This window comes from Photorhabdus hainanensis, assembly GCF_018448965.1.
GTDB classification, from domain to species: domain Bacteria; phylum Pseudomonadota; class Gammaproteobacteria; order Enterobacterales; family Enterobacteriaceae; genus Photorhabdus; species Photorhabdus akhurstii.
In genome coordinates, this window is sequence record NZ_RCWD01000012.1 from 1 (window position 1) to 57,671 (window position 57,671).

The 57,671-nt window shown below is 41.8% G+C and carries 53 protein-coding genes, 2 pseudogenes and 1 riboswitch (1 of these 56 running past the window's edge); of the genes and pseudogenes, 24 read left to right on the forward strand and 31 right to left on the reverse strand.

The window, feature by feature from the left end:
* From tssI to EAE92_RS09310, 3 genes and pseudogenes are all read left to right on the forward strand, one after another.
* Nucleotides 1–980 (forward strand): type VI secretion system tip protein TssI/VgrG (tssI, locus tag EAE92_RS09300; protein ID WP_246545109.1); only part of this gene is annotated, 980 nt, incomplete at its 5' end.
* 14 nt (nt 981–994) lie between these two features.
* Nucleotides 995–2,140 (forward strand): annotated as a pseudogene (locus EAE92_RS09305) (DUF3396 domain-containing protein).
* A 3-nt stretch (nt 2,141–2,143) separates the two neighbouring features.
* On the forward strand, nt 2,144–2,416 hold the full coding sequence (locus EAE92_RS09310) for a PAAR domain-containing protein (RefSeq protein ID WP_214067881.1): 273 nt from the start codon (nt 2,144–2,146) through the stop codon (nt 2,414–2,416).
* A gap of 1,497 nt (nt 2,417–3,913) precedes the next feature.
* On the opposite strand, the gene yvcK is transcribed toward EAE92_RS09310, so the two are convergent.
* Nucleotides 3,914–4,822 carry a uridine diphosphate-N-acetylglucosamine-binding protein YvcK gene (gene yvcK, locus EAE92_RS09315; RefSeq protein WP_105395605.1) on the reverse strand — a complete coding sequence of 303 codons (909 nt, stop codon included), beginning with the start codon at nt 4,820–4,822 and terminating at the stop codon, nt 3,914–3,916.
* Between the two features lie 244 nt (nt 4,823–5,066).
* Nucleotides 5,067–5,211: riboswitch (molybdenum cofactor riboswitch) on the forward strand.
* Here yvcK and moaA point away from each other — a divergent pair.
* The 5 genes from moaA (at nt 5,201) to EAE92_RS09340 (ending at nt 8,309) form a co-directional block, all read left to right on the forward strand.
* Nucleotides 5,201–6,181, forward strand: coding sequence for a GTP 3',8-cyclase MoaA (moaA, locus tag EAE92_RS09320; RefSeq protein WP_105395604.1), 981 nt, complete (start codon nt 5,201–5,203; stop codon nt 6,179–6,181). Its footprint overlaps the riboswitch before it by 11 nt.
* 39 nt (nt 6,182–6,220) lie before the next feature.
* Nucleotides 6,221–6,697 (forward strand): cyclic pyranopterin monophosphate synthase MoaC, encoded by a 477-nt coding sequence (gene moaC, locus EAE92_RS09325; protein ID WP_214067882.1) that lies wholly within the window; start codon nt 6,221–6,223, stop codon nt 6,695–6,697.
* On the forward strand, nt 6,697–6,942 hold the full coding sequence (moaD, locus tag EAE92_RS09330) for a molybdopterin synthase sulfur carrier subunit (RefSeq protein WP_036777878.1): 246 nt from the start codon (nt 6,697–6,699) through the stop codon (nt 6,940–6,942). Before moaC ends, moaD begins: the two co-directional genes overlap by 1 nt.
* Before the next feature lie 20 nt (nt 6,943–6,962).
* A complete protein-coding gene (gene moaE, locus EAE92_RS09335; RefSeq protein WP_214067883.1) occupies nt 6,963–7,418 on the forward strand; it encodes a molybdopterin synthase catalytic subunit MoaE in 456 nt (151 codons plus the stop codon).
* A 180-nt stretch (nt 7,419–7,598) separates the two neighbouring features.
* Nucleotides 7,599–8,309 carry a Bax inhibitor-1/YccA family protein gene (locus tag EAE92_RS09340; RefSeq protein ID WP_214067884.1) on the forward strand — a complete coding sequence of 237 codons (711 nt, stop codon included), beginning with the start codon at nt 7,599–7,601 and terminating at the stop codon, nt 8,307–8,309.
* Between the two features lie 66 nt (nt 8,310–8,375).
* On the opposite strand, the gene EAE92_RS09345 is transcribed toward EAE92_RS09340, so the two are convergent.
* From EAE92_RS09345 to EAE92_RS09365, 5 genes are read right to left on the reverse strand one after another with little or no spacing between them, the layout of a single operon-like run.
* Nucleotides 8,376–9,482 (reverse strand): ABC transporter permease, encoded by a 1,107-nt coding sequence (locus EAE92_RS09345; RefSeq protein WP_214067885.1) that lies wholly within the window; start codon nt 9,480–9,482, stop codon nt 8,376–8,378.
* 12 nt (nt 9,483–9,494) lie between these two features.
* The gene (locus EAE92_RS09350; protein WP_214067886.1) at nt 9,495–10,655 is read right to left on the reverse strand and encodes an ABC transporter permease; all 1,161 of its coding nucleotides are present in this window, start codon (nt 10,653–10,655) and stop codon (nt 9,495–9,497) included.
* A complete protein-coding gene (locus EAE92_RS09355; protein ID WP_214067887.1) occupies nt 10,652–12,388 on the reverse strand; it encodes an ATP-binding cassette domain-containing protein in 1,737 nt (578 codons plus the stop codon). The genes EAE92_RS09350 and EAE92_RS09355 overlap by 4 nt, the downstream gene beginning before the upstream one ends.
* Before the next feature lie 9 nt (nt 12,389–12,397).
* On the reverse strand, nt 12,398–13,390 hold the full coding sequence (gene hlyD / locus EAE92_RS09360) for a secretion protein HlyD (protein ID WP_036777885.1): 993 nt from the start codon (nt 13,388–13,390) through the stop codon (nt 12,398–12,400).
* A gap of 16 nt (nt 13,391–13,406) precedes the next feature.
* The gene (locus tag EAE92_RS09365) at nt 13,407–14,093 is read right to left on the reverse strand and encodes a transcriptional regulator (protein ID WP_214067888.1); all 687 of its coding nucleotides are present in this window, start codon (nt 14,091–14,093) and stop codon (nt 13,407–13,409) included.
* Nucleotides 14,094–14,396: 303 nt separating this feature from the next.
* On the opposite strand from EAE92_RS09365, the gene rhlE reads away from it, so the two are divergent.
* A complete protein-coding gene (rhlE, locus tag EAE92_RS09370) occupies nt 14,397–15,683 on the forward strand; it encodes an ATP-dependent RNA helicase RhlE (RefSeq protein ID WP_214067889.1) in 1,287 nt (428 codons plus the stop codon).
* A gap of 3 nt (nt 15,684–15,686) precedes the next feature.
* Entirely contained in the window at nt 15,687–16,619 is a 933-nt protein-coding gene (gene dusC, locus EAE92_RS09375; RefSeq protein ID WP_214067890.1) for a tRNA dihydrouridine(16) synthase DusC, read from the forward strand.
* Nucleotides 16,620–16,746: 127 nt separating this feature from the next.
* Here the strand turns inward: dusC and EAE92_RS09380 are convergent, their stop codons facing one another.
* The 8 genes from EAE92_RS09380 to EAE92_RS09410 form a co-directional block, all read right to left on the reverse strand.
* On the reverse strand, nt 16,747–17,301 hold the full coding sequence (locus EAE92_RS09380; RefSeq protein WP_214067891.1) for a GNAT family N-acetyltransferase: 555 nt from the start codon (nt 17,299–17,301) through the stop codon (nt 16,747–16,749).
* Between the two features lie 250 nt (nt 17,302–17,551).
* The gene (locus tag EAE92_RS09385) at nt 17,552–18,664 is read right to left on the reverse strand and encodes a lipase family protein (protein ID WP_036814593.1); all 1,113 of its coding nucleotides are present in this window, start codon (nt 18,662–18,664) and stop codon (nt 17,552–17,554) included.
* Nucleotides 18,665–19,092: 428 nt separating this feature from the next.
* Nucleotides 19,093–19,662, reverse strand: coding sequence for a lipase family protein (locus tag EAE92_RS24530; RefSeq protein WP_246545110.1), 570 nt, complete (start codon nt 19,660–19,662; stop codon nt 19,093–19,095).
* Entirely contained in the window at nt 19,622–20,191 is a 570-nt protein-coding gene (locus EAE92_RS24535; protein ID WP_246545111.1) for a hypothetical protein, read from the reverse strand. The genes EAE92_RS24530 and EAE92_RS24535 overlap by 41 nt, the downstream gene beginning before the upstream one ends.
* Before the next feature lie 375 nt (nt 20,192–20,566).
* Nucleotides 20,567–21,685 (reverse strand): lipase family protein, encoded by a 1,119-nt coding sequence (locus EAE92_RS09395; protein WP_214067892.1) that lies wholly within the window; start codon nt 21,683–21,685, stop codon nt 20,567–20,569.
* A 652-nt stretch (nt 21,686–22,337) separates the two neighbouring features.
* A complete protein-coding gene (locus EAE92_RS09400) occupies nt 22,338–23,282 on the reverse strand; it encodes a lipase family protein (RefSeq protein WP_339959369.1) in 945 nt (314 codons plus the stop codon).
* Nucleotides 23,283–23,567: 285 nt separating this feature from the next.
* Nucleotides 23,568–24,407, reverse strand: coding sequence for a 3-mercaptopyruvate sulfurtransferase (sseA, locus tag EAE92_RS09405; RefSeq protein ID WP_214067893.1), 840 nt, complete (start codon nt 24,405–24,407; stop codon nt 23,568–23,570).
* A gap of 65 nt (nt 24,408–24,472) precedes the next feature.
* Complete coding sequence (locus EAE92_RS09410; RefSeq protein WP_214067894.1) at nt 24,473–24,631, reverse strand: hypothetical protein; 159 nt, start codon at nt 24,629–24,631, stop codon at nt 24,473–24,475.
* 164 nt (nt 24,632–24,795) lie between these two features.
* On the opposite strand from EAE92_RS09410, the gene dinG reads away from it, so the two are divergent.
* Nucleotides 24,796–26,943: an ATP-dependent DNA helicase DinG gene (dinG, locus tag EAE92_RS09415; protein ID WP_214067895.1), complete on the forward strand. Its 2,148-nt coding sequence runs from the start codon at nt 24,796–24,798 to the stop codon at nt 26,941–26,943.
* Nucleotides 26,943–27,872 (forward strand): DNA-binding transcriptional regulator YafC, encoded by a 930-nt coding sequence (gene yafC, locus EAE92_RS09420; RefSeq protein ID WP_214067896.1) that lies wholly within the window; start codon nt 26,943–26,945, stop codon nt 27,870–27,872. The genes dinG and yafC overlap by 1 nt, the downstream gene beginning before the upstream one ends.
* Nucleotides 27,873–28,037: 165 nt before the next feature.
* Here the strand turns inward: yafC and EAE92_RS09425 are convergent, their stop codons facing one another.
* The 4 genes and pseudogenes from EAE92_RS09425 to EAE92_RS25590 form a co-directional block, all read right to left on the reverse strand.
* Complete coding sequence (locus EAE92_RS09425) at nt 28,038–29,138, reverse strand: alkene reductase (protein ID WP_214067897.1); 1,101 nt, start codon at nt 29,136–29,138, stop codon at nt 28,038–28,040.
* 235 nt (nt 29,139–29,373) lie between these two features.
* Nucleotides 29,374–30,180 (reverse strand): 2,5-didehydrogluconate reductase DkgB, encoded by an 807-nt coding sequence (dkgB, locus tag EAE92_RS09430; protein WP_214067898.1) that lies wholly within the window; start codon nt 30,178–30,180, stop codon nt 29,374–29,376.
* Nucleotides 30,181–30,413: 233 nt separating this feature from the next.
* A pseudogene (locus EAE92_RS09435) lies at nt 30,414–30,598 on the reverse strand (helix-turn-helix domain-containing transcriptional regulator); the annotation flags it as partial.
* Between the two features lie 2 nt (nt 30,599–30,600).
* Nucleotides 30,601–30,771 (reverse strand): type II toxin-antitoxin system RelE/ParE family toxin, encoded by a 171-nt coding sequence (locus EAE92_RS25590; RefSeq protein WP_479687651.1) that lies wholly within the window; start codon nt 30,769–30,771, stop codon nt 30,601–30,603.
* A gap of 217 nt (nt 30,772–30,988) precedes the next feature.
* On the opposite strand from EAE92_RS25590, the gene EAE92_RS09440 reads away from it, so the two are divergent.
* Complete coding sequence (locus EAE92_RS09440) at nt 30,989–31,396, forward strand: hypothetical protein (protein WP_181148371.1); 408 nt, start codon at nt 30,989–30,991, stop codon at nt 31,394–31,396.
* Between the two features lie 161 nt (nt 31,397–31,557).
* On the opposite strand, the gene EAE92_RS09445 is transcribed toward EAE92_RS09440, so the two are convergent.
* The 3 genes from EAE92_RS09445 to rhtA form a co-directional block, all read right to left on the reverse strand.
* Nucleotides 31,558–31,779 (reverse strand): alkylphosphonate utilization protein, encoded by a 222-nt coding sequence (locus tag EAE92_RS09445; RefSeq protein ID WP_036814603.1) that lies wholly within the window; start codon nt 31,777–31,779, stop codon nt 31,558–31,560.
* Nucleotides 31,780–31,997: 218 nt separating this feature from the next.
* Nucleotides 31,998–32,504, reverse strand: a complete 507-nt coding sequence (gene dps / locus EAE92_RS09450) for a DNA starvation/stationary phase protection protein Dps (RefSeq protein WP_214067899.1) — start codon at nt 32,502–32,504, stop codon at nt 31,998–32,000.
* 403 nt (nt 32,505–32,907) lie between these two features.
* A complete protein-coding gene (gene rhtA, locus EAE92_RS09455) occupies nt 32,908–33,801 on the reverse strand; it encodes a threonine/homoserine exporter RhtA (RefSeq protein WP_046394739.1) in 894 nt (297 codons plus the stop codon).
* A gap of 431 nt (nt 33,802–34,232) precedes the next feature.
* Here rhtA and EAE92_RS09460 point away from each other — a divergent pair, with 431 nt between their 5' ends.
* A complete protein-coding gene (locus EAE92_RS09460; RefSeq protein ID WP_036814606.1) occupies nt 34,233–34,796 on the forward strand; it encodes an LOG family protein in 564 nt (187 codons plus the stop codon).
* A 275-nt stretch (nt 34,797–35,071) separates the two neighbouring features.
* Here EAE92_RS09460 and EAE92_RS09465 read toward each other — a convergent pair whose 3' ends face one another.
* On the reverse strand, nt 35,072–35,482 hold the full coding sequence (locus tag EAE92_RS09465; RefSeq protein ID WP_065391331.1) for a toxin: 411 nt from the start codon (nt 35,480–35,482) through the stop codon (nt 35,072–35,074).
* A 1,172-nt stretch (nt 35,483–36,654) separates the two neighbouring features.
* Here EAE92_RS09465 and EAE92_RS09470 point away from each other — a divergent pair.
* The 5 genes from EAE92_RS09470 (at nt 36,655) to EAE92_RS09490 (ending at nt 42,069) form a co-directional block, all read left to right on the forward strand.
* A complete protein-coding gene (locus tag EAE92_RS09470) occupies nt 36,655–37,254 on the forward strand; it encodes a TetR/AcrR family transcriptional regulator (protein WP_214067900.1) in 600 nt (199 codons plus the stop codon).
* 122 nt (nt 37,255–37,376) lie between these two features.
* Complete coding sequence (locus tag EAE92_RS09475; RefSeq protein ID WP_214067901.1) at nt 37,377–38,414, forward strand: NADP-dependent oxidoreductase; 1,038 nt, start codon at nt 37,377–37,379, stop codon at nt 38,412–38,414.
* Nucleotides 38,415–38,454: 40 nt separating this feature from the next.
* A complete protein-coding gene (locus EAE92_RS09480; protein ID WP_214067902.1) occupies nt 38,455–39,612 on the forward strand; it encodes an iron-containing alcohol dehydrogenase in 1,158 nt (385 codons plus the stop codon).
* Between the two features lie 109 nt (nt 39,613–39,721).
* Nucleotides 39,722–40,216, forward strand: a complete 495-nt coding sequence (gene aac(6') / locus EAE92_RS09485; RefSeq protein ID WP_214067903.1) for an aminoglycoside 6'-N-acetyltransferase — start codon at nt 39,722–39,724, stop codon at nt 40,214–40,216.
* A 257-nt stretch (nt 40,217–40,473) separates the two neighbouring features.
* A complete protein-coding gene (locus tag EAE92_RS09490; protein ID WP_214067904.1) occupies nt 40,474–42,069 on the forward strand; it encodes an ABC-F family ATPase in 1,596 nt (531 codons plus the stop codon).
* 98 nt (nt 42,070–42,167) lie between these two features.
* Here the strand turns inward: EAE92_RS09490 and moeB are convergent, their stop codons facing one another.
* The 3 genes from moeB to EAE92_RS09505 form a co-directional block, all read right to left on the reverse strand.
* Complete coding sequence (moeB, locus tag EAE92_RS09495; protein ID WP_214067905.1) at nt 42,168–42,920, reverse strand: molybdopterin-synthase adenylyltransferase MoeB; 753 nt, start codon at nt 42,918–42,920, stop codon at nt 42,168–42,170.
* Nucleotides 42,920–44,161 (reverse strand): molybdopterin molybdotransferase MoeA, encoded by a 1,242-nt coding sequence (gene moeA, locus EAE92_RS09500; protein ID WP_214067906.1) that lies wholly within the window; start codon nt 44,159–44,161, stop codon nt 42,920–42,922. The genes moeB and moeA overlap by 1 nt, the downstream gene beginning before the upstream one ends.
* Before the next feature lie 222 nt (nt 44,162–44,383).
* Nucleotides 44,384–45,130: an SDR family NAD(P)-dependent oxidoreductase gene (locus tag EAE92_RS09505; RefSeq protein ID WP_214067907.1), complete on the reverse strand. Its 747-nt coding sequence runs from the start codon at nt 45,128–45,130 to the stop codon at nt 44,384–44,386.
* A 367-nt stretch (nt 45,131–45,497) separates the two neighbouring features.
* On the opposite strand from EAE92_RS09505, the gene EAE92_RS09510 reads away from it, so the two are divergent.
* The 3 genes from EAE92_RS09510 (at nt 45,498) to yeiB (ending at nt 48,686) form a co-directional block, all read left to right on the forward strand.
* Nucleotides 45,498–46,685 carry a YbfB/YjiJ family MFS transporter gene (locus tag EAE92_RS09510; RefSeq protein ID WP_422616051.1) on the forward strand — a complete coding sequence of 396 codons (1,188 nt, stop codon included), beginning with the start codon at nt 45,498–45,500 and terminating at the stop codon, nt 46,683–46,685.
* Between the two features lie 171 nt (nt 46,686–46,856).
* Complete coding sequence (gene folE / locus EAE92_RS09515; RefSeq protein WP_036777911.1) at nt 46,857–47,516, forward strand: GTP cyclohydrolase I FolE; 660 nt, start codon at nt 46,857–46,859, stop codon at nt 47,514–47,516.
* 21 nt (nt 47,517–47,537) lie between these two features.
* Nucleotides 47,538–48,686, forward strand: coding sequence for a DUF418 domain-containing protein YeiB (yeiB, locus tag EAE92_RS09520; RefSeq protein WP_214067909.1), 1,149 nt, complete (start codon nt 47,538–47,540; stop codon nt 48,684–48,686).
* On the opposite strand, the gene sanA is transcribed toward yeiB, so the two are convergent.
* The 6 genes from sanA to metG all read right to left on the reverse strand — a co-directional run bounded on the left by sanA (nt 48,574) and on the right by metG (nt 55,892).
* Nucleotides 48,574–49,398 carry an outer membrane permeability protein SanA gene (sanA, locus tag EAE92_RS09525; protein ID WP_246545112.1) on the reverse strand — a complete coding sequence of 275 codons (825 nt, stop codon included), beginning with the start codon at nt 49,396–49,398 and terminating at the stop codon, nt 48,574–48,576. The genes yeiB and sanA overlap by 113 nt on opposite strands.
* Nucleotides 49,399–49,542: 144 nt before the next feature.
* A complete protein-coding gene (locus tag EAE92_RS09530; RefSeq protein ID WP_214067910.1) occupies nt 49,543–51,240 on the reverse strand; it encodes an NAD-dependent malic enzyme in 1,698 nt (565 codons plus the stop codon).
* Nucleotides 51,241–51,454: 214 nt separating this feature from the next.
* The gene (gene cdd, locus EAE92_RS09535) at nt 51,455–52,339 is read right to left on the reverse strand and encodes a cytidine deaminase (protein WP_214067911.1); all 885 of its coding nucleotides are present in this window, start codon (nt 52,337–52,339) and stop codon (nt 51,455–51,457) included.
* Nucleotides 52,340–52,606: 267 nt separating this feature from the next.
* Nucleotides 52,607–53,302, reverse strand: coding sequence for a CidB/LrgB family autolysis modulator (locus EAE92_RS09540; RefSeq protein WP_214067912.1), 696 nt, complete (start codon nt 53,300–53,302; stop codon nt 52,607–52,609).
* Nucleotides 53,303–53,304: 2 nt separating this feature from the next.
* Nucleotides 53,305–53,733: a CidA/LrgA family protein gene (locus EAE92_RS09545; RefSeq protein ID WP_036814619.1), complete on the reverse strand. Its 429-nt coding sequence runs from the start codon at nt 53,731–53,733 to the stop codon at nt 53,305–53,307.
* Nucleotides 53,734–53,864: 131 nt separating this feature from the next.
* Nucleotides 53,865–55,892, reverse strand: coding sequence for a methionine--tRNA ligase (metG, locus tag EAE92_RS09550; protein ID WP_214067913.1), 2,028 nt, complete (start codon nt 55,890–55,892; stop codon nt 53,865–53,867).
* 221 nt (nt 55,893–56,113) lie between these two features.
* Here metG and apbC point away from each other — a divergent pair, with 221 nt between their 5' ends.
* Nucleotides 56,114–57,226, forward strand: coding sequence for an iron-sulfur cluster carrier protein ApbC (gene apbC, locus EAE92_RS09555; protein WP_040151018.1), 1,113 nt, complete (start codon nt 56,114–56,116; stop codon nt 57,224–57,226).
* Between the two features lie 271 nt (nt 57,227–57,497).
* Nucleotides 57,498–57,671, forward strand: partial view of a uridine kinase gene (udk, locus tag EAE92_RS09560; protein ID WP_118985326.1) — the 5' end (the start) only. The gene runs 468 nt beyond the window's last position; only the first 174 of its 642 coding nucleotides appear in the window; its start codon is at nt 57,498–57,500; the stop codon falls past the right edge of the window.

Here is a 57,671-nt window from a genome sequence, read left to right on the forward strand (position 1 = left end):
CGTTTACCCAACTGAGGCTGGAACAGTTACAAAACTACAGCAAAGTCGGTACCGCCAAAACCAACTGTATCCTGCTGCGTCCGGGCAAAATTTTTACCCTGCAATCCCATCCCATAGAGGCCATGAACGACCGCTGGCAGGTGCTGTCTGTCACGCATTATGGGCAGCAACCTGTCGCGTCAAACGACGGCGGCGAAGGAACCACCCTGACCAACGAGGTCGCCTTTATTCCCGGACGACAGGACTGGCGGCCCCCTTACCGCTACAAACCGCTGGCGGACGGGGATGAAGTCGCCACAGTGGTCGGGCCGGGAAGCGAAGAGATTTATGTGAACGAACACGGCGCGATACGGATTCATTTCCACTGGAACCGTTACGATAAAGCGGACGACCTCGCGTCTTGCTGGGTACGGGTGGCACAGGGCTGGAACGGCAACGGTTTCGGTTTTATGGCGATACCGCGCGTCGGGCAGGAGGTGATCGTCAGCTATCTCAACGGCGATATCGACCGCCCGATTGTGACGGGGTGTACCTACAATGGCCTCAACCGTCCGCCGCTTGATTTACCGCTGGAGAAAACCCGTACCACCTTTAAAACCCGGACTCGTGGAGGACAGGGATTTAATGAACTGCGCTTTGAGGATGAAAGAGGCAGCGAAGAAGTGTTTATTCATGCTCAACGGAATATGAAAACGCAGATCCTCTGGGATAAAACCACGCAGATAGGCCATGACCAGCAAACAGAAGTGGCGCATAACCGCGCGGCGATAATTAAAAACGAGGATGAGGTGGGTGAAGGCATGCTGGAAATGGTGGTGATTATTGCCGGTGTCGCCGTTGTTATCCTTGTCACCTTGGCTGTCGCTGCGGCGCTGATTGCACTGGTGGAGATTTTAGTTGCCGCCGCCGCAGTGAGCGCCGCGGCGTTAGCTGCCGTCCTGGCAATATTGGCGAGTGTGACATTCGCCACCGCTTCATAATTAACGGAGAGAATATGGATACTTTAGATTATTTTACCCAGTTGAGATCACAACTGACCTCTTTTCTTTTTAGCAATGCTGATGAACTGACTGTTTCCCGTCTGGGTCTCTCGATTACCCTGTTTTTTAAACAGGGCTACACTCAGGAGAAAAAGCAACGCATTCTGGCCTGCTACCGGCGCTTTCGCGAAGAGTTTGGCACTCACCTGCGTTTTCATCGTCATGAACTGGAAGGGTTAAAAAAATATTCGCCGGAAAATATAGCCAAAGTGGAAGAAGGCATTCTTAATCAGAAAAAGAATCAGCCTTCTAGTTGGGTCGTCAGTGATGCTAAAAATCTCTATGAAGCCCCTCGCTATCTGATGCGCTATCTGGATTCTGATGAGGGTGATGGTGACGACAGTAGCTCTTACCTCAGTCTGGCATTGCCCTGGGATTATCTGAAAGAACAAGAGGGCATGGATCGTTTTATGACCTGGCTGGACTTTCTGTGTGAACAACTTGAACCTGACTGGGGAGACTGTGGTTACTGTCTGGTCTTACCCTGAGATTATCATGACTATTTTCCTCTGGAGTACCAACTAGCCCTGCGTTACCCTGCCCTGCAAGTCAACTCCACAGTTCACACCACGCTGGACGATTATGCCCACTCCATCCGAAGCATTAACTGGATCACCCTGCTGTCCAAACGATTTGTAAACCGACTGGGTGGGGAATTCTGGATACGTCAGGTGCTGCGTCCCTACCGGGATGTGGTGATTAGTTCTTACCGTGATGGCCTGATTATCCGGGCCGGTGAATACCCGGACTTAACGCCACTGCCGGGCCGTGTCCCAGAGAGTTATTTTGCCATTAACCAACTGATACGTCCGATACGTTTTGTTCCGGGAGAAGGTGATTCACTGCATTTTTATGGAGAGGGTCATTTTGATGATATTTCCACACAAGCCTGGTATGCCCGTTATGACCGTGGCCCGTTGCAAGTGACCCCTTTGAGAAGTGACCATCCGGCACTGGTTAGCGGGATCTGGCGAACCGATAGCCTGCCGGGCAGGCAGTACTTCTTTGCTCAGGGCGCGATGGCTTTCGATGTTGAAGGTGCAGAGAAGGGCACAACCCTCTGGCATTTAGTACGAGAAACGGAAAATATAACGGAGTAAATAATGCGCAGTGTCGTGGAAAGTAAAAAAATTATCCTTAAAGGCGATATCACAACAACCGGAGGCGAGGTTTTAAATGGTTCCGGTTTGGTAAACCAACAACTATCGGTTGCCTGTAAGGGTGACTCGGTGTTTTGTCCCGCCTGTAAACAAACCGGCGCGATTGCGGAAGGTTCTAACTTATTCAATATACAAGGAATACCTGTCGCGCTGGAGGGACACCTTGTTAATTGTGGTTGCCCGACCGGAGATTGTCGATTAAGGGTACGGTTATAACTATAAAATACTAAAGTCTTTAATTGAAAGGACGGTTTTAAACTGGGATTAAAGGTTATTTTTTTAACGTATGATTTTAATCGGTATCTGGTTTTAACCGTTTTTTTATCTTTTGGATATTAGCTTTTTGCGAAATTTAAACATTATGATATATCGTGGTTTTACGTTTAAACTAACATTAATCATATCCGATTTATTTTAACTGACATTGTTTTATAGATATGGTTTTATCGACATGGTTTTACCCACATTGTATTACTAGTATTGCTTTACTGGCAATTCTGCGTTTTTTGTAAATCATCACCCTTTATCTTTTCTTTGTAAATCAATAATCAATAGCTTGATAGTATAAAGACACCATTAATGCTTTTTAGGATAACTCTTTTCTAGCATTTAAATTCGGTTAAGTTAATCGTTTTATCTCTTCTTTATCGCATTTTTTATTGCTTTCTTCGTAAAATGATGGAGGGAAAACACTTGAGCGTTAATCTATTCTATTAATGTTATTTAACGTGATTATTGCTTTTCAGCTCTTGGTTAATGGTTAGTGAATTTCGACTAAATGTAATAGTATTGCTGATAAATGTTTAAACATAGTAAGGAACAGGCTGTTTTTAGTCACGCTATACCTTTTAAAAAGCTGGCATTAATGAGGTGCTTATTGTCTTAATCCTTAGTTAATTAATCACCGATAAAATGAAAATGTAAGTAAAAAAACAATATTAAAAACATGATAAGCTTGAGCAGTAGTTTTCACCCTGATGGGCTGTTTGTTTTTAATTGGAAATCTGCTTGCTAAATGATTTTTATTGATTAATTGTAGTGATTTTAATGATTTTTACATTTTCTGAATTGTATTTAACCTCCTTGTTTTCATTAAACTGATATTTAGGTTTTCTCCTTTTTCTGTATTTGACTTTTTAGGTTTAAAACCAGTGAGGGTGGCAGAACGGCTAACGGTATTAAGATTCCCTCCCATTTCTTTAATTATTTTTAATATTGTTAAACATTCTTGCTTTTCTGGTGTTAATCTAAAGAACGTTCGGTTTTCTACAATTATAATCTCTGATTTTTATAGTCTCTGATTTTTCGTAAACTTGTTGCAGTCAGGTAAAATCTTTTATTTAAGAAGATGGGTTTAATGTGGTTAATACTGTTAAATTTTTCTGTTAAATGTTTTGATAAGATATATTGTTGTTATTGGATTAACACTGTCATCTTTTCACCTTGTTTAATCAATTTAAAACCTGTTTTTCCTGATGTTTTCTCTTCTAATGTCCGAATGCCATCGGACTTTTTACCCGCTTTTAAAACCACACCGATAGATAAAAAAGGCTTTTTTTAACAATTGCCTGGTAAATCCTAGCCCAATGCGAGGGTGTCGCAAAAGGCCGGCATTGAAAATAAACCGCGATTTTGGGTAAATTTTTCTGACGCCCGGTGTGAATGGAAGGCATCAGTTGTTGTAGAAATGTCGTCATAAAGGAGCCGCGACAGTCACCCAAGGTTTTGCAGGGTATTCTCTAACGCTTGATGCAGTAATTCACGGTCGTGGCGGTAGGGAACATCCTGTGCTTCGAGTATTTGCTGAGTGATAATTCGGCCGTTAAGGTCGCTGATATCTGTACAAGGGCCAACAATGACCGCATCAATTATCCGGCTGCCAATTTTGTTTTCCATTATTTCCAGCTTATCTTTCAGCGTCAGTTCAGCAGCGGCGGCACTTAATTCTTTGCCAAGATTACCGATATAAATCATATTGGCACAGCTACGGCGCAGGGCTTGGGTGAGATCTTCAAGCAGCAGCAATGGCATCAAACTGGTAAAGAAGCTGCCGGGGCCGATGATAATCAGATCTGCCTGAGTAATAGCATCCAATGCCTCTTTGGTTGCCGTCGCGGGGGGATAAAGCATCAACTCCTGAGGAATACAGTGCAACTGATCAACATTAACTTCGCCATAAATGGTGTTGCCTTGATCATCTATTGCCATCAGGTCAACGGGCTGCTCAGACATTGGAATAAGATGAGCATTAACTTTCAACAAACTGCGGATTAAATTAATCGCTTCAAGGGGCCTGACGCTCAGATGATCCAACGCCTTAAGCATCAGATTACCCAGATTATGCCCGGCCAATTCTCCATTGCCACCGAAACGGTATTCAAACATTGCCGACGCGACACTGGGTTCGGTAATAAGTTGATTCAAACAATTGCGGGTATCACCCCAGGCAATACCGCCTTCTGAACGCCGGATTCTGCCGGTTGAGCCGCCATTGTCTGTCGTGGTGACAATGCCTGTTAGGCGAGAGCCTAATGATGAAAGAGAGGACATAACGCGCCCAAGGCCATGACCTCCGCCTAAAGCAACTACCCGATCTAAATCGGCTAATGTGCGGTTTCGCATAGAATTCCTGTTACTGACTGAGCTTATATTTACCGAATAATTTTAGCGTAATTTATTATAAAACACGATTAACCAACTAGCGTTATGATTGGGAGCAATGTTTTAATTAATCGTCAATAGAAATTGCCTGCGATTTGTTCTGCCACTGGCTAATTCATTGTATATTCAATTATATAACGAAAGTGGGTATTCGCATTTTCCTTTGTTAAGGGCTAGAATTTGTAATGGGAATGTAAATCATAGATGTTGAAATTAACTCCTAGCCTCTGCATCTAACTCACTTATTACACAGCGATATGATGTTTTGGCCGTGACCATTGAGTCACCAGGATGTGAGGCAGAAATGCCTGCGTCTCCCGTGTTTGGAAAGGTGTTATTGTGGAACAACTCATAGATGCTTTTGCCCGTAAATTTTACTATTTGCGGTTATCCATTACCGATGTATGTAATTTTCGGTGTACTTATTGCTTGCCGGAGGGTTATAAACCCCGTGGACATCACTCCTTTTTGACATTATCCGAAATCCGTCTTATTGGTCGAGCGTTTGCCGATCTGGGTACAGAGAAAATCCGTTTGACGGGTGGCGAACCGACCATGCGCCGTGATTTCACCGATATTATTTCTGTCATACGTGAGAATAAGTTGATTAAAACCCTGGCGGTAACTACCAACGGTTATCGAATGGAACGGGATGTCGCTCAGTGGAAAGAAGCGGGTTTAACCGCGGTGAATGTCAGTATGGACACGCTTGATCCCCGCCAGTTTCATGCGATTACCGGACAGGACAAATTTTTTCAGGTAATGGGTGGTATTGATGCAGCATTTGCGGCGGGTTTTAATAAAGTGAAAGTCAACGTGGTGTTGATGAAAAATGTGAATGATATCCGCCTGCCCGCTTTCTTGAACTGGATAAAAGATCGTCCAATTCAATTGAGATTCATCGAGTTGATGGAAACCGGTGACGGCGGCGAAATGTTTCGTCGATATCACATTTCGGGAGAAACTATCCGGGAACGTCTGTTGCTTGATGGTTGGCAGTTGCTGCAACGTTCACGCAGTGATGGACCTGCACAGGTTTTTAACCATCCTGATTATCAAGGAGAAATTGGTCTGATTATGCCTTATGAGAAAGATTTTTGTCGAAGTTGTAATCGGTTACGTGTTTCTTCAATAGGTAATCTTCATTTATGCCTGTTTGGTGAACAGGGGATACCACTGCGTGACTTGTTGGCAAGTGAAGAGCAACTCGATGATCTGAAATTGCGTATTCAGGGTGGATTGCGACATAAACGGGAAACCCATTTTCTTCATCAAGGCGATAGCGGCATCACCCCAAATCTTTCTGTTATCGGCGGTTAATTTACCGTCTGGATATTGTTGTTTTTTCAGGAGCTGAGAATGTCTCAATTAACCCACATCAATTCTACCGGTGAAGCGCATATGGTTGATGTTTCCGCTAAAGCTGAAACATCACGCGAGGCCCGGGCAGAAGCGTTTGTTGAAATGAAGCCGGAAACATTGGCAATGATTATTGCTGGCAGCCATCACAAAGGTGATGTATTTGCCACCGCGAGAATAGCGGGTATCCAGGCGGCAAAGCGCACATGGGAATTAATTCCGCTGTGTCATCCATTACAGCTAACTAAAGTAGAAATCCAGTTGGAAGCCCAGACAGAATATAACCGGGTCAGAATTGAATCTTGTTGTCGTCTGACTGGGAGAACCGGGGTTGAAATGGAGGCGCTGACAGCAGCGTCGGTCGCGGCTTTGACAATTTACGATATGTGTAAAGCGGTACAGAAAGATATGGTCATTGGGCCAGTTCGTTTGCTGGAGAAGATAGGCGGAAAATTAGGCTATTTTAAGGCGGAATAATGATTAAAGTACTGTTTTTTGCTCAAGTACGTGAGCTGGTAGGTACTGATTCACTGGATCTCGATAATCGTTACACAACCGTTGATGGGTTGAGAAAGGCGTTAATATCAAAGGGAGAGCGTTGGGCTTTAGCGTTGGAAGATGGAAAATTGTTGTCAGCGGTAAACCAATCTCTCGTTCATGGCGGGCACTCATTACAGGATGGTGATGAAGTGGCTTTTTTCCCGCCAGTGACTGGGGGATGATCAATGCTGGGGAATGATCAATGAAAAACACCCGCATTTTCGTTGGGCCGGAAAATTTCAATGTAGGGGATGAATATCAATGGCTTGCGCAGTGTGATGAAGATGGCGCTATCGTCACTTTCACCGGCAAAGTTCGCAATCATAATTTGGGAGATAATGTCGGTGCGCTGAGATTGGAACATTATCCGGGAATGACGGAAAAAACGTTACAGAGTATTATCATCGAAGCACGCAGTCGCTGGCCGTTGCAGCGAATCAGTGTTATCCATCGGATTGGAACGCTGTATCCGGGTGATGAGATTGTGTTTGTGGGTGTCACCGGCGTTCATCGTCATATGGCTTTTGAAGCGGCTGAATTTATTATGGATTATTTGAAAACACAGGCGCCTTTCTGGAAAAAAGAGTTTTTGTCTGATGGTGAACGTTGGGTTGAATCCCGTGAGAGCGATCAGGAAGCCGTGAGACGCTGGTCATGAAAGTATTTGCGAGATTTTGCGAAGCGCTTCGAAAATGGATTGATTAAAAAGAGTTCTATATGAGTAATTATTGAATAGTTAATTGTTTTGTTTATATTCTATGATAATGTATAAAACTTGAGTGGGTTGTTGATACTGAACAACCTGGATTTTTGAATATTGTTATAAAAGGTAAGCTTCATGGATCGATATCCACGCTCTAATGGTTCGATAATCCAGCAAGCTGGAACCGGCCTGCAAACTTATATGGCCCAGGTTTATGGTTGGATGACTTGTGGCCTGTTGTTAACTGCGTTTGTGGCTTGGTATGTGTCACAAAATCAGGATCTTGTTGTATATATTTTCTCAAACTCAATACTGTTCTATGGATTGGTTATTGCCCAGTTTGGGTTGGTTTTCGTCCTCTCTGGCATGATTAACCGTATGGGAGCTTCGTTAGCCACCGGGCTATTTATGCTCTATTCAGCTCTGACCGGCCTGACGCTTTCCAGTATTTTCGTTATCTATACTATCGGCTCCGTTGCGAGCACTTTTGTCGTGACGGCGGGGATGTTTGGCGCGCTGAGTTTTTACGGCTATACCACCAAACGTAGCCTGAGTGGCCTTGGTAGCTTCTTATTTATGGGGTTGATCGGCATCATTTTGGCTTCTCTGATTAACTTATGGTTAAAGAGTGAAGCGTTGACGTGGGCGGTAACCTACATTGGCGTCGTTATCTTTGCGGGCTTAACCGCTTATGACACTCAGAAGCTGAAAGAGATGGGTGAAGATCTGGATGTGAATGACAAGGAGAATTTGCGTAAATTCTCGATTGTCGGCGCACTGACGCTGTATCTAGACTTTATCAACATGTTCTTGATGTTATTGCGTATTTTTGGCGATCGCCGTTAACCGCTGATTTGCTTCTGATAAAAGCCCTGCATCGTTAAGCATAGCTAAAATGCAGGGTCATTCTTGTTAAGCGATTTTCCGTCTAAATAACCAATAAGCAAGATTACCGGTTGTGGCGGTAATGGCCAAAAGAGGCCACAGACTTCTCCAGATAACAGTGAAATCAGCATCTTTGAGATAAATTTGCTTGGTGATGTCGTTAAAGTGCCAGATAGGATTAGCCCAGGTGATCTCTTGTAACCATCCGGGCATATTTTCCACCGGAGAAATATAACCGGAGATTAAGATGGCGGGCATGATAAAGACAAATACGCCAATAAACGCCTGTTGCTGAGTGTAGCATAGGGAAGAGATTAACAGGCCAAATCCCACCAGCGATAAACTGTATATCAGCATAGCGCAGTAAAACAGCGTGAGTGAACCAGAAAAGGGGATTTGATAACAGAAGATACCAATCGCTAGTACTAAAGTTGCCTGAAAGGTAGCGACAATCACCGCAGGAACTGCTTTGCCAATGAAAATCTGCCAGGTGGTCATAGGTGAAACCAGTAACTGGTCCAGCGTTCCCTGTTCCCTTTCACGCGCAATCGACAGCGCGGTGACCGTTAATATCCCAACCGTGGTAATCAGCGCCACCAAAGAGGGGACGACAAACCATTTATAATCCAAGTTAGGGTTATACCAGTTGCGGATCACCAACTCGCTATTATTGGCTTTCGGCAGATTACCGATCAGTTCCTGTTGATAGTTAAGGACAATTTCTTGGATATAGCCCGCTGCAATTTGAGCGCTGTTAGAATTGCGTCCGTCCAGCAATACCTGGAGGGAAACCGGGTCATGGCTGGCAATCTTAGCACTGAAATCTTGTGGGAAACGTACCAATAATAAGGCTTTTTGGTGATCGATGACCGGTTGTATTTCTTGTGAATGGTTCAGCAATAGCACGTCAGGAAATGCCTTTGATTTTGCCAGCCGTTGGGTGAGTTCAATAGAGGCTTTACCTTTGTCTTCATCAAAAATAGCAATAGTCGCGTTAGTCACATCAAGGGTTGCTGATAGAGGAAATAAGATCATCTGGAAGATAACCGGCATAACCAAGATGGCCCGTGTTTGCGGATCTCTGAGTAGAGACTGCAATTCTTTAATAATCAGGGTGTAAAGACGATAAAACATGCTAACTCCTTCTTAATCCAGACGCCGCTGGGTTTTCCATGCAGTCAGGCCAATAAACACAATAGCGGAGGCGATCAGTAATAATAGATTTATCATCAATACCGTGCTGATATTTCCCGCCAGAAAGAGCGTATGCAAGCTACTGACAAAATAACGAGCCGGGATGAAATAGGTTGTTACCTGAATAAAGGCGGGCATGCTGTTTATTTCAAAGATGAAGCCGGAAAGCATAATCGCAGGCAGAAAGGCGACATTCAACGCTATCATTGCTGCATTAAATTGGTTGCGTGTCACCGTAGAGATCAAAAGCCCGATACCAAGGGCAGTAGCCAGATAGAGGCTAGTGATCGCAGACAATATCCACAGCGAGCCTCGATAGGGTACATCTAGCACGAATACGGCCACCAGCATGCAGAGTAGCATGGAGAATGATCCAAGCACTTGATAAGGCAAGAGTTTAGAGAGCAGTAATTCGGTGCGGGTAATTTGAGTAGAAAGCAGGGCTTCCATTGTACCGCGTTCCCATTCACGAGCAACCACCAATGATGTCAGGATGGCGCCAACCACGGTGATGATAATGGTGATTGCGCCGGGAATGATGAAATGCTGGCTAATTGTCGCCGGATTGAACCAATAACGGACCTGCATATCAATTAATGGATTAGTTGCGTTGCCCTGATCTTGCCCTCTTTGTTGTAGCCAAATCTGCCATACGCCTTTGGCATAATTTTGTACAAAGCTTGCGGTATTGGGTTCGCTGCCGTCAGTAATGACCTGAATTTGTGCTTTACCATCAGAGCGGGCAAGTTGCGTATCGAAATTAACAGGAATGACAACCAGTCCACGTATTTCTCCTGATTGCATCATATTAATTAATTGCTGACGATTATCACTGATTTTGGGTTCAATATAGGGCGAACCGGCAAAAGCTTGTATCAACTCACGAGCATCTTTACTTTGTTGCTCTACCAGAATACCAAGACGGACGGTGCTGGAGTCGAGATTAATACCATAGCCAAAGATAAACAGCAGAATGAGTGGAATGACAATAGAAATTAATCCGCTGGTGGGGTCACGCAAGATCTGTTTTGTCTCTTTTACACAAAGGGCTTTTAGTCGCCACCAAGAGAAGCGGACAGCTTGCTGTGGAGCATGTTGCTTTGGGCTATTCATTGTGGCTCCTCATCATAATTAATGACCAGATCAATAAATGCCTGTTCCATTGATGGGTCAGGATTTTCATCGGTAGCAACCAATTGCTTCAAATCATCCGGTGTTCCGGCGGCAATCAATTTACCGCGAAATACCAGCCCTATTCGGTCACAATATTCAGCTTCATCCATAAAGTGAGTAGTCACCATAACGGTGACGCCTTTATCTACCATGCCGTTGATATGTAGCCAGAATTCGCGTCGTATCTGCGGATCAACGCCAGAAGTCGGCTCGTCCAGAAACAGAATGTCTGGCTCATGCATCAATGAGCAGGAGAGGGCAAGGCGCTGTTTATATCCCAGAGGCAATTGGTCGGTGGTTTGATGTAAAACCGATTTGAGATTGAAAGCGTCGATCATGCCGTCAATTTTCTCTTTTTGTTTGCGTCCTTGTAGACCGTAAATGCCGGAAAAGAATTTCAAGTTCTGTTCAACGGTCAGGTTGCCGTACAGAGAAAATTTCTGCGCCATATAACCCAAATGTTGGCGAGCTTTTCCTGAGCTGGTTTTAAGATCCATTCCCAATACCAGTGCCTTACCGCTAGTAGGTACCATAAGCCCGCACATCATTTTGAATGTGGTGGATTTACCGGCACCGTTCGGGCCAAGCAGACCAAAGATTTCTCCGCGTTTCACCTGAAAATCAACATGGTCAGTGGCAGCAAAATCGCCAAATTTCTTGGTTAAATCCTGTGCTTCAATCACGGTTTCTGTCGGGTTAGCTGCGATTCGCGGCATGATCTCTGCCAATTCTGAACGACGGGTAGAGCCGCCACCGAGTAAATCGATAAAAGCATCTTCAAAGCGAGGGGCGGCTTTAATGATTTCAGCATCTGGGAGTTCAAGCCGGTTAAGCAATTCTTGCGGGGAGACATCAGGTTTGAGAATAAGACGAACATATTTTCCCTGAATCACGCCATCTGTTACTTGTGGCAAGGTAAGGGCATGTTGCAGTGTTTTTCTACGGGAATCCTGTTTGGTATCAAGTAAAAAAGAACGTCCGTACATCTTTTGAGTCAGTTTTTGCGGCTGTCCGTGGTGGAGCAATTTTCCTTGATTAAGTAATAGGACATCACGACACTGTTCAGCTTCATCCAGATAAGAAGTGCTCCAGAGGATGAGCATGCCATCATCTGCCAGCTCGTGAACCATGCGCCAAAGTTCGCGGCGGGCGATTGGGTCAACGCCAACGCCGGGTTCATCCAGCAGCAGAACTTTGGGTTTGCCAAGCAGAGTACAGGCCAGCCCCAGTTTTTGCTTCATACCGCCTGAAAGCTTGCCCGCCAGTCGCCCGGTAAAACGGGTCAGATCGGTAAACGTGAGTAATTGCTCATAGGTTTTCTTACGTTCATCACCCAGTACGCCGCGCAGATCCGCATACAGATTCAGATTTTCTAATACAGTGAGATCTTCATACAGGCCAAATTTCTGCGGCATATAGCCCAATTCAAAACGCACTTGTACGCCATCTTTTATCGGATCAAGCCCCATGATTGCAATAGAACCGCTATCGGGTTTCAGTAAGCCTGCTAACATGCGTATCAGCGTAGTTTTTCCCGCTCCATCCGGCCCGACAAGGCCGGTGACAGAGCCACCGTAGATCTCAGCGGTTAGGCTGGATACCGCAGGATGACTCAAGTTAGGAAAAGTTTTCTCGACTTTTGCCAACTTTATCGTATATGCAGCGCTGCTCATGACAGTCCCTTATTTGTCTGAATCAGAAAAATGCAGGGTAACAGGCATACCTTGACGCAGGGCTTCATCCGGGTCGGTGACAATAATGCGCAATCGATAGACTAGATCGGTACGTAGATCAGGAGTCTCTACATTTTTTGGCGTAAATTCGGCTGTGGGTGAAATAAAGCCAATTTTGCCGTGATAAGGTTTATCTTTACGGCTGTCGGTATAGAGCAAAATTTCACGTCCGGGCGTTGCCTGCCCAAGATGGCTTTCACTGATATAAGCTCGAACCCAAACCGGGTCAGTCAGCGAAAGTGTAAACACCGTATTGCCTGCTGCCAGCATGGTGCCGGGTTCAATGGCGCGGGTTAGGATAGTCCCCGGCGAGGGGGAAGTCAGTTGAGTATCTTGTAAGTCCAATTCAGCCTGCGCAACAGCCGCTTCGGCTTGAGCAAGCTGGCCTTTGGCTTCTGCAATTTCTTCTTTACGATAACCGGTTTCGAACTGGTTCAGTTTATCTTTTGCCGCTTGTAAAGCCGCTAATGCTTGATTACGGTCAGTTTTAGCATCATCTAATTCGTTGGCTGAAATAACTCTGCTTTGCCACAAACCTTGTTGGCGTTTGAAGAAACTATCAGCGAAATGCCAGGCAGCCTCACGTTGTGCAACTTCTGAACGGACTTGGGCGATTTCTTCGGTGCGATAACCCTCTTCCATCATAGCTAAACGGGCTTTAGCGCTATCACGAGTGGCTTTCGCTTTATTAAGGGCGTTAATAAATGGCCCATTATCCAGTTGGCCGATTGCTTGATTAGCTGCAATGGTATCGCCTTCATCAACTTGTAGGCTGGCGAGTTTGCCGCCAACGCGGAAACTCAGATTAACAGTACGTATATCTACGTTGCCATAGAGAGTCAGAGTTTTATCATTTTTACCTTGATAATAGTAACTTCCTAAAATAGCGCCAAGAACAACGGCGACCACTAATATTGCCAGCGTGACTTTTTTGTTGTACATGATATTCCCTGTTATTTTATTTATTCGAATTCTGTTTTTTCAGTCCATTCAGTAATAAATCAATATGCTGGATAAGGATCTGATCAATCAATTTATATTCTTCTGGCCCAATATTATTCCAGCCTGTTTGACGTAATAAGGTTTCCCTTGCCATTCTGAAAGTGAGAATTTCTCCCATGAGCGCATGGGCATGCAGCATGGTAGAAAGCTGATGTTCATCGGCGCCGATATAGCGGGCAATCAGTTTATTTAATCTACTGTGAAGAGGCATTAGTGCCTGCTCATGGATTAAGGTATAAGCATCCGTTGGGGCGAGTTGCTCTCTGGCCATTATTCGGCTGATATTGATACTCTCTTTTTCAATCATCAGACGATTAACGCCAAGAAATCCTTCGTGAATTAATCTCAATATATTTTCCGGTGAGCCTGTCGTTGATGATGAGAAAAAATCATCAATCTCTTTAAAAAGATGAGTGAACTCCTTCTTGATTGTATCAGTAATATACTGGGCGACTGCCTGATAAAGCCCCTCTTTAGATCCAAAATAGTAGGCTATGGCAGCAATGTTCTGTTGAGCGCGCAATGCGATTTCCCTGGTCGTTGCACCGGTCAGTCCTGATTTACCGAAAATTTCAAGGGCTGCTTCGAGTAACTGTTGTTTGGCTTGTTCGCCTCTGGCGGTTTGGGTGTTGTTGACTGACATGGACATGAATCCTGTTGCAAATAATCAAAAGACTTAAACAAAATATCAATCATGGGGGTAACTCTATACTTATAGTAAATCAATGTAAATTGCATAAAAATGTTATGGATCATGAAAATTACCGGGTAAATAGCTGTAGTTTTAGTTGCACCATCAGAAAGTATATCTGATATAATAATTCAGATATGGCGCATTGCAGTTTGTGTTTTTTTCTTTGTGGTATTTACCACGTCTGATTTTCTTCCCATAAAACTGCCCCTGAATAGCGTTCAGGAATGGTGAAGTCTGGAGCATTTCTTATTTATGAATTTTGAATCACTTGGCTTAAGTGCTGATATTTTGCGTGCCATTGAAGAACAAGGTTATTCGGCGCCAACGCCAATCCAACAGCAGGCAATCCCTGTCGTATTAGCAGGTAAAGATTTATTAGCGAGTGCTCAAACAGGCACGGGTAAAACCGCAGGTTTTACCTTACCCATGCTGCAACGGTTAAATGATTCTTCTATTCAGGTGAAAGGGCGCCGACCGGTCAGAGCATTAATCCTGACGCCAACCCGTGAATTGGCTGCTCAAGTGGGCGAAAATGTACGTGATTACAGTAAATACCTCAGATTGCGCTCTCTGGTTGTTTTTGGCGGTGTTAGCATTAATCCTCAGATGATGAAATTGCGTGGTGGTGTGGATATTTTGGTCGCCACGCCGGGGCGTTTACTGGATCTTGAACATCAGAATGCAGTTGATTTATCGCGGGTAGAGATTCTGGTATTGGATGAAGCTGACCGTATGCTGGATATGGGATTTATTCATGACATCCGCCGAGTGCTGAATAAATTACCGCCGAAACGGCAAAATTTGCTGTTTTCTGCAACTTTCTCTGACGATATCAAAAATTTAGCCAATAAATTACTGCATGATCCTGTTAGTGTTGAGGTTGCACGTCGTAACTCCGCTTCTGAACAGATTGAACAGTTTGTTCACTTTGTTGATAAAAAGCGTAAAGGCGAGCTGCTCTCTTTCTTGATCGGCAGCCGTAACTGGCAGCAAGTTTTGGTGTTTACCCGAACCAAACATGGCGCAAACCGTTTGGCGGAACAGTTAAATAAAGATGGCGTAACGGCTGCTGCTATTCATGGCAACAAAAGTCAGGGGGCGAGAACCCGTGCGTTGGCTGATTTTAAAGAGGGGCGCATCAGGGTATTAGTTGCGACAGATATTGCAGCTCGTGGTCTGGATATTGATCAACTGCCTTATGTAGTGAATTTTGAATTGCCCAATGTCGCCGAAGATTATGTCCACCGTATTGGTCGTACTGGGCGGGCGGACGCAACAGGACAAGCCCTTTCTCTGGTTTGTGTCGATGAGCACAAATTATTGAAAGATATTGAACGTTTGCTAAAGCGAGAGATTCCTCGTATGGCGCTTCCTGGCTATGAGCCAGATCCAACCATCAAGGCCGAACCTATTCAGAATGGCCGTCAGGCACGTGGCGATAATCGGCAGAAAAATAGCCATCGCCGTTCTGGGGCGCCTTCGCGTCGACGTAGCCGCAATCATGATGCATCCCATAAATCGTCTAACGCCAGAGGTTAATTGATGCGGGTTTTACTGGCGCCGATGGAAGGTGTGCTGGACTCTTTGGTCAGGGAACTTCTGAGTGAAATCAATGAGTATGATTTGTGCATTTCGGAGTTTTTACGAGTTGTCGATAGCCTATTGCCAGTAAAATCTTTTTATCGGCTGTGCCCTGAATTACGTAACCAAAGCCGGACGCCATCCGGCACATTGGTGCGGATTCAGCTCTTGGGTCAATATCCACAGTGGCTGGCGGAAAATGCGGCACGAGCGATTGAATTAGGGTCCTATGGGGTTGATTTAAATTGCGGTTGCCCGTCAAAAACGGTCAATGGCAGCGGTGGCGGGGCAACGTTGCTAAAAGATCCTGAACTGATTTATCAGGGGGCAAAAGCGATACGTGAAGCGGTACCTGCTCATTTGCCTGTGACGGTTAAGGTTCGCTTGGGTTGGGATAATGGTGATCGGCAATTCGAAATTGCTGATGCGGTACAACAGGCGGGCGCGACGGAAATTACAGTTCATGGGCGAACGAAAGAGGATGGTTATCAAGCGGAGCGTATTAACTGGCAAGCGATTGGTGAAATTCGCCAACGTCTTGCCATTCCGGTTATCGCTAATGGTGAGATTTGGGATTGGCAAAGCGCGCAGGATTGCTTGAGTGTGACAGGCTGTGATGCTGTCATGATTGGGCGAGGGGCGCTTCATGTTCCTAATTTAAGCCGAGTGGTGAAATATAACGAGCCAAAAATGTGCTGGCAGGGCGTTGTTCAACTATTGCAAAAATATATCCGGTTGGAAAAGCAGGGTGATACCGGGCAATATCATGTTGCCCGGATTAAACAGTGGCTTGGTTATTTGCGTAAAGAATATGAAGAGGCAACAACGCTGTTTGAAGAGATAAGAAAGTTAAAAACGTCTGTTGATATAGCGCATGTGATCTCTTTGGTATAACAGATGATTAAGAGCAACTTAAAACGTGTTTCCATTAGGGCTATTATTTTATTTTGCTCTTCTTTGTTATGAAGAATGAACTTGGGCAGTGCTTAGGCAAAAGCACGTCCATAAACATGTAAGGCAGTTACTCTTTTTGAGAATTATTCTTATTCCACTCATCGCGAGTTATTTCCCATGTTTCCGAGAGCATTCTTCCACTAACAAAATCTTTATTCTCTAGTCTTATTAACCGCATACCACTTTTAATTGATATTTTCTTTGAGGCAATATTGTCACTGGATTTAGGCGCTCTGAGTACGTTGCGATTTAGGGTATTAAACCAGAAATCGGTAACTACTTGGACTGCTTCGCTCATAAATCCGTTTCCATGCCATTGTGGATCTAGCCAGAAACCTCTATTATTATTTTCTTGCTCATATAGCGATATCATTCCTATTATTATGGATGGCTCATCCTTCTTTCTGATAGTCCAAAACCATGCATTTCCTTCTGCCATTGATGGTAGCGCAATCTTATTTATATATTCCAGGGCGCCATTATCTGGGTAGGGCCACGGGGTGTTTGCTGTAAGATAGCGAACAATTTCCCATTGAGGAAAGATGTTTTGAATTTGTATATGATCCTTACTTTCTAAAGGATGTAATATTAATCTTTTGGTTTCTAGTTTTTTTTGTTCCATTTTAGTTTCCCTTTGTAATGTTCTGTCTTATAAAAAAGTAGCAAAAGGTGTTAATTGAAATATTAATGATTCCTCCTGTCTTGTTAGATGATAATGAATTTAATTACCATTATGTGATATTTTTGTCAAAGAAATTTTAATTGATGTGATAATGGTTACTATGAATGATCTGGGCACGTTGGGAAAAGAATGGAACCTTTAATCAAGGTTCCATTTTGGCTAAGTTATAAAAAGAGTCAATACGATGAAATTAACAGGTATTATCTTCATCTTGAATGATAGATGAGAGGAAGTTTCTAATATTGCGAGATTGACCATCGTTAATCACAACAATGTCGTAATCAGTCGGTGGATTAGAACGATCATTAACTACAGTAAAACTCATGCCATACTCTTTGGCATAAGCATCAAGGTGTCGAGATACTAGTTTTTCAATTAAACCTTGAGAAGGTTTTAAATCAGGTGAAGTAAAAGCTAAATCTGGCGTAAGTTGAGTGTAATTCTTATCTTTCACGACTGAGATAAAACCGTTAACGATTAAAGTTGATATTGGATAGAGAACCTTAATTTCTTCTAATCCTTTTACACTCCAGGCGAGGGTGACAATATCTTTGCGATTGTGGACCCGGAGAAAATGGCTTTCATAGCTAGAGAGTAATGTTCCATTAAAAACAGATTCACTATAAGATGCAAAAACATCGTTACCGGCAGTTGGGGCAGCAAAGGAAGAAACATGAATACGAATATTATTATTTCCTTTATCAATATAACGTCTCTTTAAATACAGACCAAGCGTAGAGGCCATTACACCGCCTAAACTGTGCCCTGTAAGAGTAATATTATGTACGCCTTCTTCCAGAGCAATTTTATCAATTGCTTCAATCAATGATTCTCCATAACCAGGTGGGTTATTGCTCTTTATTTGGTTGACAACATAGTCTAAGGTTATGTGGGTTCCTTTTGAAATTTTAGCATCTTTGGGGGCTTTTGAATCCCAAATTGACCAGTTTTCAGTTGTGCCTACATTGAAATTCTCATCAAACCAGTTAACAGCAGACCATGATCCACGAATAACAATTCGATAATCGTTTGGATTGTTGAGATCTTTCACAACGAATAAAACGTGATCATCTTTTTTATCTGTAGCACTCTTTTTCTTATTAACATCAACACTACCGACACGAAAAACAGCAGGTCCCCAAACAATAGAGAATCTATTGGCTGTCGCTTTACTACTTGCTAATGATTTTTGAATATTTTCTGAAACGATAGCCGGTTCTGGTTGATACGTTATTATACTCCCCGAGTTAATAATAAAGCCTAACGCGAGATTTATTTTTTGATCTTCAAGAGAAATTGTCATTTTTGTTTCCAATTTTTAATATAATGAATGCTGATCTGATGTGTTAGCTTAAACATCAATGATCAATATTTTGGGTTTTTATCTAAATAACAGAGTAAAAGTTAATAATAATCTTTAAATCTGTTAAATGAGAGTATATAATTTTTTAAAGTTATTTTATTTAACAAAATAAATTATCTATTATGAACTTTAAAATAAACGATAAAAATTATGCTATGATTTTGTAAGATTATATTAACTATTTGGAATGATAACGTGAAGAATGTAGCTATATATTATCTGAGAAAAATAATTTATATTGGTATCTACAAAGTGAGTGATAATGAATTACTGTAATTAATGATAGGTAGGAAAAATAATTTATTGCAACTAATGAAGCCTTTAATAAAGGCTCCATTTAGATCAAATATAGACATAATAAGATAAAGTTATGTAATATCGATTTTATCCTTGGTTAGAGACTTGAAGAGATTAATAATCCTTTCGAATAGGCTATCATTAACCACAACGATATCGTAACTAGTCGGTATCTCTGGACTATTCTCAATTCGAATGAAACTCATGCCATAGCCTTCGGGATATGCATCGATATGTTGATAACCTATCTTATCAAATAAGCCATGAATGGAGTCTGGAATCTTTGTAGTAAAAGAGTAATCTGGAAAGATCTGGGTGTAATTTTTATCGAGGACAAAAAAGATAACTGCATCAACAAGTACTTTGATGGCTATATGTGGATAGATAGCCTTAATTTTCTCTAAATCTTCGATAGCCCATGCCAAGGGAACGATATCATGGTTATTATGAATTCTCAGAAAATGACTTTCATAAAAGCTAGAGTGTAATGTTCCTTTAAAAAAAGAGTCAGAATAGGAGGCGAAAATATCATTACCGGCAGTGGGGCCTGCAAAGGAGCAAACGTGGATACGTATATTGTTGTTGTTGATGTAGCGCCTTTTAAGATATAAACCAATAGTGGAAGCGAGTAAACCGCCCAAACTGTGTCCCGTGACGGTAATATTCAGTATCTTTCCCTTCTTCTTGAGTAATTTTATCAATTTCACCGATTAGCGATGCGTTATTCTCATTAATAGGCTTGCCATTAATAAGGGACTTTAATGCTAAGTCTGTTCCGTGGGAGATCTTAGCGCCTTTAAATTCTTGAGGGATATCTGTGTCCCAATTTGACCAGTCTACAGTTTTAAATACATCGAGATCTTCGTCAATCTCATTAACCTTAGACCAGGTTCCTCGAATAGCAAGGCGATAATCACTGGGATTATCTTTATTTTTCACAATCATTACAACGTGATCATATTGTTTATTATGGTATTTTTCCTTAATATTGAATATTGCCGGTCCCCAAACGATAGAGAATTTATCTGCTGTTGTCTTACTGCTTTTAAGTGATTTATTAATATCAGATTCAATGATTTTTATTTCGTCTGGTTTGCCGGAAATTTCCCCAGAATTAATAATAAGGCTTAACGCGAGATTTAATTTTTGTTCTTCAAGAGATATAGCCATTTTTACCCCCTTTCATTTCTTCCATATGATAAGTGATCTGATGTTTAGGTTAAAATATCAAGGTTTAAATTTTTTAATCTTCCGTTTAAATAAAGCATGGTTAATTTTAAAGTTAATAATGAATTTTAAATCTGTCAAATATGTGCAAAGGATTTTTTAATGCTATTTTATTTAGCAATATGTAAATTATTTATTACGAAATTAAAAATAGGTGATAAAAATGATGTGCCAAATAATTCCGTGAAAACACCATTACATCTTTAAAAGATTATGTGAGGTTACTTTGTGTATAATGCTAATTATGGGAAGTGATTTATTGCAATGAATGGAACCTTTAATAAAGGCTCCACTTATATTTTAAATGATGGGATGAAGTTATGTAATACTGACTCTATCCTTGGTTAAAAATTTGAAGAGATCAATGATACTTTCGGATAGGCTATCATTAACCACAACAATATCGTAATCAGTCGGTATATTTGAACTATCATCAATGGTGATGAAACTCATGCCATACTCTTTGGTATAGGCACGAATATGTTGATTGCCAATATTAACCAGTAAATCGTCAAATGACGCTATTGGTAATATTGGAATCTGTGAATTAATAGGTAAATCTGGGAAAATCTGCGTGTAATTCTTATCAAGGACAGAAATAATAAGAGCATCAATTGTTACAGTTAACACTGGATAGATAGCTTTAACTTCCTCCAAACCTTTTATATGCCAGGCTAAGGGAACGACATCTATACTATTATGAATTCTCAGAAAATCACTTTTGTAACCGGCTACTGATATATCATTGAAAATAGATTCAGAGTAGGATGCGAAAGCATCGTTACCAGCAGTGGGGCCTGCAAAAGCACAAACATTAATTCGAATATTGTTGCTTCTTTTATCAAGATACCGTCTCTTTAGATATAAACCAATGGTAGAAGATAGTACGCCTCCTAAACTGTGTCCTGTGATAGTAATATTTTGTATCCCTTCTTTCAGGGCAATTTTATCAATGGCATCAGTGAGTGATTCTCCATAACCTGGAGGATTGTTGCTTTTCAATTGATTAAGAACATAGCCTAATGCCATGTCAGTGCCATAGGCTATCTTGGCATTTTCAGGTGATCTTGAATCCCATCGTGCCCAATCTTGAGTCTTACAGACAATAATATCTTCATTGAGCCAGTTAATATCGGACCATGATCCCCGAATAACCACGCGATAGTCATTTGGGTCATGGCGATTTTGTGCAATGAATAAAACGTGATCATCCTTTTTATCTATAACGCTTTTTTTCCCACCAACGTCATCAACGCGGAACACTGCGGGTCCCCAGATGATAGTGAATTTATTTGCTGTTGCTTTACTGTTTTCCAATGATCTGTGGATATTTTCCGAAACAATGCCCGGTTCTGGTTTGCTAGTTTTTATACCTCCAGAGTTAATAACGAGGCTGAGCGCGAGATTTATTTTTTGATCTTCACGAGAAATAGTCATTTTTACTCCATATTTTTTCATGTAATAAGTATTAATGCGAGGTGTAGGTTTAAATATCGAGATTTAATTCTTTTTTTCTTCCATTTAGACAAAAACGGAATTTAACTTAAAGTTAATAATAACTTTTAAATCTGTCAAATAAGAATATAGATTTTTTGATATTATTTTATTTGATAAAAATATAAATTATTTGTTTTGAAATTAAAAGTAGACGATTGGAATTATATATTGAATAATTACATGCGAATATTATTTCTATTTTTTTAGAATTATATTTATTACTTGGCAGTGGTAATATATAAATAACTTTGAGATTGTCTTTGTGAATAATTTAATTGGTAATGATTATAAATTAGTTGTATTTTAGTGATTTATAGATGGAGGTGATATATTTGAATAATTGTTGTTTAATAGCGCCTTTTTAATAAGGCGCCATTAAATTTATATAAAATATAGATAAAGCAGAATCAATTTATTCTGCATTAATATTACCATCAGGCAGAGGTATAAGTAAGAAATAAGCGACGATATCTTGAGATAGGTTACTATTAATAATCACAATATCATCAATAGGGGGCTGAGTACCGTCATTAACCTCTATTAAATTCATGCCATATTGGTTGGCATAGGCTTTAATATGTTGAAAAACAACTTACTTATTGAGATCTAATTTTAAAATAGGTGCCGTAAAAGATAAATCTGGCGTGAGTTTGGTGTAACCTTTGTCTTTCACAAGAAGAACAATCTTTTTAAACCTGTCAATTAATTTCTCATCTAATTTAATTAATGGTTCATAGATAGTTGGAATCTTTTCTAATCCGTCCAGGTTCCAGATGAGGGAAATAACATCTCTTTGATTATAGACTCTTAGAAAATGGCTCTTATAGCTGGTTGCTGACGTGTGGTTAAAAACATATTTAATGTAAGAGGAAAAAACATCATTACCGGTATTTGGGTTGGCAAAAGAGCAAACATGAATACGGATGTTGTTGTTCCCTTTATTAAGGTATAAGCGTTTTAAATATAATCCAAGGGTGGAGGCGAGAATACCACCTAAACTGTGGCCGGTGATGGTAATATTATGAATGCCTTTTTCCGCAGCAATTTTATTAATTGCTTCAATGAGTGATTCTCCATGACCAGGAATATTGTTACTTTTTACTTGATTAACAATATAGTCTAATGCTATGTGGGTTCCATAAGAGATCTTAGCGTCTTTAAATTCTTCAAGGATATTTTGATCCCAAAGTGACCAATTTACGGTTTCGTGTACAGCAAAGTTTTCAACTTGCCAGTTAATATCAGACCATGATCCACGGATAACGATGCGATAATCATGGGGGATTTTGCGATTTTTTACAATAAATAAAACGTGGTCGTCCTTATTATCTTTACTGTTTTTTCCATTATCAACACGAAAAACAGCGGGTCCCCAAATAATAGAGAATCTATTGGCGGTTACTTTGCTCTTTTCCAATGATGTTTGAATGTTTTCCGCAACCATAGTCGGCTCTGGTTTTTCGGTTATTATACTTCCGGCACCACTGATAAAACTGAGCGCGAGGTTTATTCTTTGATCTTTAAGAGAAATAGTCATTTTTACTCTCCATTTTTATGATATAAATGTTGATATGGAATAGTATCTTAATCTTATTTTTAAATAAAAAATAGAGTTGAATTTTAAGTTGATAATAATAATATTTAAATTTACAAATATATTTATTTCATTATTTAATGTAACTATGATTGATAAAAAATAATATTAATTGAGAGTAAGAGATGAGATTAATAAGTAGGGTTTTGAAATATAACGATACGAAAATGATTTGATTGGGTGTTATTAATTAAAGGGCATAGAGTGAATATGCCCTATGATATTTAATTATTTTTCAAGTGGTAGGGTGTTATTTTCCGCTCCCCATTCAGTCCATGAGCCATCATATAAATAAACATCTTTTTTACCGATGATGTCTAAACCTAGCACCAAAACGGCAGCGGTCATACCCGATCCACAACTGGCGATAATAGATTTGGTTAAATCGACATCTTGCTGATGGAAAATATCTGTTATTTCACTTGCTGATTTAAAGTGACCATTTTCTACTAACATAGTCCACGGAACATTTCTGCTACCCGGAATACGACCCATTTTTAAGCCGGGGCGTGGTTCTGGCGCTTTAGCTTGAAAACGGTCCGCTGCTCTGGCATCGACAATTTGGGTCCGTTGATCGTTGAGAGAATCCAGAATATGTTCCAGCGATTTCACTTTGTCGGCGTCGAAATCGGCATTAAAGATTTGGGGATTGCGTTTCACTTCACCTGATTCTGTTGGCAATCCTGCCTGTTGCCAACCTTGTAAACCGCCATTGAGAATACGGACGTTACGGCTACCAAAGATCTTAAATGTCCACCACGCGCGAGGGGCGGAGAACATGTTGCCTTGGTCATAAATCACGACGAGATGATTTTCACTAATGCCCATTGCGCCAACCGCCTGACTAAAAGTTTGCGGATCGGGCAGCATATGAGGCAATCCACTTTGATGATTGGCAACTTTATCTAAATCAAAAAATTGGGCGCCGGGAATATGGGTATCCAGCCAAAGTTTATGGCAATCAATTTGTTGAGGCGGCGGTGGGGCGGTTGCATCAAGAATGACAATATTCTCATCATCAAGATGATCTTTTAACCATTGTGGAGTGACAAAGTATGCGTTATTCATGGGGTCCCTCACTTGACACGAAGATGAATTAGATACAAGGATAAAATAAGTGTCACAGCCCGTTATTATTGTTGTATCGGCGCTGTGGCGGTCTCTTGCTGTTGATTGGTTGGTGATTCTATCGGTGTGGTTGAGCGGGTATACATATTAAGGCCCGCTAAGAATACGCCGCCAATTGAACCAAATGCAAAGATAGCGATGAAAATGATAAGGAGCTTTTTCATTATTGTTCTCAGGTGTTGTAGAAAGTAGAAAGTATATAGCGTTCTGAATAGCTGGCAAGGCGCTCGCCAATTTAACAAACGAGTTGATTGTCGCCTCGATATGAAGCTGATTTCATTTCTGCTCTGTGGGACAATAGCGCCCCGGTTGTATGGCAGAGAATTCAATGGCGCTTTCCAATTCAACAAAAAATCAGATAAGCCAGTGGTATAAAGCATTACCTCAACATATTGATGGTTTTATTTCTCGTACTCCGCAGCGACAGATGATTGCCGAAGTTGCAAAAACGCTGGCGGATCAAGAAGGTCGTCATTTGGTTATTGAGGCGCCAACAGGCATTGGTAAAACCCTCTCTTACCTGATACCTGGCATTGCTATCAGTAGAGCGGAAAGTAAGCCATTGGTTGTCAGTACGGCGAATGTCGCTTTACAAGATCAGATTTACAGTAAAGACCTGCCACTGTTGCGCAAAATTATTCCTGATCTGAAATTTACCGGTGCTTTTGGTCGTGGTCGTTATGTTTGTCCACGCAATCTTGAAGCTATCTGTGCAACCGATAGCGAACAGCTCGATCTTATGTTTTTGGTTGAAGACAAAACAGAGCTTGCTAATAGTGAAGAGAGGGAATTGTGTCGTCGGTTGCGTAGTGATTACACAACCTTTGCCTGGGATGGATTGCGTGATCACCATACACTGGCTTTGTCTGATGCTTTGTGGGGGAAAGTGAGTACGGATAAAGCAAATTGTCTGGGGCGTAACTGTCACTATTATCATCGTTGCCCATTTTTTATTGCTCGCCGTGAGATCGAAAATGTCGATGTGGTGGTGGCTAACCATGCGTTAGTGATGGCGGCTTTGGAAAGTGAATCGGTACTGCCTGATGCTAAAAATCTGCTATTGGTCCTCGACGAAGGACACCATATACCAGATGTCGCCAGGGATTCTCTGGAAGTTGAGGGGGAAATCACTCTGTTTCAACTTAATGGTCAATTAGATACTTTTGTTCGCCATGTTGAGCAATATCTGGTGCAATTCCATCCGGCAAAGCCACCGCGCTTAGCTAATGCTAGTTGTCTGAATGAACACTGTGAAAAATTACGGGAATGCTTTAGAGAGCTTGCCACTATCACTCAGGCGCTTTTACCTGAAAAGAATGAAGTCGATGAATATCTGTTTGAGATGGGTAAATTGCCGGATAATTTGCTGCTTTGTTGTCAGCAGTTATTTAAATTGACCGATGGTTTACGGGGATTGACAGAAGCGATACTGAATGATTTAACTGACCGGACGGCTAAGCAGGATATTGTCAGATTGCATCGCTCTATTTTGCATACCAGTCGCGCGCTTGGATATTTTGAAAATATGGCTAAGCTGTGGCGTTTGGCGGCGTTGGAAGAGTCATCTAGCGCGCCGATATCAAAATGGCTGAGACGCCGTGATGAAAGAAATCAGTCACATCTCTATTTCCATTGTGCCGGCATCAGAGTCAGCGAACAGCTTAATCAACTGCTTTGGCGCAGTATTCCTCATGTCGTCGTGACATCGGCGACGCTTCGTTCTCTGAATAGTTTTTCTCGTATTCAGGAGTTGACCGGGTTAACTGAAAAAGCAGGCGACCGTTTTGTCGCATTGTCATCACCTTTTGATCATATACGGCAGGGCAAACTGGTTATTCCCAAAATGTCATTGGAGCCGACACTTCACAATGAAGCCGCTCATTTGCAAGAGATGGCGTGTTATTTCAGGGTTCAATTGCTGAGGCAGCAACACAAAGGTATGTTGATTTTGTTCAGCAGCCAGAGGGCGATGGATATCTTTCTCTCTTATGTGACAGACTTACGCCTGATGTTGCTTGTGCAGGGTGATCAGCCACGTTATCGGTTAGTGGAAACACATTGTCAGCGTATTAATGAAGGGCAATGTAGTGTGCTGATTGGATTGCAATCTTTTGCGGAAGGGTTGGATTTAAAGGGGGATTATCTGTCCCAAGTTCACATTCAAAAAATCTCATTTCCGCCGGTGAATAATCCGGTCATTATTACTGAAAGCGAGTGGTTAAAATCACTTAAACGTTATCCTTTTGAAGTGCAGAGTTTACCAAGTGCTTCTTTTAGCTTGATTCAGCAAGTAGGAAGACTTATCCGTAGTCATGAATGCTATGGTGATGTGGTGATTTATGACAGGCGCTTACTGAGTAAAAGGTATGGCCCAAGATTATTGCAGGCTTTGCCCGTTTTCCCCATTGAGCAGCCGGAAGTTCTTTCAGAGGCGGAAATTGGGAACATGAATACTCTTTTACAAGGAAGGCAATAATGAAAGCAAATTCAGAAGAGTTGACAATTTTCGTGTCAGTCGTGGAAAGCGGGAGTTTTAGTCGTGCGGCGGAACATCTGCAATTAGCAAATTCCGCTGTGAGCCGTTCTATAAAAAAACTTGAAAAGAAATTAGGCGTGAGTTTGCTCAATCGCACAACTCGTCAGCTTAGTCTAACCGAAGAAGGTCAGCGTTATTTCCGCCGAGTTCAGCATGTTCTACAAGAAATGGCAGCCGCTGAAACTGAAATTATGGAATCTAAACATACGCCAAGTGGTTTATTGCGTATCGATGCTGCAACACCAGTCGTATTACATTTACTGATACCACTAATTAAACCTTTTCGCGAACGCTACCCAGAAATAACGTTATCATTAATTTCTTCGGAAACTTATATCAATCTGATTGAGCGAAAAGTGGATATTGCCATTCGTGCAGGCAACTTAACCGACTCCAGTCTTCGAGCTCGACCACTTTTTTCCAGCTACCGAAAAATCGTCGCCTCTCCTGAATATCTGAAAAAATATGGCATACCGCAATGTATCGATGAGTTGAAAAATCATATTTGTCTTGGTTTTACCGAACCGGTATCACTTAATACATGGCCGATAGCCTGTCAGGACGGACAACTACATGAAATAACAGTGGGACTTTCTTCCAACAGTGGTGAAACCCTTAAACAATTATGTGTAACGGGTAATGGTATCGCGTGTCTGTCTGATTATATGATTGATCAGGAGATTGTCAGTGGTGAACTTATTGAACTACTGGTTGAAAAACGATTACCCGTCGGGATGCCTTTCAATGCGGTATATTACAGTGATCAGGCTGTAAGTACCCGAATTAGAGCATTTATCGATTTTCTGAGTGAATATATAAACAGTTCCCAAAGGGATTTAACGAGTTTATTAAAAAGTGGGAAGAATTAGTTATCCTATTTGCGGGAAAGAGTAATTCCTCCGAAAATTGCTAAATGAGTTTGTTTCAGTTATAACATATTCTCTTTTGAAATAGAAAATTAGACGCCTTGACAGTAAGAATGAACTATTTCATCACAATTTTCCCACTCTTTAAAAGAGTGGGAGGGATTTCTATTAGCTTATAGCCAAATAATCGGTATAACCTTCCGCATTACCACCGAAAAATTTTTCTTTTATCGGCGGGTTTAGTTCTAGCCTATTGGCAAAACGATAGGGTAAATCTGGATTAGCAATAAAGGAGCGACCAAATCCGATCAGATCCGCCCAGCCTTTAGTTAGTGCTTCTTCCGCGCGTTCCAAAGTGTATTTTCCCGAATATATCAGTGTGCCGTGATAAAGTATGCGAAAAGCTTCTTTGAAGGCGACAGGCATGACGGGAGCGTCTTCCCAGTCAGCTTCGGCAATATGAATATAAGCTACCCCGATATTATTCAGCACACTCGCGGCAGCCAGATAAGTTGCTTCAGGAGTATCATCTTCTGAACCCATCAGGGTTGTGAGTGGCGCCAGGCGAACACCTAGCTTATCTTTCCCTATTGCGGTAGCCACTGATGTAGCGACTTCTCTCAAGAAACGTAAGCGATTTTGTAAAGTTCCACCATATTCGTCATCTCGTAGGTTAGTCTGAGAATCAATAAACTGATTAATAAGATAACCATTCGCTGCATGAAGCTCTACGCCATCAAAACCGGCGGCAATAGCATTATTTGCCGCTTGAACATAATCATTTACGATATCTGGAATTTCATCGAGTGTCAGCGCCCGTGGCTGCGAGTGTTGTACCATTTCACCGATACCATGTTCAGGTCCACGGCCTTCCACATCCAGAAAAACTTTTACACCTTTTGCTTGAAGGGCAGAAGGAGAAACAGGCGCAGAATTATTAGGTTGTAGAATAGTGTGTGAAACACGTCCTACATGCCATAATTGAGCAAAAATTTTGCCTCCTGCCATATGTACCGCATCTGTTACTTTTTTCCATCCTATTACTTGCTCAGACTTATAAATACCTGGCGTCCATGCATATCCTTGTCCCTGTTGGCTGATTTGTGTACCTTCGCTGATAATTAGCCCTGCACTGGCACGTTGTGCATAATATTCCGCCATCAAATCAGTCGCTATACCGTCTGTTCCGGCCCGTGAACGTGTCATCGGCGGCATAACAATACGATTAGATAACGACAAACCATTCAGAGAATAGTGTTCAAAAAGCATAATATTCCTCACTCTTCATTAATCATTGATTTTAATTTGTGTATATGGAGATATTATGCTCCGCGAATTCTTTCTAAAAAGGCTTATTAGTACAAAAGACTTTTGCTGTAAATGTAAAAATGTTCGAGTTTTTATATCTAAGTAAATATGTAAACAGCTCCCGAAGGAGCTGAAATAAACAAATATTCTCCTGCAACGCTAAGAGATTACTGAGTTTATTAATAAGCAGGAGTAATTAATTATCCCATTGAGGGGCAAGCCCTTCTGGACTAACCAGACGTTCGTTACGGTCAAGTGTGGCGATAGCCGCTATGTCGTCTGCATCAAGTCTAAGCATGGAAGCCCTCAGATTACTTTGTAAATTTTCGTGTTTGGTTGAAGAGGGGATCACGCTATAACCTAATGCCATAGCCCAAGACAAAATCACCTGCGCAGGCGTGGCCTGATGTTTTGTGGCTATGCGTCCGATAACCTCATCTTGAAGAGCTTTACTATAAGCAAGGGTCATATAGGAAGTAATATGAATTCCGTTCTCTTTCGCCCAAGCCGTTACGTGACAGTTTTGTAGATATGGAGAAAGTTCAATTTGGTTCGTGGCGATGTGTTCAACACCTACTGCGTCGATAGCCTGTTGCATGAGATCAATGGTAAAGTTTGAAACGCCGATTTCATGTGTCAATCCCATATTTTTGGCGGCCAATAACGCATTCATTGTTTCATCAACACTGACAACGTTATTTGGGGATGGCCAATGAATTAATGTCAAGTCAACATAATCAGTGCGCAGCTTGGCTATACTCTCTTTAAGACTTGGTATTAATTTTTCCTTGCTCAAATTTTCTGTCCAGATTTTTGTCGTGATATAGATATTTTCACGGGCTACACCACTTTCTTCTATGGCTTGTCCTATCGTTGCTTCATTCTCATAAATCTGTGCTGTATCAATCGCACGATATCCCAATTCAAGAGCATTTTTTACTGATGTGATCACAACATCATCTTTTAGACGAAAAGTCCCTAAGCCAAATGCAGGAACGGACATAATAAGCCTCATGTAATATTTAATTAAGAAAGGTTTTATTATCATGAGATAAATTGCAATAAAAAAGATCAATAAACGCAGAAGTCTTTTGCTGATATGACAAAGATATAACTTAAATTAATTTAAATAAATTATTTACAGGAACTTCATTTAACAAGAGGCATAGTTAGTTTTTTGATATTTTTCTCAAGCTTAATTTAGCTCTATATATTGTTTTTTATATTCTTGCGCTTTTTGTCAGCAATCTGAGCCATTCCTCCATGCGCCTCTACTACGTGGCGCAATGCCATAGAAACGTTTCCTGTCCGCCTTCTTCATCCATATCAACAAAATCCTGATACAGATAGTACTGCGCAAATTCAGGGTCTTCGCGGAGAAGCTGCGCCATCGCATCATCATGTAAACGTGCTTTGGCCATAATCACCTCTTTAAGTAATCTTTCAGGCATGCAATAGCCAGGTCTATATGAAGCTCCCAGACACCTTCTCTGCATGGTTTATGATCACCAAAATTTCCTGTGACCATCCGGTTAACCCGCGACGAAATTTTTGATTTCGCTATCGGGTCACGAATCTCTTTCAGGAACTCTATATACTAATCCCGATTGTCGGGAGTGAGATAATGTTTAATCGTATTAATGTGATACGCTGTAGCTTTAAAGCTACAATTTTGTCAATATAGCTTAGGTTTTATTATTCGTCTTTACCCGCATTTTTGAATACTATATCACCTATAAATGATATAGATGGAAGTCAAGTATTAATACATATTAATGATAAAACTGGATATAACATAGGTGTAAAAAGAGATGTTGGCATTGAAATTGAATAAATTTATAAAAAAAATATTTATTATATTTATTTGTTTGGGGGTGGTTTTAATTACCCCTGTTTTATTTGTAAATATTAATTTGTCATATACGAAAAATGACTTTATTAAATATAATATGTTCACTTTTGATGAAATTAAAGGAATGCCATTTATTTCAAGTGACTATATTATTTATTACGATTCACCTGATGGGACAAAACCAATGATTAACGAGGTTGTATTTTCAAATGTTAATCCGAATCGTAAAATAGAGTTAATAAACTATATTGAAAATATAGGATTTATGAAAAATGGCGGTGAGTATTGGAGTAAAGGTAATATTCTTATAAAGATAAAACAAGGTGATACAGATCGCACGGTTTTGTTCTCCGTTGAGAAAAATTAAAAGATATTAGATTGTTTTAACGATAGTTATAAGCATAGACATAAAGAAAGGGGGGCTGTTAGTTCGCTTCGCTCACCGCTTAACAAGGTTGCCCTTGAGCAGCCTTCTCCCCCCCTTTTTTTATCGCTAATCCGGTAAATAAGATCGATAGAAAAGGCGATTTATCCTACTTTTTTCAGGAAACAGGTTTTCAATACTAACCCTCTGATTTTATCTGCGTTACATTCGATTTCATCGTCACGATGAGTTAAACGGATATTTTTAATTAAAGTGCCGCGTTTTAGCGTTGCTGATGTACCCTTTACTTTTAGATCCTTAATGATCTGTACAGAATCGCCATCATTAAGTAGGGTGCCGTTACTATCTTTTACTTCGCCATCCATTTTATTATTTCCTCAAGTTATTTCTGAAAATAAGTGTGGATTATAGACAATTTGTGCTGATTTTTAAAGAATATGGCGAAATTTATCCGTATGGCGGGCATTTTATGATGTTTTGCTGTGTCGGAATCTTGGGTAATGAAAGGTTAATGTAAACAGGCCCCCGTTGTTAACAGGGGCCTGTAAGTCTCAGAGCTCTTAATATGACGGCTCTTTATATTTTATTGCTCAACGCTTGCTTCAATAAACCATAAGAATTTGTCGAGATCACGGGAGGCGGCGGTTAACATATCCGCGGTGTTTTCATCCTCAACTTCATCCATCGCTTTGCGGATATCATTAGCGGCAACAGCATAACGGTCAGCCAGTGCTTTGAGATGGTCCTGCACGTCATGGATATTTGTTGGGTAACTTTTCAGTATTGTGTGCTTATTAATTTCTTGTACGGTACCGAGAGCTGTTCCACCAAGTTGTACGACTCTTTCTGCAAAAATATCCGTATGTTCAGTAATCGTGGTACGAAAGGTATCCAGCATTTCATGGATGGAAATGAAATTTCTGCCACGCATGTTCCAATGTGCTTGTTTGGTAAGCAGCGAAAGATCAATAAATTGGATAACCATGTGGTTCAGAATTTCAATGGTTTCCTGTTTAATATCATCATCGATATCATTGCGAGTATAAAGTAGTGTGGATATCCCTGTTTTGATTAATCTTGCAGTATCCATAATAGTTTTCCCTTGGTATTAATAATGAGTTTTTTATTGACTGAGACGAATGTAACTCAATATTAGTCTTAAATCATATAGCTTGTTCCTATTAAATCAATAGTTAATTTTTATAGGAAAATATTTATCATGGAATTCTTACAATAATATTGAAAAATATAATAATTTATCAGATGAATTTGTGTGAATAATTTAATCATGAATGAGTTCATTTATAAAAAAACCGGAGAATAACGTTATGACTCCGGCTTCCATTTTATACCCGTCATCTTTCAAGTTGCCTCTTTGTTGGCTACGCTCACTCACCCCGGTCACATAGTTATCTATGCTCCCGGGGATTCGCTCCCTTGCCGTCGCGATGCATCTTGAAATTCATAGGGTATATCTCGATTAAAGAAAATAATTAATCGACTTCGGTGATTTTAGGTTTTCCTTTTATTGTTGACGTAGAACCGATGGAGGCAAAAATAATACAGAATAGTGCCAGCCATTGCGTTATAGTCAAATGTTCGTTCAAAAATACAATACCAGATAGCGCACCCAGTGCGGGTTCAAGGCTCATCAGAGTACCAAATGTCTGTGCGGGTAAACGGGTCAGAGCGATCATTTCCAGTGTATATGGGAATGCAGTAGATAGAATCGCAATTGCCAGCGCCAGAGGGAGAATGGACACATCAAATAATAGTTCTGGCCCTGTTTGTATCAAACCGACAGGGAAAAATATCATAGCAGCGATAAATGAACCAACAGACACTGTTGCTGCTCCATGACCTGCACCGGCGCGTTGGCCGAAAATAATATATAGCGCCCAGCAAACACCTGCGCTGAGTGCATAAATGATCCCTATAGGATCTAAGTTATCAATATTATTATTGCCAATGGGGAGTAGGAAAGCTAAGCCGGTGATAACCAATGCCACCCAGAGAAAATCTATTGGTCGGCGTGATGAGAACATGGCTACAGCCAGCGGGCCGGTAAACTCAAGGGCCACGGCAATACCTAAAGGAATAGTTGTCAGCGCCATATAGAATGTATAATTCATCGCGCCAAGAGCAATACCATAGGTAAGCAGCGGCATGATGGATTTTCGGCTAAAACGCAGACGCCAGGGTTTAAAAATAATAAACAGAATGATAGTTCCAAGACCTAGGCGCAGTGCGGTAACACCCGGTGCGCCGATGACCGGAAACAGCGTTTTGGCAAGAGAAGCGCCACTCTGAATTGATGTCATGGCAAGCAGTAACAGTATTACAGGTATTAATGGAAAAGCACTCTTTTGGAGCTTGGAAGAAGACATCCGGGCAAAACCTCAATTAAAATCAAATGATCTGACCGATAATCTTCGCAGTGAAACGTAGATAACTCAATAGGTTTAGAGAATATAATTTTAGCGAAATATTTTTCATTTATTAAACCATATTATATGGTTATAGTGAAATTAAATTTTATTATTGAAATATAATCCTGATATAAATCTATATTTTATTTTGATGTGTTGATAATTGAGGGATTACAAGTGATGAAGGTATTTATTACAATCTGATTGATGTTTGATTTCATATCATAATAATTAAGCATAAGTTATGATTAATGCTAATATATTGAATATGAAAAAGCCATTCTTATTTTGTTTTGCTTGATATCAGTTTTATAAGTGAGTTGTATGATTGTGATATTAACGTATAATCCTGATTTTCATGTGGAGATAAAGCAACAGGAGCTGAGATAATGAAAAGTATTGCTGTTTATTGTGGTTCAAGTCTGGGTGTATCTGAAATCTATAAAGAAAATGTCATTATCTTCGCAAAGGAATTGGTTAAACGTAATCTTACGCTTATTTATGGTGGCGCCAGTGTAGGTATTATGGGAACTGTTGCTAATACGGTTTTGGCAGAGGGCGGGAAAGTGATTGGTGTTATTCCAACATTATTGGAAGCTCGGGAAATATCACATAAAAATCTGACTGAATTATACGTTGTTGAAACTATGCATCAGCGCAAAAACAAAATGATTGAATTAGCTGATGGTTTTGTTGCTTTGCCTGGTGGCTTTGGTACGTTGGAAGAGTTTAGCGAGGTATTTACTTGGAGTCAGATTGGGTTACATACAAAACCTTGCGGTATTCTTAATATTAATAACTTTTATGATCCGCTCATTGCCATGATTAATAAAATGGCGGATGAGCAATTTTTGCATGAAAAATATCGTCATATGGCAATAATCGAACAAGATCCTGCTATCTTACTCGATCGTTTTGATACTTATCGGGCGCCATCGATAAAAACCTATTAAAATCAATTTTATAATGAAAAATCGATATTATTGTAATACTGTCAATAAGGAACCAGAAAATAAAACTTGAACTGATAAGGGAATTAAAAATATGGAGATACGATCCACTTTAATGAAAGAGAGTATGATACAGAAATGAGAGAAATAATCAGCATTCACCTTTGATTAAGGTAGATAAGATATTAATTCTCGAAATAAATAAACCATTCCTGTTGCATAAATATTTATTTAAATATTTTACCACAGGAATGGTTGTTAATATTAATGGTTAAATATTAGCTTACAATCATATATTCTACTATTGGATTGTTACCGCCATCCGCTGTATAGGATAAGTGTAAATCATCACCTAAATAATCGGTTGAGATTGAGTAGCTGCTGCTGCCAATCAAAGGATTGCTCCATGTAATATAGATGCTATAGATTTCGCCTTTGCTATCTACAAATACATAGGTACAACGCCCTGCAACACCACCTAACAGGCTGTTTGAATCACTTCTCCAAATCGCTTTTCCAGGAGTGTTGTCATTGCTTCTATTAATTACTTGAGGAGGAAGAGTGGTCCACTCACCTTGATCAAGACGGATAGAATCCTGAATAAGTTTAAGTTTATATGGTGATTTGTTAGTTACTTTTACAATAACGCTGATTGGTGCTTTTAAGGAAATTGCTTCGATCTCTGACATAGTATTACCTCTTGTGATTGATTTTAAAAGTATAATTAATAAATTCCAAGATTTTAATTCAACCTGTTATGGTTATATAAAATAACTTGGGGTGGAACCAACCTTCTTAGCTATATTTGATAGCTTGTTTTTACTTCTTATTAGAATTCCATTTCTTCATATTTCCTGAATTTCAATCTTTTTATATTTTGGTGTTTTTATTTATCGTTACCACCATTTTATTATCGCTTTTAATAATTTTTATCCTTTTAAAATATTAAAATCAGAAAAACTATCTATTAAATGGTGTAGATAAAAGGCTTTATTTTGCCTCGATGTTTTTTAAGATACCGTTTCTCTCAGATAAAAGTCAATTTTTTTGCTCTTTGTGTTTTATTATAAAATAACAACCGGTTAATTATATTTTTGTACTTAAAAACGTAGATATAAATGATAAAATATGTCTATGTTTTTAATAGATAATATATAAAACAACTATAATGGCAAATAAAAATAGGCCGCTAAATCTATGGCGAGTTAATAATGATTTTATTATTTTTGAACATTAATTCATCATTATATTGATGAAATGTTAATGTGTTATAATATCGAATGAGTATAACTTAGTCACAGATTGTATTTATTTTGAGTAGCAATAAATGCACTAATTTGATAAGTCTTTATTATTGCTAATAAGTTTTCTGATTCATTGACTTATTGATTAACAGATATTTGGATAATGAGCTAATATTATATTCACGACAGGGACTATTACATCCTTGATTAAAATAGCATAAAAAAATTAAATTGTTATAAATATAATGTCATTGAACCTTAATATGTTTATTTTCAGTGTGGCATTATTGGTTATTTGTATTTCTTCTTTGTGTCTGATTTAAAAACACATTCAGCATAAAACTAAATCGTATCACGATATCGTTTTGTCATTTAGAGTACCAATTGGAAGCTTATTGCTATCTTATTAAAAGTAAAAAATCAAAACAGTCTATTTTTAATGGCGGATTATTCTATTGATAAGCTACCGGTGTAACATGTACTTTAGAATAACGATATAAATCAGTAAGAAATTGGTGGTAAGTGGTGTTAGCAGGGAATTTCCTAATCTTTTTGCCGACTGAAAATTTTTGTTTTAAATTGTAGACGACTGGTCTAATTCGGTATAAGTTGTATCTATGCAAACGAATAGAAACCCCCAAGATATCCGTCAGCACATCCTGGACATTGCTCAACAAGTTATTGGATGTAAAGGCTTTTCAGCCGTCGGACTTAATGAAATTTTAAAGGCGGCAGAAGTGCCGAAAGGCTCGTTTTACCATTATTTCGCGTCGAAAGAGGTATTTGGCGCCGCTATGCTTGAAGATTACTTTACGCGCCATCTCGAAAGGATGGATAACATCATGATGCGTAAGGAGTGGACAGCGAAAGAGAACTTAATGCAGTACTGGCAAGGTTGGTTGGAGCCGTTGGAAGACGGTACTGTTTGTGGGCAAAAGTGTTTGGCGGTTAAGCTCGGAGCTGAGGTGAGTGATCTATCTGTAGCGATGCGTCTGGTGTTGGAGAATGGGACAAAGAATATCATTATGCGCCTTGCCTCTGTCGTGGAAAGCATTGTCCATGAGGGTGGATTGGATTGTGCTGTTGAGGAAGCCTTTCCGCTGGCTGAGGCGTTATATCAGACTTGGTTAGGGGCTAGCTTGATGGCGAAGATCACCCAGAGTAGCGCGCCGTTACAAAGTGCTATGGCTAGCACGAAACGATTATTGAATGCATAGCGAATAAAAACACTGTTGGAAGTCACTATTCATCAGTATTTTTTTATACCAAATGATTAGACGACTGGTCTACTTTTTGGGTATCCCAATGATACTGACTTTAATGTTGAAGGAGAAGATGAATGTTTCAAACACAACAAATAAATCGCCGTATCGTCTTGGCTTCACGTCCGAATGGTTCCCCGACACTGACTGATTTTCGTCTGGAACAGCAACCTATTCCTGAGATAAAGGAGAAAGAAATACTGTTACGCAGCGTTTTTCTTTCGCTAGATCCTTATATGCGTGGGCGAATGAGTGATGAACCATCTTATGTGCCACCGGTGGAGCTTGATAGCGTTATGGTTGGCGCAACAGTGAGTCGGGTCGTGTCTTCAAATCATCGGAGATATCAGGTGGGTGATTGGGTACTGGCATATAGCGGTTGGCAGGATTATGCCGTTTCCGATGGTAGCGGCCTTCTCAACTTAGGCCAATCGCCTGTTCACCCATCCTACCAATTAGGCGTGTTCGGTATGCCAGGCTTGACTGCTTATACCGGGCTGTTGGATATCGGTCAACCCAAGGCTGGTGAAACATTGGTTGTTGCTGCGGCAACGGGTCCGGTTGGTGCAACGGTTGGTCAGATCGGTAAGCTTAAAGGTTGTTATGTCGTTGGCGTAGCGGGTGGTGCGGAAAAGTGTCGCCATGCTGTTGATATATTGGGATTCGATGTTTGCCTTGACCACCATGCTCCAGACTTTGAAGAACAGTTGTGCAAGGCTTGCCCGAAGGGGATCGATATTTATTTTGAAAATGTGGGCGGCAAGGTATTTGACGCTGTTTTGCCGTTACTGAATGACTTTGCTCGCGTTCCGGTTTGCGGAATGGTGTCTCGCTACAACTCCACTAACCCTCCAGAAGGGCCAGATCGCTTGTTTTTGTTGATGAATAAACTGTTGAGGAAGCGAATTCGGATGGAGGGATTCATTGTTACTGATAACTATACTCGGCGTTTTGATGAATTTTCACGTGATATATCCGCATGGTTTGATGATGGCAGGATAAAATATCGTGAGGAGGTGGTATCAGGTTTGGAAAATGCTCCACAGGCGTTTATTGGCCTGTTGCAAGGCCATAATTTCGGCAAGTTAGTCGTCCGTGTCGGTTCTGATAATTAAACGCTACTAGACATAATTCGGCCTATACAGTGAGGTAGTTGTGCGAAATTTTAAGTATTACAATCCAACTAAAATCGTTTTTGGTAAAGAGACTATTAGCCGTCTTGATAGCTTGGTGCCACGGGATGCGCGGGTACTGATTCTCTACGGCGGCAACAGTGCTGAAAAAACCGGAACGTTGGATGAAGTCAGAAGTGCGTTGGCTAATAGAACTATCCAGGAGTTTGGTGGTATTGAAGCTAATCCGACTTATGAAACGTTGATGAAAGCGGTTGAATTGATACGCAATAGTGAAGTGGATTTCTTGCTCGCTGTCGGCGGCGGTTCTGTGATTGATGGCACTAAATTTGTGGCGGCGGCTGTGAATTTTGCAGGAGAGCCTTGGCGTATTTTGGAAGAGGGGGGATCGCTTGTTCAGAGTGCTCTCCCGTTTGGTACCGTTTTGACGCTACCCGCGACAGGTTCAGAGATGAACAGTAGTTCGGTGATTACCAATAAAGCGAAACAAGCTAAGCGGGATTTTATGAGTCCGTTTGTTTTTCCCCAATTCTCCATTATGGACCCAACGAAAACCTATACTCTGCCGTTACGTCAGGTGGCTAATGGGGTGGCTGATGCTTTCACACACGTTATGGAACAGTATTTGACTTATCCTGCTAATGGCATGGTGCAAGATAGGTTTGCTGAGGGGTTATTGCAGACATTGATTGAAATAGGCCCTCAAGCTATAAACGCCCCCGATAATTACGAGATCCGCGCCAATCTGATGTGGGTCGCGACTTTGGCTCTCAATGGTTTGATTGGCGCTGGTGTGCCGCAGGATTGGTCCACACATTACATTGGTCATGAATTAACGGCGCTTTACGGTATTGATCATGCTCGAACACTGGCGATTATCCTGCCTGCTACTCTGAAAATCTGCCGGAAAAGCAAGCGTGCCAAATTGTTGCAGTACGGTGAGCGTGTTTGGGGTATCACCAGTGGAGATGAAGAACAACGAATTGATCAAGCTATTGCATATACTCGCGGTTTCTTCGAGGATTTAGGAATTCAGACCCATTTGTCAGATTACAACCTTGGTGTTGATGACATTGATCGGGTGGTGAAACAATTGGAAGCTCACGATCTGACTCAATTGGGTGAAAACAGAGACATTACGTTAGATATTAGTCGCCAAATCTTACAAGCAAGCCTTTAAGTTGGAGGAGCGCCCTGGAAAAATTCTAGGGCTTCTCCTTGGAGTCTGTTTTAGGGAATGAATTTGCAGTACGATGTAAGTTAAATAGGAAAAAATGTTTGAGTCAAAAATGGATAATAAACATCAGCAATCGTCGCATATTCAGTTGGAAAATAATCTCTATCAGCTTGTAGTGGGTAATAGCCATAATTTTAATGAATGGTTGTATTTGCGGAGTGCATTATGGCCCACGGTATCAGAAGAAAGTCACCGTGAAGAAATGAACTCGATTTTGAATTCTGATAACCAGATTGCTTTTATGATCCAATCGAATTTAGGTGATTTTTGCGGTTTTGCAGAGGCTTCACTGAGATTTGAATATGTCAATGGATGCAATTCCTCTCCGGTGGCTTACCTTGAAGGGATCTATATTTCCCCGGAATTAAGAAGAAACGGTTTAGCGACTCGTCTTATCACTCATATTAAAAATTGGGCTAAGGATCATGGATGTACTGAAATGGCCTCGGATGCTGAAATAAATAATGAAGAATCGCTGGCTCTTCATTTGTCTCTTGGGTTTGTTGAGACAGAAAGAGTGGTTTTTTTCAGGAAATTAATCAAATAGGGATGAATTGGATGGTGAAATGGGACTTGGACTATTTCTATCATCATTCATCTCTTATAACTGAATGCTGATGCGAATTACATTGTGCTACATATATTATGTGCCTCTGACATGATAACGTAGCTCCATGTATTTATCTTGAATTAGCTCGAATAACGCACAAAACTTCCCGCGATCTCTTAACCTTGTTGTGGCATAATGCGCCGCTATTGATTTTTCCGATTTCCCTTTTGTTTCTAAATGTAAGAGCGAATGCAGTGTTAAGTACAAACAACATCACCATGCAATTTGGCAGTAAGCCCCTGTTTGAAAACATTTCTGTCAAGTTTGGCAACGGTAACCGTTATGGTCTGATTGGCGCGAATGGTTCCGGTAAATCCACTTTTATGAAAATCCTGGGTGGCGATCTGACACCCACTGCCGGTAATGTCAGCACCGATCCCAATGAACGTATTGGTAAACTGCGTCAGGATCAGTTTGCTTTTGAAGAGTACACGGTGTTGGATACCGTGATTATGGGGCACACGGAACTGTGGCAGGTAAAGCAGGAGCGTGACCGCATCTATGCGATGGCGGAAATGAGCGAAGAGGATGGCTATCGCGTTGCGGATCTGGAAGTCTCTTATGGCGAGATGGATGGTTATAGTGCTGAAGCGCGTGCCGGAGAGTTGTTGCTAGGTGTTGGTATTCCAGTAGAACAGCATTACGGTTTGATGAGCGAAGTGGCGCCGGGCTGGAAATTGCGGGTATTGCTGGCTCAAGCGCTGTTTTCTAATCCTGATGTTCTGTTATTGGATGAACCAACGAACAACCTGGATATCGATACGATTCGTTGGTTAGAGCAAATACTGAATGAACGAAACAGCACCATGATCATTATTTCCCATGATCGTCACTTCCTGAATACAGTTTGTACTCATATGGCCGATCTTGATTACGGTGAATTACGTCTGTTCCCCGGTAATTATGATGAATACATGGTTGCCGCCACTCAAGCCCGTGAGCGCCTGCTAGCTGATAATGCGAAGAAGAAAGCACAGATTGCGGAATTACAGTCTTTTGTCAGCCGTTTTAGCGCTAATGCGTCTAAATCAAAACAGGCGACTTCCCGTGCTCGTCAGATTGATAAAATCCAGTTAGAAGAAGTTAAAGCATCTAGTCGTCAGAATCCCTATATCCGTTTTGAGCAAGATAAGAAATTGTTCCGTAATGCTTTGGAATTGGAAGGTTTGACTAAAGGTTATGACAATGGCCCTCTGTTTAAAAATCTCAATCTTTTGCTGGAAGTTGGCGAGAAAATAGCCGTTATCGGTGCTAACGGTATCGGTAAAACGACTTTTCTGAAAACATTGGTTGGTGAGACAGAGCCAAATAGCGGCACAGTTAAATGGTCTGAAAATAGTAGCATTGGTTACTATGCTCAGGATCATGCCAGTGATTTTGACTGCGATCTGACGGTTTTTGACTGGATGAGCCAATGGAAGAGAGAAGGGGACGATGAACAAGCTGTTCGTAGCGTATTAGGACGTTTGTTGTTCAGCCAGGATGACATTAAGAAAAAAGTCAAAGTGTTATCGGGTGGTGAAAAAGGACGGATGCTATTTGGTAAGTTGATGATGCGACAACCAAATATTCTGATAATGGATGAACCAACAAACCACCTAGATATGGAATCCATTGAATCCTTGAACCTTGCGCTTGAATTGTATAAAGGTACTTTGATATTTGTTTCTCATGATCGGGAATTTGTTAGCTCATTGGCAAGCCGAGTTATGGAAATTAAATCTGATAAGGTCATTGATTTCAAAGGTACTTATGATGAGTATCTGAGAAGTCAGGGAATTGTTGAGTAATCATCTTATGAGATAAATCGCCCTGGTTGAGATAACCGGGGCGTGTTATTTCTATTGTTTGTTATTTCTACTACTTGTTATTTCTATCGGTAGATAGATTAACTGTTGCACACTTCGCAATTGGGATCTTTGGATAATTTAATATCACGAAATTGCATTGTCATTGCATCAAACAGTAAAACTTTTCCGCTGCTGACTTTGCCGTATCCAGTAAGGAGTTTGATGGTTTCCATTGCTTGCAATGTACCGATGGTACCGACTAATGGCGCCATCACTCCCGTTTCCACACATGTTAAATTGTTTTCGCCAAACAGCCTGCTCAGGCAACGGTAGCAGGGGGCATCTGGCTGATAAGTAAATGTAGTTAGTTGCCCTTCCATGCGAATAGCCGCGCCGGAAACCAGAGGTGTTTTCCTTGCCAGACACCAGCGGTTCAGTTGTTCGCGGATTGCCACATTATCAGTACAATCCAAGACAACATTGTTCTGGCTGATAAGCTCATCTAGCGCTTTATCTTCCAGTAATCCGTTAACGGTTTTTATCGTGACATGTGGGTTTATTGCCCGGAGCGTTAATTGGGCTGAATGCACCTTAGCCATGCCGATGCGTTCATCCCGATGCAGTATCTGCCGTTGCAGGTTCGAGAGAGAAACGGTATCAAAATCGAGTAGTGTTATTGTTCCCACGCCTGCTGCGGTCAAATATTGAGATGCCGCGCAACCTAAACCACCCGCACCGACTATCAGGATCGTCGAAGATTTCAATTTTTCCTGACCGTCAAAATCAAACCCACGTAGAACAATTTGACGGTTATAACGTAGGATTTCTGTGTCTGTGAGTTCAATGGTCATTATTCATTTTTCAGTAAGTGATTGAACAATTCGATTTCAACATTTTCACCAACTTCTACCCGCCCACGTTCACGTTCCAGAACAATGAAGCAGTTCCCCTGACCGAATGAACTAAATATATGAGAGCCTTGATGCCCCGTCGTACGAACTTCTAGCTCATCTTGTTCATTCACCGAAGCAATACCCCGTTGAAAATCCATTCTTCCCGGTGTCTTTTTCAGTGGCGTGGTGACTTTGGCGCACATACGTATAGGGGGTTGCCATGCTGTAAAACCGGATAGACGCGCGATTAGAGGTTGAACTAATTGATAGAAAGTGAGAACGGCTGAAACTGGATTACCGGGCAGACCACAGAACCAAGAGTTTTTTAGTTTGCCAAAAGCGAATGGTTTACCCGGTTTAATTGCCAGTTTCCAGAAACTGATTTCGCCTAATTCATCCAGTATCTGCTTGGTGTAGTCTGCTTCACCCACAGAAACGCCGCCACTGCTGATGACTAAATCAGCTTTTTGATCTGCTTGTGCGAAAATATGGCGTAAGGCTTGGGGATTGTCTGCAATAACCCCTAAATCAATAACGTCGCAATCCAGCTTCTCCAGCATCAGGCGAATGGCAAAACGGTTGGTATCATAAATTTGCCCTTCTTTAAGCGGTTGACCGATAGCTTGTAGTTCATCACCCGTCGAGAAAATGGCGACTTTCAATTTGCGAACCACTTCAACTTCGGTGACGCCTAAAGATGCAATCAGGGGTAGCTGAGCGGTGGATAATTTGTTGCCTGCCGGTAGTACCACCGCGCCTTTAGTTATATCTTCGCCAGCCAGACGGATATTTTGACCTTGTTTAGCTGGCTGAGTGAAAACGATGCCATTGTCAGTAATTTCTGCGTGTTCCTGCATAATAACCGTATCTGCGCCAATGGGGATCGGCGCTCCAGTCATAATGCGGATACAAGTTGCAATCGGCCATTCTCCTTGAAAGGGGGAGCCTGCCAGCGCTTTTCCTGCCAGAGGCAGTGGTTTGGCGCCATTTAAATCCGCATAGCGTACGGCATAACCATCCATTGCTGAATTAGCAAAAGGGGGCACATTGATAGGAGAAATAATATTTGTTGCAGTGATGCGTCCTGATGCTTGCGGGAGGTTGACGGTTTCTGTGTCAGTCAGTGGTGTAACTTGCGTCAGAAGTTTTTCCAACGCCTGCTGCAAAGAGATCAATCCAGAGGTATGACAGTGATCCATAAGTGAAGCTCCCAGATAACGTTTTTTATTAATGGCATTATGGCAGAGATCATCATAGGTGTGAGTGATATTTGATTTTGATCGTATGTTCCATAAACGCGGCGATATTGGTGTCGGTTATCCAAAATGCCGCGACATGTGATAAGTACGTAGAACATGACGATTAACCTGGCGTCAGAGGATATGCTGTTGTCATAGCCAGGTTAGAAAGCGGGCAAGAGATTATAAGGTTTGACCACTGTCAACTGTTATGATTTGTCCTGTCATCGATTCCGCTTTTAACAACATTAAGGTTATTTCTGCAACATCTTCTGGCGTTGAAATTCTTTCTAAGGGCAAATAAGTACAAAGCGTATGCATTTTCTCTTCTCTCCCTTTCCACCATCTTGTTTCAACGGCGCCTGGCGCTACGCAGTTAACCCTGACCGATGGAGCCAGTGCCCGAGCTAAGGATTTTGTCAGTCCGTGAACCGCTGATTTGGAAGCGGCATAGGGAATACAAGAACCTAAGCCCGTTTCGCCGGCGATACTACCGACATTCACGATAGCGCTCCCTGTTCTTGCTTTAAGATAAGGCGCCGCATACCGGCAACAATAAAATGTGCCTTTCACATTAACATCAATAATGGTATCCCAAATATCGCCAGATATGGCATCGAGATCTTCAAATTGAAGTTGTCTAGTTGTCGCCGCGTTATTCACCAGATAGTCGATCCCGCTAAATTTCTCCACGACGGTGTTTATCATTGCCTGCACAGCCGATTCGTCGGCAACATCCGCTTTTATCGCGATAGCTTGCCCCCCATCGTTGATAATGGCTTCTGTTGTTTCCCGCGCCTCAAGTTCACTTTGTGAATAGATCACTGCGACAGCCGCGCCTTGTTTTGCCAGCATAATACTGATAGCCCGTCCTATACCGGTTCCACCCCCAGTTACAATGGCTGTCTTACCTTGAAATGCTTTATACATAAAAATGCTCCTAAATTAATATTTGTACATAACACGATGAATCATATCTCTTATAGACAGGCTTGTTAGCACCATTTTGGCATTATTGTGTGGAAGACTGACTAATTCAGCGAATGTTGTGTTGTAAAACTCGATTTACCCTTAATAGTGGTAACTTATTAGAGGTAAAGTAAATAAGTGGAGCAGAGTACGAAAATTCATATACGCTGATATTCCAGATACTGTAATTAATTGCTTACTGATTTTTTATTTATGGGCAGAAATAATTTACGTTTTTCTGGGAACTTTGTTAATTAAAAGTGTATGTTGTATTTGATTTCTGTTACGGCTTATGAAAAATGAATTAAAAAAATAATATTTTATGGCTATGAACAATTCAATTTCTCCTCAACAAAGTCACCGCTACCTCGCTTTTCATATCGCAATGAGTGGATTTTTGGCGCTGGTCGTCGCGATGGGAATTGGGCGTACTGCCTTTACTCCTCAAGTGCCTTTAATGATCGCGGAATGCCAGTTTAGTCTGACCGGGGCAGGCATCGTTGCGGCTTTTAACTATCTGGGATATCTGGCCGGCTCCTATGATGCGATGCGGGCGCGCCGTTTGATTGAATATCGGCTTTGGGCCGGATTGTGGGGGGCGGTGATTATTACTCTGCTCTCTGCGCTACTGTATGGGGCGATATTGCACAGTATCGCCCGTTTTTTTATTGGTTGGGCGAGCGGCTGGACATTGGTATTGGTGACATCATGGGCCAATGAACAGTTGGTTAAATTGGATCGTCCTGCGTTGGGTGCTGCCATATTTGCGGGACCGGGAGTCGGGATATTCGTTACTGGTATCCTTGCTATCGGTATTCAGGCATGGCAAGTGAGCGCTTCCGAAGCATGGTTGTTATATGGCATTTTGGCGCTGATTTGTAGTATCTATATTAGTCGGCATTTGCCCCGTCGTGGCGAGCTACACCGTTCACAAGTCGAAGTGAATAAACTAATTTTGACCCCGGCAATTAAGCGGTTGGTATGGAGTTACAGCCTGGCGGGGTTTGGTTATATTTTACCTGCGACTTTTCTTTCGCAAATGGCAAGTGATCGTTTCCCCGGCAGCTTATTTGCACAGTTTGTCTGGCCAATATTTGGCGCCGCCGCAGTTATCGGCATCGGTTTCGCTATTTTGACCCGTCATATGCTGACAACGCAAATCCGGCTTGCGATCACTTTATGGATTCAAGCTGTGGGCATTCTCATCGCTGAGAGCATTCCGGGAATAGGTGGTCTGGCATTAAGCTCTTTGTTGGTTGGTGGTGGTTTTATGTGTGTGGTGCAAATGGCGTTTCAGTATGGGCGTGAATTAGCACCAGAACATAGCCGTTATATGGCCGGGTTATTAACCACCGGATATGCGGTCGGGCAGCTTATTGGGCCGATGTTGTCAGCGGTTTCTACCGCGATAACCGGGAGATTGGAGCCTGCGTTATATGTCGCATTGATTACTTTGGCCATTGCTGGGTTATTGGTTTGTAACAGGAATAAGCCGACCAGTGAAGGGCGTGTGTAAAAAATTCATATAATTATGAAAAGCAATCACTGGATAATCACCACGTGCTCATTTACAGTGTGTGCAATAGTTACCTGTTAGTAGTGAATTGTTTCAGTTATGGTCTTCATGACTCGAACATCCATTTTACTACCCGCCAGATGATGAAAAGTAATGTCTTTGGAGAAAATAATGTCATCCTTAAGTAAAGAAGCTGAACTTGTGCATTCGGCGCTGGAAGCTCGTGGTCTTGAAACGCCTTTGCGTGGTCAGGCGTTGGTGCCGGAAGTGCGTAAAGCGCGTATTGAGGAGCATATGACGGAAATTATGAAACTGTTGAATCTCGATTTGCGTGATGACAGTTTGGCAGAAACCCCCGGTCGTATTGCGAAAATGTACGTCGATGAGATTTTTTCCGGGTTGGACTACAGTAATTTCCCGAAAATCACATTGATAGAAAATAAGATGAAAGTGGATGAAATGGTGACAGTGCGTGATATCACGCTAACCAGCACCTGTGAACACCATTTTGTAACCATTGATGGCAAGGCGACGGTTGCCTATATCCCAAAAGATAAAGTTATTGGGCTGTCTAAGATTAACCGTATTGTGCAATTTTTTTCACAACGTCCGCAGGTACAGGAACGTCTGACCCAACAGATTCTGATTGCATTACAGACACTGCTTGGTACTAATAATGTTGCTGTATCGATTGATGCGGTTCATTACTGCGTGAAAGCGCGGGGTATCCGTGATGCAACCAGTACCACGACAACAACTTCCTTGGGTGGATTGTTTAAATCTAGTCAAAATACCCGTCAAGAGTTTTTACGCACGACTCGCCATGTGTAATTTTTACATCGGGATATAAGAATGGCCTGCCAGAGAATTGACTCGCTGGATAGTATTCGTGGTCTGGCAATACTGGGGATATTGCTACTCAATATCTCCGGTTTTGCTTTGCCATCCGCTGCTTATTTGAATCCGGCATATAATGGTTCAGCTTCTTTAACTGACTTGATTGTCTGGTCTGTACTTAACGTTTTTGCTCAGGGGAAGTTCCTGTGTATTTTGGCCTTCTTATTTGGCGCAACCTTGGAGCTACTATTACCAAGGGGCGCAATCTGGAATTATCCACGGTTAACCATACTTGCTCTAATTGGTGTGGGACATGGCATCCTATTTTGGGATGGCGATATTTTACTCTCTTATAGTTTGGCCGGTTTTCTCAGCTTTCAATTGATTAGCCAAAATAGCGCCAGCAGTAGGTTATTTATGAAAGGCGCTATTTTTTATCTGATCGGATTAGCGCTATTGTTTATTCTTGGCTTTCTTTCCCGTGGCGGATCTAATGATATTTCTTGGCAGCCGACGGAATTCCATATGTTATATGAAACATATTGGAAAACGTCTGGTGGATGGTTGGCAGTAAAAGAGCGTTTCAATCAGGTCATGTTGATGATGGTTATGCTGTTTGTTCAGTATGGCTGGCAGCTTATCGGCATGATGTTATGTGGTGCGGGATTAGTGCGTAATGGTTGGTTAAAAGGTGAATTTTCAGTAAGCCATTATCGAAATGTGGCGTTATTGCTGATACCACTCAGTGTTGCTGTTCAGATATTCTCTGTCGTGTTCCAATATATCCATAATTGGGATTACTTTTGGTCAGGTATTGTCGGTTATATCCTTGCTGAGTTGGTAACGCCATTTCAGGCACTGGGTTATATGGCTTTGATATATGGTTTCTGGCCGGTTATTTCATGTTGGCGAATTAATTACTGGCTCAGTCAGGTTGGACGAATGGCGATGAGTAATTACTTGCTACAAACCTTAATTTGCACTCTGTTGTTTTATCATCTTGGGTTTTTTGGTCAATTTAGCCGTTTGGAATTACTTGCATTTATTCTTCCTATTTGGGCGGTGAATATTCTGTTTTCATGCTGGTGGTTACGCCGTTACCCGCAAGGGCCGGTAGAACGGCGGTGGCGTGAGATGACGGCGGTGTTGGCCCGATCGGCTTAATCTGGGTTTTATCCATTACCCGTAATTCTTCCGGGGTTACGGCGGGGTAATCAGTCATGCCTTTTGGTACCTTATGCGGAGCTGGAATGGGGATCAGAGGGCCGAGGAAACGAGGTTCACGTTTCAGAATATAAAGATCAGTCAGGGCGCCGAGGCGAGCAATGATTTCCCGTAATCGAACAGTAACCATATTTTTAGGTGTAGAAACTGCATAACATTGGGCGGTAATTCCCATATGCATAGCGATAAACAGTGCTCGCTCGCAATGAAATCGTTGAGTGATAATCGTAAAATCATTAGTGTTAAAAACCTTTCGGGTTCTGACTATTGAATCAAGTGTTCTGAAACCCGCAAAATCCAAGACGATATTTGCAGCAGGAATGCCCGCTTTTACCAAATCTCTGCGCATGGTGACTGGTTCGTTGTAGCTCTGTTGAGCGTTATCGCCACTAAGTAATAAATATTTAATTTTGTCGCTGTTATAAGCGTTAACGGCTCCTTGGATACGGTACATATAGTACTGATTTGGGGCGCCGGAAAGGTAATATTTAGACGTACCAAGCACTATACCCACTTCGCGTTTAGGAAGTTGTTTGAGATCATCAAAGACATAGGGGGCTGTTTTCCAGCTAATCCAGCGGTCAAGTGCGATAGCTGTCAGTATCAGCATCACTGTGATGAATAACAGACCAGTTATCAGGCGCTTCCACATGCTTTTGCCTTTTTATACACATTAATGACTGAATTTGTTAAAGGCTACTTTACCTGAAATTTCTAAGCAAGTTTTCTCTTTAGGAAGAAAGCCTGTTAGTTTACTTTTACTAACAGGCTTTTTAAGTATTTTTAGCAATGAAAATCAGAATGAAGTACGTTTGTACACGCGATATTCAGGTTTCCAGAAGTTGCGCTCAATTGCTTCATCCAGCGCGCCATCTGAGGTAACAGTGGCAACGCCCTGTATTTGTGCTTCTTTGGCGACTTGTTTAGCAATTTTGCGTGATACTTCCTGAATATCATCAATAAGTGGCAGTAACGGGCCTTGACCTTGTTGGGCTAGAGGTGAACAATCCGCCAGCGTCCGGCTTGCTGCCATCAACATACCGTCAGTAACCAGTTTGGCCCCTGATGCAATGACGCCCAGACCAATTCCAGGGAAGATATAGGCGTTGTTACATTGGGCGATTGGATACTCCTGATCTTTATATTTTACCGGATTAAATGGGCTGCCTGTCGCAACCAGAGCCGCGCCATCCGTCCAGTTGATGATATCTTCAGGACGGGCTTCAACGCGGGAAGTTGGATTCGATAATGGCATGACGATTGGACGTTCACAGTGTTTATGCATCTCACGGATGATCTCTTCTGTAAACAAACCGGACTGACCTGAAACACCAATCAATACCGTCGGTTTAGCATTACGGACAACATCGAGCAGCGAGATGGCATCGCTGTTTACATCCCATTTAGCCAATGAGTCGCTTTTCTGTACCAGCTTATTCTGGAAATCCAATAGATTTGGCAGCTTGTCTGTCAACAAACCGAAGCGGTCAACCATGAAAATACGGGCACGAGCCTGTTCTTCGCTTAACCCTTCTGATTTCATCTGGGCGACGATCTGTTCTGCAATGCCGCAACCGGCGGAACCCGCGCCGAGGAAAGTAACAGTTTGATCCTTCAATTGACGGCCCGCCGCGCGACTGGCAGCAATTAAGCTACCTAACGTAACGGCGGCAGTTCCCTGAATATCATCATTAAAGCAACAAATCTCGTGGCGATAGCGATTAAGAAGAGGCATGGCATTTTTTTGTGCGAAATCTTCAAATTGCAGCAGCACGTTTGGCCAACGGCGTTTAACAGCCTGAATAAATTCGTCTACAAATTCATCATACTCTTCACCCGTGATACGCGGGTGACGCCAGCCCATATATAGCGGGTCATTCAGGCGTTGCGGGTTGTTGGTGCCGACATCCAGCACGACTGGCAGTGTATAAGCTGGGCTGATACCACCGCAGGCGGTATACAAGGAGAGTTTGCCGATAGGAATACCCATGCCGCCAATGCCTTGGTCGCCCAAACCAAGGATACGTTCACCATCGGTAACAACAATGACTTTTACATTTTGTTTGGTCGCATTTTGCAGCATGTCATCAATATGTGCTTTGTTTGGATATGAGATGAACAGGCCACGGGCACGGCGGTAAATATCGGAAAAGTGCTCACAAGCTTCGCCAACGGTTGGCGTGTAGATGATTGGCATCATTTCGTTCAAATGCGCATCCAGCAGGCGGTAGAACAGGGTTTCGTTAGTGTCCTGAATATTTCGCAGATAAATGTGCTTATCTGCGTCATTTTTGAAATCAAGATACTGTCGATAAGCACGTTCAGCTTGTTCTTCGATGGTTTCGACCGCTTCCGGTAATAAACCGTAAAGATTAAAGTTGCTGCGTTCTTCTTCAGTAAAAGCGCTGCCTTTATTCAGCAGGGGAAATTCCAACAGCATTGGGCCAGAATAGGGAATATATAGTGGACGTTTACTTTCGTGTTCCAGTTCCATGAATCTTACTCTTTGAACTAAATGGATAACAAGGTTAGCTATAGATCCTAAGAGATAGGAAAAATATGTACAGTAAATGTTACTTAATTAGAGGTATTATGAGTAAAAATGAGAGATAACATCCAGAGTTAGCTAATAAAATGTTACGGTAATTGTTTTTTATAGCGGAAAACCCTCTATCTGCATAGAGGGAAAAATGAATTTTCCACTGGATTCAGAAAGTGTAGTAATCAAATTTGCTGCAACCGAGCGTAGCAAGTATGGATTGAGTTGCACTCCGTTGGGATAAATCACAGTTTTTTTCCTCAACCAACACAGCTCTGTCGATAGCCAGGCAATCACCACCAGAAATGTTCATCAGAATTAGCGCTGCTTGTAATGGGGGTAAGCTTGGGTTAAACGCGGCATTTTCTGCATAACGCCCAGGATAAATTTTTCCATCTTTTCCTAAAAGCGCGGCGCCACTGTAGGAATTACTGTATGGGGCATAGCTCTGGTTTGCTGCATCTAATGCAGTCAGGACTAATGTATCCGTGGTTTCTAGTTTATAACCATGATTAACCGGGTCCATCAACAACGTCTTGATGCCCAGATCATTTGGGCCAAAAGAATCTGGCAGATAATGACCTAATGTTGAAGGTACTTGCTTTGGCAGGTGAATCTCTAATTGGGAGCCACTATTAAGTTCATTCATAAATTGGCGGCAATGGCCGCACGGAGAGTAATTCACAGTAACAGACGCCAGTTTTTTCTCACCTAATAACCAAGCGTGGGTAATCGCACATTGTTCAGCATGAATCGTTTGTTGTAGTGGTACGCCAGCAAATTCCATATTCGCGCCAAAATAGAGATTTCCACTTTTTCCGCGGGCAATGGCGCCAACATTAAAATGTGAGATTGGTGTCAGGGAGCATGCCGCTGCAAGCGGCAACAGGGCGACAGCCAGGGTGTTATCGTCAAAACCGCAGGCTTTCTTAATAGATTCAGCCTGTTTAGCCGTGAGCATGGCAGGAAAGTCATTGTTTCCTGCGTAAGGTAAAAGGGCATCCTGTAGTTTAGGGGGTAACTGTACCCAGATAGGATGAAAACGAGCTTGCATAGTGTGATCTCCGAATTAACTTAAGATCATTCTAAGTTGTCTGGTTATATTTGTAATGTGATTAATGTCATATATACCCGTTATCTTTCAAGCTGCCTCTTTGTTGGCTGCACTCACTCACCCCGGTCACATAGTTATCTATGCTCCCGGGGATTCGCTCCCTTGCCGTCGCGATGCAACTTGAAATCCATAGGGTATAGATGAATGAGACTTATGTAATTGCAGTGAGTAATCAAGCGATTAATATCAAATTTCCTAACAGCTAAACTAGCTAAATAGGTATAACAGCACCGGGAATATAAAGGGCGCTGTTAGTGAAGTAATGATACCGCAGGTCATCAATGCCAATGAGCTGTACGCGCCTTCAACGAAATTAACTTCTGCACAGCGGGCAGTACCCAAAGCATGTGATGCTGTTCCCATTGCTAAACCGCGGGACGCTTTGGTTTTTACCTGTAACAGATCGAACAGGTTATGACCAAATATTGCACCGAAAACGCCGACGAAAATAACACAAGCAGCGCTGATTGCCGGAATACCGCCAATGGCATCAGCTACTGCCATTGCTATTGGTGTTGTGACGGATTTAGGTAATATCGAAGCGGCCATTTCAGGCGTTGCTCCCATCCATAAGGCAATAGCAGTGCCTGTCGCCATAGCGACAATAGTGCCGATAAAACAGATGCTAATAATGGACTTCCATTGGGCACGGATCTGATGTAGCTGCTCATATAAAGGAAATGCCAGCGCAACTACGGCGGGCTGGAGTAGAGCATTTAGAATTCGGCTGCCGGCAAAATAGTGTTCATAGGGAGCGTGGGTTATTAACAATATTGGAATAATGATGGCGATAGAAACCAATAAGGGGTTCAGAATAGGAATTTTGAATCGTAGCGACAGTTTTCTTGCGGTGTAGAATACAACTAATGTTAATGGCAGCGACCACCAAATGTGACTTAACATTTTTATTTCTCTTGTCTTTGTTGTTCACTCTTAACTTCTGATGCGGAACCCATAATCGGGCGTTCACGATGAACATAATGGGAACTGTAAGCCACGATAATCATAACGATTACGGTACTGATCAGACATGAAAAAACAATCGGAACTATCTGTTGGCTGAGTTGATCGTAATAATTCATCACGCCGACGCCGATAGGCAGAAACAACAAAGTCATATTTTTTAGTAACAGACTACAGCCTGGTTTTGCCCAATGAGCAGGAATTAGTTGAAAAGCTAATAAAACGAACAATATCAACATGCCGATAATACTGCCGGGAATAATGATGGGTAATAGGGAAGAAATGGCATTACCTGTCAGCAAACACAAATAAATCAGAACAAATGCTCGCAGGTACTGCCAACCAATAATCAGTACTTCACGAAACGACATAGCAAAATTCCTAATTCTGGTGAGGTATTCATCATACAATTAACCTTGGGAATGTGCCATAGATCACACCAAAAAAACGGGGATCATTGCTGATCCCCGTGGGTAAAAATATTAATGAAATAAATTGACTATTATTTCACTTGCATACCGGGTTGGGCGCCGCTGTCAGGGCTGAGTAAGAAGATATCTTTTCCACCAGGTCCGGCCGCCATAACCATCCCTTCCGAAATACCAAAGCGCATTTTGCGCGGTGCTAGATTGGCTACCATAATGGTTAAACGGCCTTCCAGCGCTTTTGGATCAGGATAACTGGAGCGGATACCAGAGAATACCTGGCGGGTTTCGCCACCTAGATCCAGCATCAGTTTCAACAACTTATCCGAGCCTTCGACAAAATCAGCCTGTTTAATAAGGGCGACGCGCATATCAACTTTGGCAAAATCATCGAAGGTGATCGTGTCCTGAATCGGATCTTCCGCCAGTGGACCGCTGACTTTTTGTGGTGTGTTGATGCTCTCTTTAGATGCCGCGACCATAGCGTTCACTTTATCTATATCAATGCGATTGAACAGGGCTTTAAAGGCAGAAACTTGATGATCCAGCAACGGTTGTTCAATACCATGCCAGGTGAGTTCTGTATTTAAGAAAGCCTCTGCGCGTTCTGCCAGACTTGGCAAAACGGGTTTCAGGAAAGTCATCAAAACGCGGAACAGGTTGATGCCCATTGAGCAGATAGCTTGAAGCTCGGCATCACGGCCTTCTTCTTTTGCCACCACCCACGGCGCTTGTTCATCCACATAACGGTTTGCCAAATCAGCCAGCGCCATGATTTCGCGGATTGCTTTGCTGAATTCGCGGTTATTAAACTCTTCTGCAATCACCTTTGCCCCATCAATAAACTGTTGGTAAAGCGCCGGATCAGCCAGTTTATCCGCCAGCTCGCCGTTAAAGCGTTTATTAATGAAGCCTGCATTACGGGAGGCCAGGTTAACAACTTTATTAACGATATCGCTGTTAACACGTTGAACAAAATCTTCCAGATTCAGATCGATATCATCAATGCGAGCAGAGAGTTTGGCTGCGTAGTAATAGCGCAAACAGTCTGCATCCAGATGATCCAAGTAAGTGCTGGCTTTAATAAAAGTACCGCGGGATTTGGACATCTTCGCGCCGTTGACGGTGACATAGCCGTGAACAAACACATTGGTTGGCTTACGGTAGCCGCTGCCTTCCAACATGGCCGGCCAGAATAGGCTGTGGAAATAAACAATGTCTTTACCGATAAAGTGATATAGATCGGTAGTGGAATCTTTTGCCCAGAACTCATCAAAGCTTAGATTGCCGCGTTTGTCACACAGGTTTTGGAAAGAACCCATATACCCAATAGGGGCATCCAGCCAGACATAGAAATATTTGCCCGGCGCATCAGGAATTTCAAAACCGAAATAGGGGGCGTCACGGGTGATATCCCACTGTTGTAAACCGGATTCAAACCATTCCTGCATTTTGTTGGCAACTTGTTCCTGTAATGCGCCGGAACGGGTCCAGGCTTGCAGCATGTCACTGAACGCAGGCAAATCGAAGAAGAAGTGCTCTGTTTCACGCATTTCTGGCGTCGCGCCGGAGACGGCAGAACGGGGGCTGATTAGTTCAGTCGGACTGTAAGTCGAACCGCAAACTTCACAGTTATCACCATACTGATCTTCTGCCTTACATTTCGGGCAGCTTCCTTTGACAAAGCGATCCGGCAGAAACATATTCTTCTCAGGATCGTATAACTGAGAAATAGTACGATTCTTAATATGGCCGTTTTTTTTCAGTTCGAGATAGATTTTCGTTGAGAACGCTTGGTTCTCTTCACTATGCGTAGAGTGATAGTTATCATAGCTCACTGAAAAGCCAGTAAAATCCTGATGATGCTCTTGGTTCACCGTGGCGATCATCTCTTCAGGAGCAATACCCATTTGCTGAGCTTTCAGCATGATTGGCGTTCCATGAGCGTCATCGGCACAGATAAAGTGAACCTCTTTGCCGCGCATTCGCTGAAAACGGACCCAAATATCTGCTTGGATATGTTCCAGCATGTGACCGAGATGGATTGGACCGTTAGCATATGGCAACGCGCACGTCACCAATAATTTTTTTGCGACTTGAGACATAGTAAGGATCTGACTTCCAATAAGTGAAAAAGGAAGTTTGATGTTAACCGATTAAAAAAATTGTCGCTAGGGTAAGGCTCAATCTTAGTGCGTTTTATGGGATAAAAATTGAATCAGCGAACGGGAAGCGGGTTTTTGTCGCCAATCTTATCTGAACGCTTTGGGTTCTGTTATGATGGAGAGATGGTTTTTAGCTAATGATAATCATTAAAGGAGCCGGGATGAACTCACAATCCCCCGAGCAGACCAATCCTGACCTGCTGAAATCTCAGGTAACAAAAATACTTGCTACTTTTACACACCTGACACTAGAACGTGATTTGATAACACTGAAAGCTTTACATCACTGTACGATGCTTGATGGTGTTTTGCACATTGAATTACTGATGCCGTTTGTCTGGCAACGCGGCTTTAAAGCGTTAAAAGCGGCGACAACGGAAAAATTACAGGCGGTAACCGGCGCAAAATCGGTGGCATGGAAATTGATCCATGATATCAGCACATTACGTCGTGCTAATGATCTGCCGGGAATTAATGGCGTCCGTAATATTTTGGCTGTCAGCTCAGGTAAAGGCGGGGTGGGTAAATCCAGCACCGCCGTAAACTTGGCGCTGGCATTGGCTCAAGAGGGGGCAAAGGTCGGTATTCTGGATGCAGATATCTACGGCCCTTCTGTTCCGAGTATGTTGGGAACCTCCAAAGAGCGCCCGACTTCTCCGGATGGGCAGCATATGGCGCCGATCATGACGCATGGTCTTGCCACTAACTCTATTGGTTATTTAGTAACAGACGATAATGCAATGGTATGGCGTGGCCCAATGGCTAGTAAGGCATTGATGCAGATGTTACAGGATACATTATGGCCGGATCTTGATTATCTGGTTATCGATATGCCGCCAGGGACCGGTGATATTCAACTCACTTTGTCACAAAACATCCCGGTAACGGGGGCGCTGGTGGTAACAACGCCTCAGGATATTGCTTTGATTGACGCAATGAAAGGTATCGTCATGTTCCAGAAAGTGAAGGTGCCTGTACTGGGGATTGTCGAAAACATGAGTGTGCATGTTTGCAGCAACTGTGGTCATTCGGAACCTATCTTTGGTACGGGTGGGGCAGAAAAATTGGCGGTTAAATATCACTGTAAATTATTGGGACAAATCCCTCTGCATATTTCACTGCGTGAAGATCTGGATCGTGGTCAGCCAACGGTTATCAGTGATCCTGATAGTGAATTTACAGATATTTATCGCGAAATTGCCGCGAATATTTCAGCGCAGATGTATTGGCAAGGTGAGAAGATACCAACAGAAATCTCATTCCGTGCCGTTTAATGCGGGTATTTGATTGATGATAGCGGGCGATGGATGTTTTCATTGCCCGCTTTTGGCATGGGGAGATTTTGTATGGGGATAAGTATGCTTGTCTGATTTCCCTCGTTACGATTTTCCTCGTTACATCGTTTTTATGCGAAACGCTTCGAAAAAAATGAGACTTATCTTGTTTACACTGGAACAGATACCATTAACTCCCTATAATCTCGCCAAACTTAGCACTCATAAGTGCTTTGTTCCCATTTTTTTCTAGAATCAGGTTATCTCTATTATGGCTGACGAAGCATATCAGTGCACAATTGTAGGAATTTCTGGTGCATCTGCCTCAGGTAAAAGTCTCATTGCTAATACACTTTATCGTGAATTACGCGCTCAGGTTGGTGATCACAATATCGGTATTATACCAGAGGATTGCTATTATAAAGATCAGAGCAATCTATCAATG

Excerpts from the sequence above, each read along its gene's own strand:
- rhtA (WP_046394739.1), bottom strand. The coding sequence starts at position 33,801 with ATGTCTTCTTCCAAGCTCCAAAAGAGTGCTTTTCCATTAATACCTGTA.
- EAE92_RS09410 (WP_214067894.1), bottom strand. The coding sequence starts at position 24,631 with ATGAAAAAGCTCCTTATCATTTTCATCGCTATCTTTGCATTTGGTTCA.
- EAE92_RS09380 (WP_214067891.1), bottom strand. The coding sequence starts at position 17,301 with ATGGAACAAAAAAAACTAGAAACCAAAAGATTAATATTACATCCTTTA.
- cdd (WP_214067911.1), bottom strand. The coding sequence starts at position 52,339 with ATGCAAGCTCGTTTTCATCCTATCTGGGTACAGTTACCCCCTAAACTA.
- EAE92_RS09460 (WP_036814606.1), top strand. The coding sequence starts at position 34,233 with ATGAAAAGTATTGCTGTTTATTGTGGTTCAAGTCTGGGTGTATCTGAA.
- EAE92_RS09350 (WP_214067886.1), bottom strand. The coding sequence starts at position 10,655 with ATGAATAGCCCAAAGCAACATGCTCCACAGCAAGCTGTCCGCTTCTCT.
- EAE92_RS09385 (WP_036814593.1), bottom strand. The coding sequence starts at position 18,664 with ATGACAATTTCTCTTGAAGATCAAAAAATAAATCTCGCGTTAGGCTTT.
- sseA (WP_214067893.1), bottom strand. The coding sequence starts at position 24,407 with ATGAATAACGCATACTTTGTCACTCCACAATGGTTAAAAGATCATCTT.
- EAE92_RS09400 (WP_339959369.1), bottom strand. The coding sequence starts at position 23,282 with ATGACTATTTCTCTTAAAGATCAAAGAATAAACCTCGCGCTCAGTTTT.
- moaC (WP_214067882.1), top strand. The coding sequence starts at position 6,221 with ATGTCTCAATTAACCCACATCAATTCTACCGGTGAAGCGCATATGGTT.
- EAE92_RS09340 (WP_214067884.1), top strand. The coding sequence starts at position 7,599 with ATGGATCGATATCCACGCTCTAATGGTTCGATAATCCAGCAAGCTGGA.
- metG (WP_214067913.1), bottom strand. The coding sequence starts at position 55,892 with ATGTCTCAAGTCGCAAAAAAATTATTGGTGACGTGCGCGTTGCCATAT.
- moeA (WP_214067906.1), bottom strand. The coding sequence starts at position 44,161 with ATGGATCACTGTCATACCTCTGGATTGATCTCTTTGCAGCAGGCGTTG.
- yafC (WP_214067896.1), top strand. The coding sequence starts at position 26,943 with ATGAAAGCAAATTCAGAAGAGTTGACAATTTTCGTGTCAGTCGTGGAA.
- EAE92_RS09475 (WP_214067901.1), top strand. The coding sequence starts at position 37,377 with ATGTTTCAAACACAACAAATAAATCGCCGTATCGTCTTGGCTTCACGT.
- EAE92_RS09470 (WP_214067900.1), top strand. The coding sequence starts at position 36,655 with ATGCAAACGAATAGAAACCCCCAAGATATCCGTCAGCACATCCTGGAC.
- EAE92_RS09310 (WP_214067881.1), top strand. The coding sequence starts at position 2,144 with ATGCGCAGTGTCGTGGAAAGTAAAAAAATTATCCTTAAAGGCGATATC.
- EAE92_RS09540 (WP_214067912.1), bottom strand. The coding sequence starts at position 53,302 with ATGTTAAGTCACATTTGGTGGTCGCTGCCATTAACATTAGTTGTATTC.
- EAE92_RS09365 (WP_214067888.1), bottom strand. The coding sequence starts at position 14,093 with ATGTCAGTCAACAACACCCAAACCGCCAGAGGCGAACAAGCCAAACAA.
- dusC (WP_214067890.1), top strand. The coding sequence starts at position 15,687 with ATGCGGGTTTTACTGGCGCCGATGGAAGGTGTGCTGGACTCTTTGGTC.
- apbC (WP_040151018.1), top strand. The coding sequence starts at position 56,114 with ATGAACTCACAATCCCCCGAGCAGACCAATCCTGACCTGCTGAAATCT.
- hlyD (WP_036777885.1), bottom strand. The coding sequence starts at position 13,390 with ATGTACAACAAAAAAGTCACGCTGGCAATATTAGTGGTCGCCGTTGTT.
- EAE92_RS09530 (WP_214067910.1), bottom strand. The coding sequence starts at position 51,240 with ATGGAACTGGAACACGAAAGTAAACGTCCACTATATATTCCCTATTCT.
- EAE92_RS09510 (WP_422616051.1), top strand. The coding sequence starts at position 45,498 with ATGAACAATTCAATTTCTCCTCAACAAAGTCACCGCTACCTCGCTTTT.
- EAE92_RS09545 (WP_036814619.1), bottom strand. The coding sequence starts at position 53,733 with ATGTCGTTTCGTGAAGTACTGATTATTGGTTGGCAGTACCTGCGAGCA.
- folE (WP_036777911.1), top strand. The coding sequence starts at position 46,857 with ATGTCATCCTTAAGTAAAGAAGCTGAACTTGTGCATTCGGCGCTGGAA.
- yeiB (WP_214067909.1), top strand. The coding sequence starts at position 47,538 with ATGGCCTGCCAGAGAATTGACTCGCTGGATAGTATTCGTGGTCTGGCA.
- EAE92_RS24535 (WP_246545111.1), bottom strand. The coding sequence starts at position 20,191 with ATGGCTATATCTCTTGAAGAACAAAAATTAAATCTCGCGTTAAGCCTT.
- EAE92_RS09465 (WP_065391331.1), bottom strand. The coding sequence starts at position 35,482 with ATGTCAGAGATCGAAGCAATTTCCTTAAAAGCACCAATCAGCGTTATT.
- EAE92_RS09395 (WP_214067892.1), bottom strand. The coding sequence starts at position 21,685 with ATGACTATTTCTCGTGAAGATCAAAAAATAAATCTCGCGCTCAGCCTC.
- EAE92_RS09355 (WP_214067887.1), bottom strand. The coding sequence starts at position 12,388 with ATGAGCAGCGCTGCATATACGATAAAGTTGGCAAAAGTCGAGAAAACT.
- EAE92_RS09505 (WP_214067907.1), bottom strand. The coding sequence starts at position 45,130 with ATGTATAAAGCATTTCAAGGTAAGACAGCCATTGTAACTGGGGGTGGA.
- EAE92_RS09445 (WP_036814603.1), bottom strand. The coding sequence starts at position 31,779 with ATGGATGGCGAAGTAAAAGATAGTAACGGCACCCTACTTAATGATGGC.
- EAE92_RS09345 (WP_214067885.1), bottom strand. The coding sequence starts at position 9,482 with ATGTTTTATCGTCTTTACACCCTGATTATTAAAGAATTGCAGTCTCTA.
- yvcK (WP_105395605.1), bottom strand. The coding sequence starts at position 4,822 with ATGCGAAACCGCACATTAGCCGATTTAGATCGGGTAGTTGCTTTAGGC.
- moaD (WP_036777878.1), top strand. The coding sequence starts at position 6,697 with ATGATTAAAGTACTGTTTTTTGCTCAAGTACGTGAGCTGGTAGGTACT.
- rhlE (WP_214067889.1), top strand. The coding sequence starts at position 14,397 with ATGAATTTTGAATCACTTGGCTTAAGTGCTGATATTTTGCGTGCCATT.
- EAE92_RS09440 (WP_181148371.1), top strand. The coding sequence starts at position 30,989 with ATGTTGGCATTGAAATTGAATAAATTTATAAAAAAAATATTTATTATA.
- moaE (WP_214067883.1), top strand. The coding sequence starts at position 6,963 with ATGAAAAACACCCGCATTTTCGTTGGGCCGGAAAATTTCAATGTAGGG.
- EAE92_RS09425 (WP_214067897.1), bottom strand. The coding sequence starts at position 29,138 with ATGCTTTTTGAACACTATTCTCTGAATGGTTTGTCGTTATCTAATCGT.
- dps (WP_214067899.1), bottom strand. The coding sequence starts at position 32,504 with ATGGATACTGCAAGATTAATCAAAACAGGGATATCCACACTACTTTAT.
- moeB (WP_214067905.1), bottom strand. The coding sequence starts at position 42,920 with ATGACCATTGAACTCACAGACACAGAAATCCTACGTTATAACCGTCAA.
- dkgB (WP_214067898.1), bottom strand. The coding sequence starts at position 30,180 with ATGTCCGTTCCTGCATTTGGCTTAGGGACTTTTCGTCTAAAAGATGAT.
- sanA (WP_246545112.1), bottom strand. The coding sequence starts at position 49,398 with ATGTGGAAGCGCCTGATAACTGGTCTGTTATTCATCACAGTGATGCTG.
- dinG (WP_214067895.1), top strand. The coding sequence starts at position 24,796 with ATGGCGCTTTCCAATTCAACAAAAAATCAGATAAGCCAGTGGTATAAA.